Here is a 41852-nt window from a genome sequence, read left to right as displayed (position 1 = left end):
ATGATCGAAGCCCGGCCACCTGCCGGCGTCCCTCCCACTCGTCACTAATCCAAGAGTTAGCCGCGACGCTCTACTAGGCTGAAACGCATGGACTTGGGAGTCGTCGTCGCGGAACGGCAGATCGAGGGCAGGGCACCGGACGGATCACCCTTCGAGGTGGTGGTCAGGTTCGGTGCCCCGCGCCCGGACCCGTTGAGCAGCAACGGTGACTGGCAGTGTCCACACCAGATCGTCGGTCTCGGCGACGAGGCCGTCAGCGCCGCGTACGGCGTGGACTCGCTGCAGGCCCTGCTGCTCAGCGTCTACGCCGTGCGGATCAAGCTGGCCGAGTCGGGCGCCACCCTGGACTGGCTGGGCATGCCCGAGCTCGGCCTGACGGTCGCGCCCGCGCTCAGCTAGCGAAGACCGGGTAGTGGTCGGACAGGTCGTTGAAGGTGTACTTGCGCCCCCACGACCAGATCGACCACTCAGGACTCTTCACGCGCCGCGTCTCGTTGCGCAGCAACGGCCCCTGGATCGTCAGCACGTAGTCGAGGTGCTCGGACGCGTACTCCGGCCCGTACTGGTCGCGGCAGACGCTGTTGTCCGCGCAGTCCCACGAGAACGGGTGCCCACCCACCTCGGGCGTCTGCGCGCCCAGTTCCGACACCATCCGCGGGTACTCGTCACCGGCCTTGACCACGTTCAGGTCACCCGCCACGTACACGGGCTCGGCCGCGGGGATGTTCCGCGCCGTCAGGAACGCCCTGATCTCGGCCCGCTGCTTCGCCCGGTACCCGCCCGGCGCGCTGGTGCAGGCAGAGTCCTCGGCCTGCATGTGCGTTCCGACGACGTGCAGCGGCCCGGTCGGCGCCTCGATCCGCACGTACGCGAACCCCTTGTTGGAGAACCAGTCCGCGCCGCAGCCGTCCCGGTAGACGTGCTGGATCCGCGTGGTGATCGGCCACCGGCTCAGCACCGCGACACCGCCGTCCTCCGGCGTCGAGTCGCTGTACCTCCCGCTCGTCACGTCCCACCCCGCCTTGCTGCGGCCCAGCACCGGAGTCTGGTGCGGGTAGGTGTCGCGCAGGTTCGCCAGCAGCCGGTCCGAGGCGGTGTTGTCGAAGACCTCGTTGAGCACGACGACGTCCTGGCCGTTCAGCACGCCGGTGCTGTCGATCAGGTCGGCGCGCGCGACCTGGCCCCAGTTCGGGTAGAGGTTGCGCGACAGCATGAAGACGTTGTAGGTGGCGATCTTCGGAGCAGCGGGGGCCGCGACCGCCGGGGTGGCGAGCGAGATCGTCAGCGCGGCGGCGGCGGCGAGCGTGATCAGGCGCATGAGGCCCGATGGTGGCGGACGTGAAAGTCTTTCACAACCGCCTGGGGTGACCCGAAGGTGTCGTATCGATTAAGAGCAGATGCGGCTCAGCGCGGGCTGTCGAGGTCGGCACCCGACTTGTCGACTAGAGCCCGCATCGGCTCGTAAGCCGCCTCGGGGTCGCGTGCACGCCCCGAACCCGCTCCTCACTCAGGAGATCAGATCGATCAGGGACCTGATCTCCTCGCTCGACACGCGGCCGAGGGCCGAACCGATCCCGCACGCCACCGCTCCCGCCTCCAGCCACGCTGGAACGTCGGCGGGAGCAACGCCTCCGGTGGGCACGAGCGGCGCGTGGGGCAGCACGGCGAGTACGTTCCTGACCCACTGAGGCGTGGGCGCGGGGAACACCTTCACCGCGTCCGCCCCGGCTTCAAGAGCCTGCACCACCTCGGACACCGACCCGGCCCCCGGCAGAACAGCGGCCCCGTACCGGTGCCCGGCTCGGATCACCGACACGTTCAGGTTGGGGGCCACCAGGAACTGCGCACCGGCGCGCACCGCGGCGACGGCGGAGGCCTCGTCGAGCACGGTTCCGGCGCCGATCACCGCTGACGGGTAGTCCGCGCGGAGCTGCCGGATCGCTTCCAGCGCACCGGGATTCGTCAGCGGCAACTCGAGGGACGTGATTCCGGCGTCCAGCAACGGAACGGCGGCCTGCACGGCGGAGGAGGTGTCGGCGGTGCGAACGATCGCGATGATGCCCTGCCGCACGACTGCCTGCGTGATCTCGTAGCGGTAGCTCACGCCGGTCAGGCTACTGCGCACAGATCAGGAGTTGTTCTTGGTGCGTGACAGGGGCTGCCAGCCGCTGTCAGCGAGGTGTGCGGAGGGTGCCAGCGGGCCGGGCGAACCTGGTCGTGCCGTCAGGGAGGCGGCACGATCTCCAGGGGAGCTCTACATGCACGTCACGATCATCGGTGCCGGACTCGGTGGCCTCACGCTCGCCCGCGTGCTGCACGTCAACGGCATCCCGTGCACCGCCTACGAGGCCGAGGAGTCGCCGTCGGCGCGGACGCAGGGCGGCATGCTCGACATCCACGACTACAACGGGCAGATCGCCGTCGAGGCGGCGGGTCTGATGGACGAGTTCCAACGCCTGGTGCTGCCCGGTCGCCAGGCCATGCGGGTGCTGGACTCCGACGGCACCGTGCTGTTCGAGAAGGGCGACGACGGCACGGGTGGCCGGCCCGAGGTGCAGCGCGCCGGCCTGCGGCAGATGCTGCTCGACTCGCTGCCTCCGGGCACCGTCCGCTGGGGCTGCAAGGTGACCGGCGTCGAGGGCAGGACCGTGACGTTCGCCGACGGCAGCACCGTCGTAGCTGACGTGCTGGTGGGCGCTGACGGCGCGTGGTCGCGGGTGCGGGCGTTGGTCACCGACGTGAAGCCGGAGTACACCGGCATGTCGTTCGTCGAGACCTACCTCTACGACGCCGACACCCGGCACCCGGACGTCGCGAATGCGGTCGGTGGCGGCTCGATGTTCGCCCCCGGTCAGGGCAAGGGGATCTTCGCGCACCGGGAGAGCGGCGACACGCTGCACGCCTACGTGGAGTTCAGCCGTCCGCTGGAGTGGTTCGACGACCTCGGCCGGATCGCGGGGGAGTTCGAGGGCTGGGCGCCGGAGCTCACGAAGCTGATCACCGAGTCCGACACGGAGCCGGTGTTCCGCCCGCACTACGCGCTGCCGTCGGAGCACCGCTGGGACCGGGTGCCGGGCGTGACCCTGGTCGGCGACGCCGCGCATCTCATGCCGCCCAACGGTGAGGGCGCCAACCTGGCGATGCTGGACGGCGCCGAACTCGGCAAGGCGCTGGCCACCAAGGACGTGGAGACCGCGCTCGCCGAGTACGAGGAGGCGATGTTCGAGCGTGCCGCCCACACCGCGGCGGACTCCGAGGAGATGGTCCAGAGCCTGTTCGGCGACGAGTCGCCGCAGAAGCTGCTCGACCTGCTCGTCGAAGCCTGAGGACGAAGGACACCGCTGAGCGACGCTTGCTGCAGATGCATACAGTCGTGCGCATGACGCAAGAAGACGGCGACCTGGACGGCCTCGTGCGCAAACGGATCCGCGCGCTGCGGGTCGCCCAGGGATGGTCCCTGGACGAGCTCGCCACCCGAGCCAAGCTCAGCCCGTCGTCGCTCAGCCGCATCGAGAACGGCCGGCGCCGCCTCGCCCTGGACCAGCTGGTGACGCTGGCCAGGGCCCTCGACACCTCGCTGGACCAGCTGGTCGAGACCGACACCGACGACGTGATCGTCAGCCCGATGCTCGACGGCGCGCACGGCTCGATGCGCTGGCCGATCAAGGCCGAGCCGGGTATGACCGTCATGCGTCAGCGGATGACCACCCCGCCACCCGACAACCCCGCCTCACTCCGCGCGCACTCCGGCCGCGAGTGGCTGGTGGTGCTGTCGGGCACGGCGGTGTTGCTGCTCGGCAACCGCAGGCTCCGCGTGGAGACCAACCAGGCCGCCGAGTTCCCGACGATGCTCCCGCACGCCATCGGCACGGCGGGCGGTCCGTGCGAGATCCTCGGCATCTTCGACCGGGAGGCGCGGCGTGGCCACAACGCCGACAAGAAGGCGTGATCTTGCGCGGGCGGCATCGTGGAGGCCGACCGTCTTGCTCATTGCGCAAGCGGCCGTGCATCTGACGCATGGCCGACCTACGTTGGGGCCATGAGCGAACACGCAACGGGCCACGGGCAGCACCACGGCCGCGGGGACGGCCACGGTGTCACGCCTCACCACGGCCACGGACCTCAGCACGGCCACGGACCTCACCACGGCCATGGATCTGGCCACGGTCAGGAGCACGGACCTAGCCATGGGCACGAACCTGGTCACGGCCACGGGCATGGACCTAGCCACGGGCACGAACCTGGTCACGAGCACGAGCACGAGCACGAGCACGAGCACGAGCACGAGCACGAGCACGAGCACGAGCGCGGACCTTGTCACGGGCAGGAATCTGGCCACGGGCATAGGCGCGAACCTGGTCACGGCCACGGGCACGAACCTGGTCACGCCCACGCCCACGCCCACGGCCACGCCCACGGCCATGGGCACGGCCACGGTCATGGACACGGCCATGACGACGATGGCGACCAGGCCGAGGTCCTCGACCTCGACGCCGACCTCCTCGCCGACCACACCGCCGGCATCATCGACTGGCTGCCCACCGCGAACCCCCGCCACATCGTCGACCTGGGTGCGGGCACCGGCGCGGGCACGTTCGCCCTGCTGACCCGCTTCCCCGAAGCCCACGTCACCGCCGTCGACTCCTCGGTCGAGCACCTCCAGCGCCTCCGCGCTCAGGCCGGCGAACGGGGCCTGGCCGACCGGATCCACACCGTCGTCGCCGACCTCGACTCGCAGTGGCCGGACCTCGGCACCCCCGACCTGATCTGGGCCTCGGCCTCCCTGCACCACATGGCCGACCCCGGTCACACCCTCGCCCAGCTCCACAAGACGCTCGCGCCCGGTGGCCTGCTGGCCGTGGTCGAACTGGCCGGCATGCCGCAGTTCCTCCCCGAGCACGGCCCGGACGCCCACGACGAGCGCATGCCGCACCGCGGCGCCGACTGGGGGCCGATGCTGACCGGAGCCGGGTTCACCGTCGAGGGCGACCGGACGGTCACCGTCCACATCGAACGGTCGGAGGCCGTGGAACGCTACGCCCGCATCGTCCTGCGGAGGCGGCTCGAACCGGAAGCCCTCGAAGACGCGCTGCGGCGTGACGACCTGGCGCTGCGCACCGAACGCACCGTCTGGGCGGCGAGGAAATGACCGTCAGCGAGGCCGGTGCCCTGCCCGGCTGACGAGTGCGGTCCTCAGCAGGTCCAGCGCGGCGGCCCGGGCACCGGTCAGCGACGGTTGCTCGACCGACGCCGCGACCACGTCGACCTGACGTGGCAGCCGCGTGCACTCGGCGCTGATCGCGTCGAGCAGGGCCGGTCCCCAGGTCCCGCCGATCACCACGACCTCGGGGTCCGCCAGCGTCACCAGGGCCGTGATCACCCCGCCGACCGCACGGGCCGTCACGTCCGGGTCCGCGGCCCGCAGCCGCGGCACGTCGATCGCGGTCGAGCCGGGCCGCCGCAAGCCCAGTTCGCCGAACACCTCGATGAACGGCATCGCCGTCCCGGACGGGCCCGCCGTGATCACGTGGGCGATCTCGCCGGCCAGTCCGGAGTGCCCGCGCCGCACCTCGCCGTCGCTGACGAGCGCACATCCCAGGCCCTCGCCCAGGTGCAGGTAGGCGAAGTCCGCGACACCCAGCACGGCGTGCTCGGCCTGTGCCGCCCAGTTCACGTCGTTGTCGACGACCACCGGGCCGTGCAGCAACGGGCTCAGCAGCTCGACCGGGTCGAGTTCGCCCACCAGGAACGGCGAGTCGGGGAGGTGGACGAGCCTGCCGGTGCGGCGGTCCACCGGGTCGGCCGCGCTCACGGTGCCCAGCCGGACGTTGTGTGCCGCAACGGCTTCCGCGGCCACCGACGGCAGTGCCGAAGCCACGTCCGCCGGTGAGTCGATCGGGTGGTGCGTGCGGCCGGCGACGTCTCCGTACGCGTCGACGCATTCCGCCGTCACGCCGTCGGGCGCGATCGTCATGACCAGTGCGACGCCGACGTCCTCGGCGAGGCTGTAGAACGAGCCGACCCGGCCCTTGCCGCGTCCGCCGGGGGTGCGTTCGCCGGTGTCCGCGACCAGGCCCTGCTCCACGAGCCGACGGACGCTCTCGCTCACCGTCGGCTTCGACAGGCCCGTCTCGATCGCCAGCTCGGCCCGCGTCAGCTTGCGCGCGGCCATCAACGTGCGCAGCACGTGCTCGTCCGAGATCGAGCGCAGCAACTCCTGAGACGGCTTGGTCACCCGGCGGATTCTAGTTAGGGGTCTTGCCTACAACGGCTCGACACGCCTATGGTTCCAAGTTAGGAGGCCTTACTGGAAGGAGTTGCCGTGCTGCCGCATTGGGACACGACCCCCGCTGACCTGCCGAAAGCCGTCCGCGAGGTGAAGAAGGCGATCCGCGCGAACATCGAGTCGTCCGGACGCACCGTCGAGGAGGTGTTCGCGGTCGTCGAGCAGCAGATCCGGCGTGAGGTCGACGACGTCAAGGCCGGTCAGGCCTGGCCCGTGATCGACTACGCCGACATCGAGGCGGGCACGGCGAGCACCGATCTCGTGAAGCGCCGGGGCTGCCTGGTGGTGCGCAACCACTTCGACCGCGAGCAGGCCCTGGCCTGGGACAGGTCCATTGTGGACTACGTCGAGAGCAACGACTTCTTCGAGAACTACCGCGGCCCCGGCGACGACTTCTTCGGCAGCGTCGGCTCGAAGCCCGAGATCTACCCGATCTACTGGTCACCCGCACAGACCGAGGCCAGGCGGCACGAGCGCATGGCCACGGTCCAACGCTTCCTCAACAGCTTGTGGCGCCACGACGGCTGGTTCGACCCGGCCACGGACGTCGGCTACCCGGACCGCATCCGCCGCCGCCCGCCCGGCGCGAACTCGACCGGCCTGGGTACCCACCTCGACCCCGGCACGCTCGACCTGTGGATGACGCGGGAGTACCAGCAGGCGTTCCGGCACCTGTTCAACGGCACGCCCGAGCAGTACGACCCGTGGGACGCCGCCCACCGCACCATCGGCCCGCAGTACCCGGGAACCACGATGTGCTCGGTGTTCCGCACCTTCCAGGGCTGGACCGCTCTCTCGGACATGGCCCACGACCAGGGCGTCCTGCACACCGTCCCGATCCCCGGCGCCATGGCGTACCTGATGCTGCGCCCGCTGCTCGACGACGTCCCGGACGACGACATGTGCGGCGTCACCGTCAACCAGGTCTTCCCGGTCGACCCGAAGTACCACGAACTCCTCATCGAAGCCCTGAGCGGCATCCCGGACGTCCGGGCCGGCGACTCGGTCTGGTGGCACTGCGACATGATCCACAGCGTCGCGCCGGTCGAGGACCAGCAGGGCTGGGGCAACGTCATGTACATCCCGGCCGCGCCTTCGTGTCCTCGCAACGACCGCTACGCCGTGGAGATCCAGCGCGCGCACGCGACCGGGTCGAGCCCGAGCGACTTCCCGGAGGAGCACTACGAGCGCACCTGGCCCAACCGCTCACGTCCCGAATAGCACCCGGAACACCGCGCCCTCGCCGGGCGCGGTGTCCAGCTCGATCCGCCACCCGTGCGCGGCGACCAGCGCCGCCACGATCGACAACCCCAGCCCGCTCCCACCCGGCCCCCGAGCAGGATCCGCGCGGTAGAACCGTTCGAACACCCGCGCGGCCTGCTCCGGCGTCAGTCCCGGCCCGTGATCGGCGACGACGATCGAGCCCGCAGTCAGCCGGACCTCGATCGGCGACCCGGCCGGAGTGTGGATCAGCGCGTTGTCGAGCAGGTTCGTCAGGATCTGCCGCACCCGCGCCTCATCGGCCTCGACCGGCACCGGCCCCGCCGGCAACTCCAGCGAGACGAGACGGTTCGTCTCGTGTGCTCGGACCTCGACCACGGCGTCGTTCACCGGCACGACGAGATCCACAGTGGACAACACCAGCGGCTGCGACGAGTCCAGCCGGGCCAACTGCAGCAGGTCGTCGACCAGCACCCCCATCCGCACGGCATGATCCTCGACCCGCCGCAACACCTCGACAGCATCAGTGGCCGCCCCCTGCCGGTAAAGCTCGGCGTACCCGCGAATCGACGTCAACGGCGTCCGCAGCTCGTGCGACGCGTCGGCGACGAACTGCCGCATCCGGTTCTCGGAGCTGACCCGCACCGCGAACGCCGCCTCGATCTGCCCGAGCATCGTGTTCAGCGCGGACGCCAGCCGCCCGACCTCCGACCCCGGCCGCCGCACCGGCACCCGCCGCGACAGGTCACCGGCCGCGATCTCCCCGGCGACCTGCTCGACCTCCTCCAACGCCCGAGTCGAAGCCCTGACCAGCGCATACCCGGCCATCCCGACGAGGATCAACGCACCGAGGCTGATCAGCAGGAACGCCACCCTCAGGTCGTCGACCGCCCGGTCCACCTCCGACTGGTCCACGGCCGCGACCAGCTCGGCCCCGTCGAACTGGCGCATCACGACCCGCCGCGAGCCGACCGTGACGTGCTCGCCGGGCGTCAACGTCCCGTAAGGCGGCAGTCCCTCGAACGAGGTGCCGGACAGCACGCCGTCCGCGGAACGCAGCACCACGTTGTCGCGCAACGGAAGTGTGCGCGGCGTCGACACCACCCGGTCCAGCCGCGCGTCGAGCTGGCCGAGCAGGTAGCGCTCCATCACGGTGGACCCGATCAGCCACGTCACGAACAGGCCCGCGGCCGCCAGGGCGACGAGCACGACCACCAGCCGCACGCGCAACGTCATGGGCGGATCATGTACCCGAGGCCGCGCACGGTGTGGATCAGGCGGGGCTCGGTGCCGTCCACCTTGCGCCGCAGGTAGGAGATGTACGACTCGACCACGCCGACGTCGCCGTCGAAGTCGTGCGACCACACCTGGTCCAGGATCTGCGCCTTCGACAGCACCCGCCCGCTGTTGCGCATCAGGTAGTGCAGCAGCCGGAACTCGGTCGGCGACAGCTCCACGACCCGCGAACCGCGCCGCACGACGTGGCTCTCCACGTCCAGCGACAGCTCGCCGCACGTCAGCTGCTCCGAGCCGCCCGGACGGGTGCGGCGCAGCACCGCCGTCACCCGCGCGATGACCTCCTCCAGGCTGAACGGCTTGGTGATGTACCCGTCGCCGCCGATCGTCAGGCCGGTGATGCGGTCGTCCGTGCCGTCGCGCGCCGTCAGGTACAGCACCGGCACCCGCACACCTGAGGAACGCAACCGCCGCACCACCTCGAAGCCGTCCCGGTCGGGCAGCATCACGTCGAGCAGCACCAGGTCCGGAGCGCCGGTCCGGGCGGCGTCGAGAGCCTCGCCGCCCGTCGCCGCACTCGCCACGGTGAACCCCGCGAACCGCAGGCTGGCGCACAGCAGCTCGCGGATGCTGGGCTCGTCCTCGACGACCAGCAACCGGCCACGGGAGTTCACGGCCGCTGGGTGATGGTCTGCCCGGTCACCGTGCCGTCGGAACCGGTCTGCCCCTGCACGACGACCTGCTGACCCGCCTTGAGATCCGTGAGCTCGCCCTCCGTGCTGATCTCCACCTTCGTGGTGTCCGAAGTGGACACCTTCACGACCTGGCCGTTCTGCGTCTTCACGTAGACGGTCGTGCCGTCGACGTGGTCGATCGTGCCGGCGGTGCCGCGCCCGCCGCCGTTCGGCCGGTTCTGGCCCGAGGGCGGAGTACCGCCGAACTGCCGGCCCGCGGCGTTCTGGCGGGCCGGGGTCTCGCCGGCACCGAAGGACTTCTGCACGAACACCCCGCCGACGAACGCCACGATCGCGAGCACCGCGACCCCGAGGACCACCGTGGTCTTGCCGAAGCCCGCCTTGCGCTCCTTCAACTCAGCCGAGATGTCGTTCTCCAGAGGCTGATCGAGTGGGTTGGTCACGTCCAAGACTCCTTATTCGTGCCGGAGGGCTTCGATGGGACGGAGCTTCGCGGCACGGGAAGCCGGGTAGCTGCCGAAGAACAGGCCGATCAACGCCGACACCGCGAACGCCAGCAGCACCGACGACGGCACGAGCACGGGCTGGATGCCCGCGATGGTGAACCGGCTGCCGATCACGCCCGCCGCCACCCCCAAGGCGCCGCCGAACAGACTGAGCAGCGTCGCCTCGATCAGGAACTGCCCGAGGATCGAGGAGCGAGGCGCCCCCACGGCCTTGCGGATGCCGATCTCCCGGATCCGCTCGGTGACGGTCACCAGCATGATGTTCGTGATGCCGATCCCGCCCACCAGCAACGAGATCGCGGCCACCGACGCCAGCAGCACCGTGAACGTCTCCGTCGTCGCGGTCCGCGCGGTCAGCAGCTGGTCCTGGCTCAGGATCCGGTAGTCGGCGGTGTCGGTGATCTTGTGCCGCCCGTTGAGGATCGTCGTCACCTGGGCCTGCGCGTTCGGCAACGCGTCCGCGGACTGAGCCTGCACCACGATCTGGGTGAGGCTGCCGTACCCGGTCAGCGCGTTCTGCGTGGTCGTCAGCGGCGCCACGGCCAGGTCGTCCGCGTCCTGCAACCCGCTGGAACCCTTGGCCGCCAGCACCCCGACCACCGTGAACGGGATGTTGTTGACCAGCATGGACTTCCCGATCGGATCGGTGCCCGGGAACAGCTCCGCGGCCACGGTCGCGCCGATCACGACGACCTTGCGCGCCTGCTGGACGTCGTTGTCGGAGAACAGGTTCCCCTGCGCGACCGCGCTGTTCGTGGTGTCGAAGTAGCGCGGGTCCGAGCCGATGAACTGCCCGATGTCGTGCGTGGTGTCCCCGTACCCGGCCGTCGCCTGCGCCGACACCACGGGCGAGGCGTACCTGACGTCGGGGGAGTCCTGACCCACCAGCGCCGCCGCGTCCGCCGTGGTCAGCGGCTTGGCCGTGCCGCCGGGCTGGGCGCGCTGCGGGCTGATCGTCAGGATGTTCGTGCCGAGCCCCGCGATGCTCTGCTGCACCGCGCTCGACGCGCCGTTGCCGACCGCGATCAGCAGGATCACCGACGCGACACCGATCAGGATGCCCAGGGTCGTGAGCCCGGACCGCATCTTGTTCGCGGTCAGCCCCCGCACGGCGAAGGCGGCGATCTCGAAGATCCTCACACCAGCACCCCCGCGACTCTGCCGTCGACGACCCTGACGGTCCGCATGGCGTGCGCGGCGACCTCGTCCTCGTGCGTGATCAGCACGACCGTGCGCCCGCTGGCGTTGAGCCGGTCGAGGATGCCCAGCACCTCACGGCTGGAGTCCGTGTCGAGGTTCCCGGTCGGCTCGTCGGCGAGCACGATCGCGGGCGAGGTGACCAAGGCCCGCGCGATGGCGACGCGCTGCTGCTGACCGCCGGACAACTCGTTGGGCCGGTGGTGAGTCCGGTCTTTCAAGCCGACCAGATCGAGCGCCGCCAGCGCCCTCTCCCGGCGTTGGGCACGTCGAACTCCCGCGTACACCAGCGGGAGTTCGACGTTCGCGAGTGCCGTGGTGCGCGGCACCAGGTTGAAGGACTGGAAGACGAAACCGATCTTCCTGTTGCGCAGCAACGAGAGCTGCTCCTCGTCGAACTCGCCCGTGTCGATCCCGTCGAGCAGGTACTTGCCGCCCGACGGCACGTCGAGACACCCGAGGATGTTGAGCAGCGTCGACTTGCCCGACCCCGACGCGCCCATGATCGCGATGTACTCGCCCTTCTGGACGGTCAGATCGAGCCCTCGCAACGCGTGCACGGCCGTGTCGCCGCTGCCGTAGGTCTTGCGGAGGTCGCGGACCTCGATGACCGGGCTCATCGACCGGTCCCGGTGAAGCCGCCACCGTTGCGCTGGCCGCCGGTGCCGGGGAACTGGCCGCCCTGCTGCTGACCCGTGCGGTTCTGACCGGTCGACGTGGTCACCTGCGGCAGCACGACCTCCTCGCCCGCGGTCAGCCCGGACTTGATCTCCACGTACTGGTCGCCGCGCACCCCGATCTCGACGGTCCTGCGCGTCTCCGCCCCGTTCTCCAGCACCGCCACCGAACTCGCGCCGTTGACGGTCTGCACGGCCGCGGCAGGTACGGCGAGCACGTTGGTGGCCCCTGCGACGGTGATCTCGACACTCGCCGACTGGCCGGGCCTCAGCCCCGCCGGCGGCTCGGTCAGCGTGAGCGTCACGCCGTACTGCACGACGTTGTTCGCGGTCGTGGGCGTGAGATCGACCTGCGTGACCTTGGCCTGGATCGGCTGCGACTGCATCGCGTTGACCGTGACGGTCGCGGCCTGGTCGCCCTTGAGCTTGCTGACGTCGGACTCGGAGACGTTCGCGTGCAGCACCAGGTTCTTCAGGTCGGTGACGACGACGAACCCGGACGCGGTGGTGGTGCTCGTCGTGCTGGAGGTGGTGCTGGAGGTGTTGCCGCTGCTGACCTTCTGGCCGACGGCGCCGGTGACCGACGTGATCGTGCCGTCGCCGGGCGCGGTCAGCGTGGTGGACGCGAGCGTGTCCTTCGCCTGCTGGAGCGCGAGCTGCGCCTGCCGGTACGCCGTGAGCAACGCGGTCGTGCCGGTGCCCTTGTCCAGCGCGGCGTTCAGGTTGCCCTGCGCGATGTCGACCTGCAGCTGCGCCTGCGTCGGGTCGAGCTTCGCGAGCTGCTGGCCCTTGGTGACGACGTCGCCGACCTTGACGTTGATCTCGGTGACCGTGCCGCTCGCACCGAACGAGGCGGCGGCGCTGAACGAGCTCTGCACCGTCCCGGACGCCGTCACCACCTCGCTGACGTCGCGGTTCGCGGCGGCGGCCGTGCGGGCGGCGGTGGGCTGGGCACTGCCGGAGGAACCGAAGAACACCAGGTAGCCGGCCACGCCGGCGCCGAGGAGCACCACCACCAGCAGTCCGTTGATCACCAGGGATCTGCGACGTCGAGTCATGGCTGGGGATGGTCGTCCGCCAAGCTGTGGCAGGGCTGCGAGTTTCCTGGCAACGAGCTGAAGATCAGTCAGTCCGTTTTCACCCGAACGAGCCCCTTGTTGCTCTTCGAGCAAGCCCTACGGTCGATCTATGGCCACCAGTACTCCATCTACCGCATACAGCCGGGACCTGGGCGACGAGCTGCGCAAAGTACGCGAGACGTCGTCCGAACTCACGGGCGCCGCACTGGCCGTCCGCCTGGGCTGGGATCCCAGCAAGGTCTCCACGCTGGAGAACGGCAAGTACCGCCCCAGCGAGATCGACCTCGTGCAGTACCTGTCGATGCTGGGCAAGGACATCGACTTCTTCGAGGACTTCAAACGCCGCTTCCGCTACGCGTTCGAGGAGTACATCGTCCAGGTCTCGGACAACCTCCGCACACTGGCGATGGCCGAGTCGACCGCCATCATGATCACCAGCTACGACCCGCAGGCGGTGCCGGGTCTGTCGCAGACACCGGAGTACGCCGACAGCCTGTACCGGATGGGCGGGTACATCGTGGAGGAGCGGATCCCCACGGTGGTCAAGTTCCGGATGGACCGGCAGGTGATCCTGAACCGGCACAACCGCCCGACTTGCTTGTTCTACATCCACGAACATGCGTTGCAGACACAGGTCGGCGACGCGCAGACGATGGAAGACCAGTACGCCAAGCTGCTGTTCGGCGCGCCCACGATCCGAATCGTCCCGGCGACGGCGAAGCTCGTGGCCACCAGTTGTGTGCTGTGGGAGTACGACAAGGCGATGCCGGTGGCGTTCACCTCGACCGACCTGGCGAAGGTGTTCGTGCAGGATCCGGGCGCCATCGCGCGGACTCGGCTGCTGTTCGACCGCTTGGCCGAGGTCGCCCTGGATGAGGAACAATCGCGGAAGGTGCTGGCGGACTACGTCGGCCGACCGCGAGAGGAACTCAATGAGCGAGGCCCGCGCTTGGCGTAAGAGCAGTTACAGCGGCGCGACCGAGGACGACAACTGCGTCGAGGTGTCGCTGTCCTCCGACGCTCTGGTCCGTGACTCGAAGAACCCGTCCGGAGGCGTCCTGACCTTCACTTCTGCAGCCTGGAAAAATTTCCTCGAGAACCGTTGAACCGTCGCCCGTCCCACTACGTGTTCCCGCCGTCGAACGGGATCGAGGGGGATGGGTCATGGCGGACGAGAAGACGGTGCTGATCGGTAGATGCGGTCCGACGGTCATGCTGCCGAAGCAGGGCAGCCGGGTCGTGCCGCTGCGCCAGACCGCTCCGCTGCGGGTGGACGTGGCGGGCGGCGGCCCGGTCGGTCTCGCCTTCGCGTGCACGGTCAAGTCGTTGCTGGGTGACCAGGTCTCGGTCCGCGTGCACGACCGCCGCTGGATGCGTCAGGGCAACCGGGTCGTGTGGAAGGGCCTGGCCGAGGGCAACAACCGCCGCGAGCAGGTCGTGACGCTGCAGAGCAACGTCTGGGCCTCCCTGCCGGTCGCCGTCCAGGAGCGGTTGTTCGCGCCCGGCAAGTTCTCCGAGATGTGGCCGCTCGGCCCGGACTCTCCGGCGTCCAAGGGCCGTCCGCGCAACATCAAGATCCGCTGGATCGAGGACTGCCTGCTCGACATGGCCCAGGACGTCTACGGCATCGAGGTCGTCCCCGGTGCCTACACGCCTCCCGCCCGCTTCGACGGCCTGCACGTACTCGCGATCGCCGACGGCGCCCGTTCCGCCACCCGCGAAGCGTTCTCGTCCCAGTTCGGCACCCCGAGCCGTGAACTGTTCTCAGTGGACGGTTCGCCGCTGGACGAGCGCGTCCTGGGCATCCGCGTCACCGCCAAGTCCCCCGACGAGCACACCGTCCCGCTGACCGTGGCGCAGAACAGGTTCCTCTTCAACTCGCTCGGCGGCGGCTTCATCAACATGCGCCTCACCGCCGAGGAGGCGTCGGAGATCGTCGCCCTGGGCGAGAGCGGCCCTGTCTCGTGCATCGGCAAGTTCGGCTGCACCATGCGTCCCGCCTCGAACGGCCGCTTCGTCTGCGACCGGCACCGCGCCGTCTTCAAGCCGTCGGTCGACAAGCTCTCCTACCTGTGGCCCCGGATCCTCGACGGCCTGCGGTTCTTCGGCGTCGGCGTGGCGGACGTCGTCGGCATCAACTCGTTCACGCTCGGCATGCAGCAGATGTCGAAGTTCACCGCGCAGCTCGCGCCGTCGACGTTCGGCTTCCTGCTCGGCGACGCCGCGAACTCGCTGCACTTCTGGCCCGGCCGCGGCCTCAACACGGGCCTCAAGAGCGCCCTCTCGCTCGCCGTGAACCTGCAGAAGCGCTGGCGCGGCAAGGCTTTCCGCGCCGCCGACTTCGCCCAGCACGAGGGCGTCATGCAGCAGCTCCAGTACCGTGAGAAGTCCCGAGCCTGGACCACCATGCTCATGCCCGACTCCGAAGGCACCCCGCGCGGCATCGAGGACCGCATCCGCGAGGGCCTCCAGGGCCCCGCCGACCGCGCCGCCCTCGTCAAGACGCTGTTCGAGCGCGTCCTCGACATCAAGAACCGCATGGGCGACCGCATGGGCCCGCTGGCCACCGACGAGTGGTACTACGGCCGCGTCAACGCCCTGGACACCCGCACGCTGAAGGTCCTGGTGGAGTCCGGCGCGTGGATCACCCGCGAGATCGGCGGCGAGGAGGTCGAGGTTCCCTCGGCCGCGCCGGCCACCGCGCCCGCCGCGAAACAGCAGCCGGTCCGCCAAGACCTGTCCTTAGCCAGCTAGTGGCCGAAGTTTGGGCCAAAAGAGTGACAATGAAGGAGCGGAGGTAGCAGGCAGCTGGATCACGACGATGATCTGACATGGCTCAAGCTTCAAACATCGAAATGACGTTCCGGCAGGTGCGGGAGCTCGTCAAGGACGGAACCAAAACTGAAGATTTGCTGGGCAGCGTGGACAAGCTGCTCGGTGCTGTCCTGCTCTTGTCGCCAGCGGCGTTCGGGCCAACTGCCTTGCCTGCGCTAGGCCTCATCGGCGCCAAGAACGAGATTGTCAAGCTCGCAGGTGGCGTGGTCAAAAAGATCGCCGAGAGCTCGAAGCCCAGCTTCGTCGACCGCGGCCGTCACATCGTCGCGGCGCACTGCCTGCTTACCTATACCGCGTTTTTCGAAGCGCTGCAGGACAGTCTGCCGGACTTCGTCAAAGCGATCGATCTGAGCGGATCTGAGCGCCACAGGATCGCCGAGCGCGCAGTGGCGAGGATCGAAGCTCTTGCAGCCCTGCCAGCGAGACCATTGGACGCAGGCGAAGTTGCTCTTGCGGAGATACCTGTCCCATTGCCGCACCCGGTCCTCACCCGGAATCAGGAAGGTGAGAACCGGAGGAGCCTCTACGAGAACATGACTCGGCATCTGACCAAGTTCGTGTCAGGTCTCGCTGTGTGGGAGCGGCTCGGCGAGCCGGAACGGGACGAGATCAGCAGTCGGCTCCGGGACCTGCCGGCCAAGGCCGTCGAGGTCTACGAACTGCAGTACCTGGCCTTCGCGGCCGAAGTGCCTGAGTACTTCATCTGGTCGGATCTGAGAGAACACGGTCGCACTCAGCAGCTCACTGTTGCCGTGCGCCAGAAGCTCGATCAGATCGACTCCGCGACCAAGGCGCTCGATCTGGGGCTGGCCAACCTGGCGAAGGCGATCGAGGTGATCACCCACGCGCCGACCGTCGAGAACCCGTCACTCGAAGTGTCCGAGGCTCTGAACCGAACGTACTCGAGCTGGATTGCGGACCCAGTGATCGATGATCGGTATGACCGTCGCGACGATGCGCCCGCCTTGCAGTACCCGAAGAAACAGGACATCTTCGTGCCGCAGGCATACAAGGTGCTGCGGCACCTGGACACCAAAAAGCGCCTCGAAGACGAACGCCTGTGGGCAGGTATCGACAGCAGGAACGACCTCGGTGCCTTTGTCATCAGCTATCTCGAATCGGTGTACAGCACCGAGTCCCCCTTGGTCATCCTCGGCCAACCAGGCTCAGGCAAGTCGTTGTTCACGGAGCTGCTGGCAGCGACGCTGCGGCCACCGACCTTCAACGCTGTGCGGGTGAAGCTGCGCGACATCGACGCCGAATCCGAACTGCAGACCCAAATTGAGCACCAGATCCGGAAGGACACCGGTCTGGACGTGCATTGGCCGGCGTTCGCAAAGGCGTTCCCGGACAGTCCGCCGGTGATCATTCTTGACGGCTACGACGAACTTCTCCAGTCTAGCGGGAAAGTCTACAGCGGTTACTTGGATAAGGTCCACCAGTTCCAGCGCCGCGAAGCAAACCAGAAGCGCCCGGTCAGGATCATTGTCACCAGTCGCGTGACGTTGATCGACAAAGCGGTCATGCCGCCAGGAGTCACCGTGCTCCGGCTCCTGGAGTTCGACGAGCCGAGACGGCAAGCCTGGATCTCCGTTTGGAACCAACACAATCACGAGTACTTCTCGCGGACCAGTACCCGGCAGTTCCATCCTGGGGACGAGGAGAAGGTACTGCAGTTGGCGCGGCAGCCGCTGCTCCTGCTAATGCTCGCGGTCTACGACTCGAAGGAGAACTCACTTCATCGCGGTGAGCGGCTTGATCAAACGCGCCTATACCATAGTCTGCTCTGCCGGTTCATGGAACGCGAACGGCTCAAGGACGAGGAGGGAACGCGCTTCCGTGCGCTCCGCCCATGTCAGCAGGCAGACCAGATCGAGCGTGATCTGGAGCGTCTCGGTGTCGCTGCCGTCGGCATGTTCAATCGGCAGTCACTGCACATCGCCAAGGAACAGCTGAATCAGGACATCGCATACTTCGACGTTGGGCGCTCGGTGCATCGCTCGGCCGGTGGTGTGCAGCTCAGTCAAGCCGAGCTCCTGCTAGGGAGCTTCTTCTTCATCCACGAGTCACGCTCGAAGAATTCCGGGGGTGTGGCTGCTGAGAGCGAGTCCAACCCGACGTCGTTCGAGTTCTTGCACAACACCTTCGGTGAGTTCCTAACCGCCGACTTCATCCTGCGAATTCTGCTGCGGGAAACGAAGATGGTGGAGAAGATGGACGGAGATGAAGATCTTCGACCGGCTCTCCGGCAGCGGTTGAGTCTCGTTGTCGAGAACTGGTTTGCTTGCCTTTGTTATTCGGCCCTACATGCGCGACCCGTAATTCTCGAAATGCTTCGAGAATGGGCCGGACATCGCTTGAATGACGAAGGTCGCAGTATCTCTAGCTTCCTCGAAAGTCTGGATCTTGTACTTCGCGAGCAGCTTAGAAGCATCCTGCGGGGAGCTCCGCCGAGATTCCTGATCGACGTCGATGAGAAGCGTCCTTTCGCTCAACTGCCGACTTTTGGGCACATGGCGATCTACAGTCTCAATCTGGTCGTTCTTCGTGCGGTTCTGTCGGCGGACGTCTATGTTTTCGACGAAAGCCAGTTCTCGGTGGCCGATTCGGGATGTCGACCGTGGGACCGACTTGTTCATTTGTGGCGTTCGTGGTACTCGCTGGAGGCTCTATCGGGAGTTTCGGCGATTCTCAGGGCATCCAGGTCTGTCGGGAAAGTTGAGTTACGCAGTCACGATTTCTTTCAGGCGCCTGCTCAGAAATCGAAACTCGACGATGTGTTCAGTGTCGCCGATTCCCTGGCTGATAATATTACTGCCGGTCTGGCTGGGCTCCACGTTTACGACAGCTCTTTCGGCTATCAAATAGACCTAGAACAGATTGAAATTCGATTGTTTGATGAAGGGGTCAACCTTAATGATGAGATAGTAAGTCGGCAGGCGAATGACTATCGATACGCGATGCATACTGTAAGACGAGTAGATGGCGGTGGTATTTTCCGTAGGGCGACAAGTTGGTATAAAAATGGTGTGATCAGGTCGCGTGCGCAATCCAACGCCTTCGAGGCTTTGCTTCGGGAAGATCGTATTGATCTTGGCGGTGCGATGGAGTCGATAATCGGCCCGAGTGAGCTTGAATCCCTCAGTCGCCTGCCCTCGCACGATGTTGATGCCATCGTTAAAGTTAGAAGTGCGGCAGAGCCGCTGTGGATCAGTGACTTGCTTAATGACGTGGCGAAACGCGGTTTGGCTTGGGCTGCGTCGTGTGACGCGGCAGGTCCGATCTTGAGAGCGGCAAGAGTGCATGTTCATTCCCGCGGTGCGCAAGATCTAAGAGAGCGGTCTATTGATGAGCTTAGATCGGGTCTTGTTTTCGAGCCTCGCACCGTGGAGCTCGCGATCAGCATGGCAATCTGCGGTATGGCGATTGATGTAGAGCTTCTGGTAAAGCAAAGCATGGACGTCTTTGCTGCACGTCTTCATGGTGGCGAATGGAGGGTGGACGACCTTTCTGTTGCGATGCTGAACGTCTTTTTGGGCATGGTGATAGACAGTGGTCGGCAGGTTCGAAATTCCGCGATTTTTCTTGTTGAGGAGGTGGCGAGCTTCATCTCGAGAGGTGGGGAATCCCGCGTGCCAGTGAATTTGAATTCACTGATGATAAAACTAGCGCTTTGTCTTCCTCTTGAATCGCTCCTCAGGCACCGTCTGATGGCCCCACTGCTTGATGACTTCGATCTGTCTGGTTGGATATTTGAAGATCCTACTGACGTGGTTCTGGCGATCCGGCTATGTCGAGAGAATGATAATTTGCAGGAAGCGCGCGAAATGCTCGATCGAATTTTCTCTTTGTCGGCGAACGGGACTCAGAATCTTTCTTTCTCTAGGCGGATCTTTGGAGATGCTAGTATTGCTCTGTCCTCGCGTGCCGTCGATGATCTAAATTGGGCGATCAGTGAGGCCAATCGCTGAAGGCCTCGCGCTTTCACAGCTAGCTGCTGCTTGACTTCGTTCTACTTACACCCAGGCTTCGGCGCCTGAACCGAGCCGCACGAGTGCTCGCCGGTAGTCGTCCACCTCGTAGAGGTCCGCCGCCGCGAGCTCCGTGGTCGTCACTTCCAGCACGGTCCCCGCGGTCGCGTCGGCGGGATCGCCGGTGTGCCGCAGGATCGGATGGCGGTCCGTCCCGCTGACCGCGATCACGGCGGGGTCGGTGATCGTCACCCAGTCCTGCCGGTAACCGGGCAGCACGTCCTGCCTGCCGGCCGGCGTCCGCCCGAAGTGCTCGATCTGCACCGGGGGCGTCTGCAGCGTCCCGTAGGAGAAGAGGTTCACGACGGCGTCCGCCGCACCACCGATCCGCCGCAGCACGGGATGGGCGACGTCCTCGTTGCCGACCACGACCGAAGCCCGTTCCGCCGGCCCGACCTCGTCGAGGTACCGGCGGCTCGCGGCGTGATACCGCTGGCCGAAGGCCCGCTGCGCCTGCTTCAGCCCGCCCAGCAGCTCGCGATCACGCCGGGTGCCGCGCTCGAGGGCCACCTCGAAGGGCGTGTCGACGAAGACGACCTCGTCCCACTTCAGCTCTCGCTGCAGGAAGCTCCCGTCGACCACCAGGACGAGGTCGTCCGGCGCGGTGATCGGGGGCTCGTCCAGCGCAGTGTCCGAGCGCAGGTCGATGATCCGCTCGCGGTACCGGCGGTCTCCGCCGGGCCCGAGCGGCTCCAGCACCAGCCGCGAGAACGCGCCGAAGTCGTAGGCGTCCAAGTAGTAGCCGTCCGCCGAGTCGCGGCCCTGCCGGTGACGCACGGCTCGCGGGTGGTGGAACCCGTCCATCGACAGGTGCGCGGCGGACCGGCCCCGCGCGGTGACGGCCGCGGTCAGCTCGCGGGCCAGCGTCGTCTTGCCCGACGCGGTGATCCCGTCCACCGCCACGCGCAGCGGACGCCCGAGCCCGACGAGGTGGTCGGCGATCCGGCCCAGCAAGCGCTCCCGAGGAGTGATCACGGGCCGGACTTTAGTCGTCCTCGACCTCGCGCCTGGAGAGCCGGACCTCCTCGACGTCGAGCTTGCGCTGGATCGTCCGCAGCACGATGTCGTCGATGGCGGCCTCGTCGCGCAACCGCACCACGGTCGCCCGCTTGTGCGCGATCAGCTCCAGCCGCAGCGCCGCGTACTCGACCTCGGACTGCGCCACCTCCTCGTCGCCGGCCTCCTTGGCCCGCACGACCTCCAGGTGGTGTTCGTACTCGGCGCGCACCCTCTTGTAGACGACGTCCGAGACACCCACCTTGTCGGCGAGACGGGGCAGGGCCTCGTAGGCCTCCTCGGACGCCGTCGACTGGGCCAGCCGCAGCTCCTCGTCCAGCGCCGTGTCCTCGGGCAGCTGCGAGAACCGGATGATCGAAGGCAGCAGCACCGCCTGCACGATCAACGTCAGCACCACGACGCCGGACGTGATGAGGATGATCTCGTCGCGGAACGGGAAAGGCCCGCCACCCACCACCGTCTCGGGCACGGCCAGCGCGGCGGCCAGCGACACCGCGCCGCGGAACCCGGCGGCGGACGACACCAGCCGCTGGCGGGCACCGACGCGCCGCAGTCGTTGCTGCGGACGGCGGTCGAGGGCCCGGATCACATAAGGAGTCGTGTAGCTCCACAGCAGGCGCGTGCCCGTCACCGTCAACGCCACCAGCCCGATGGCGCCGAACGTCGCCAAGGTCTCCGAGCCGTCCAGCGACCGGATCGCGCTGTGCGCCTGGAGTCCGATCAGGACGAACAGGGCACCGTTCAACACGAACGTGGCGATGCCCCAGAACGCGTAGCTGACCTGACGGGTGTCGGCGCGCACGATGCGCGGCCCGACCCGTGCCAGCGTCAGGCCGCACGTCACCACGGCGATCACGCCGGAGCCGTGCACGGTCTCGGCCAGCAGGAACGCCGCGAACGGGGTCAGGATGCTGACCACGCTCTCGTGCAACGGGCTGTCGAGCCGCTTGCGCACCTGCACCGCGAGCCACGCGACGATCAGCCCGGCCACCGCGCCACCCGCGTACGACAGCAGCAACTGCAACCCGACCCGTCCGGTGCTGAACTCCTGTTCGCCTATGGTGATGGAGATGGCGATCGCGTAGATCACGAGCGCTGTGCCGTCGTTGATCAACGACTCGGCGCGCAGGATCGTCGACGTCCGGCGCGGCATGCCGCGGGCGATCGCCGCGACGGCCGTCGCATCGGTGGGTGCGAGAGCCGCGCCGAGCACCCACGCCGGACCCCAGTCGAGGCCCAGCGCGTGGGCGACCGATGCGACGGCGGCGGCCGTTGCGAGTACGAGCAGCGTGCTGAGCAGCACGATCGGGCGCAGGTTGCTGCGGATCTCCCGCAACGAGGTGTTGAGGCTTTCCCAGTACAGCAACGCCGGCAGGAAGATCAACAACATCGCCTCCGGCGGGAGGCTGACCTCTTCCAGGGCGGGCACGAAGCCGAGCACCCCGCCGCACACCACCAGCAGCACCGGGGCGGCGACGCGCAGCCGGCCGGACACCATGCTGCTCGCGAGGATGCACACACCCAGCACCACTACGAGTTCGAGACCGAGCATGCGCTAGAAGATAGGCCGATCAGGCGCTCAGCGCGTCATCCAGCTCGGCCAGCAGGCGGGACTTGGGACGCGCTCCCACGATCTGCCGAATCGGCACGCCGTCGCGGAACAGCAGCATCGTCGGCAGCGACATGACCTGGTGGTCGCGGGCGGTGGCGGTGTTCTCGTCGGCGTTGATCTTGACGACGGTCAGGTCGTCGCGTTCGCGGTCGATCTCCTCCAGCACCGGGGTGAGCATGTGGCACGGCCCGCACCACTGCGCCCAGAACTCCACGAGGACGGTGCCCGTCCGGGTCTGGTCCGAGAACGTGGCGTCGGTCAGCTGCTGCACTGGAACTCCTTGGGTTCGGGCACGAGGCACGGGTCCTGGAAGGCGAGTCTGGCCAGCAGGAACTCCCGGACGGTGTTGAGCCGGTCCAGGCAGGCGTCCACCTCGGCGAGCTTGCGCCGGTAGACCTCCCGCGAGTCCGGGCACGAGTCACCGGACTCGTGCCCGGCGCGCAGACACGCGACGAACGGCCGGGTGTCCTCCAGGGACAGCCCGACCGCCTGCAGCGACTGGATCTCGCGAACCAGCCGCAGGTGGTGCTCGTCGTACTCGCGGTAGCCGTTGGGCGTGCGCCCCGCTTCGAGGAGCCCTTCGGACTCGTAGAAGCGCAGCGCACGGGTCGTGGTGCCGGCTCGCTTGGCCAGTTCGCCGATCCTCATGGACCGAACGCTAAACCTTGACGCTCACGTCAACGCAACACTTCGGCTCGGGGCGCCCTGCCAGTCGCCGCGCTGCAGCCGGTGACGCAGGCACCAGAGGAGCGCGGCGATCCGTGCTCGAACGGTATGCCAGTGGTCCCGGAGTGGGAAACGATCGGAGGAGCGGGCCTCAAGCCCGCTCGGTGCGCTCACAGCGCGAGGGCGCGCACGCCCTTTCGAGTCGTCATGCGGAAGATCGTGACATCGCCGCGCCGCAGTCCGCAAGCACGAAAATATTCCCGCTCCGGCCAGGAGTCCCACCCAGTGGCCGTCCCGGCGTGAGGCCCCTCCGCACACACAGAATGCGAGCAAACGACGAGAGGGGGACCGGTGGGCACACGACTGCACCTGGCCGCCGCGCTCCACGCCACCGGCGAAGAGGCTTTCACCGCAAGGCATTGGGCCGACCTCGTGCGCGAGGCCGAGGAAGCCAAGTTCGACTTCGTCACGTTCGACGACTCGCTCGGCGGCCGGCCGGGCCTGGACGCGGTCCTCACGGCCGCGCGCATCGCCCCGCTGACCACGCGCGTCGGCCTGGTGCCGACGGCGATCGTGACGCACACCGAGCCGTTCCACCTGTCGAAGGCGATCGCGACGCTCGACCACGTGAGCGGGGGGACGGGCGGGCGTTCAGCTGGCCGTCGCGCCCGATCCCGCCGACGCCAGGCACTTCGGGCGCCGTTCGATCGGACCGGAGTCGGAGCTGTGGGAGGAGGCCGCGGACTACGCGGAGGTGCTGCGCCGGTTGTGGGACAGCTGGGAGGACGACGCGGAGATCCGCGACGTGGCCACCGGGCGGTTCATCGACCGCGAGAAGCTGCACCACATCGACTTCGAGGGCCGGTGGTTCAAGGTGCGCGGGCCGTCGATCACACCGCGCCCGCCGCAGGGGCACCCGCTGATCGCGGCCTCGGAGCCGTTGGGGGACATCGTGTTCGCGGACGAAGTCTCGTCATCCGACAGGCTCGTGTTCCGCGACGTCGACGCGTCGACCCCGGTCGAGAAGCTGATCGCCTGGCACGACGAGGGTTTCGCCGGCTTCCGGCTGCACGGCGACCTCCACCGGACCACCCGCGAGGTCGTGCCGGAACTGCGGCGGCGCGGACTGTTCCGCACCGAGTACGAGCACACGACGTTGCGCGGCCACCTCGGCCTCGCCCGGCCGGGCAACCAGTTCGCCTAGGAGGAACGCGAGATGCCCAAGCAGATCCACCTCGCCGCGCACTTCCCCGGCGTGAACAACACGACCGTCTGGAGCGATCCGCAGGCGGGCAGCCACATCGAGTTCGAGTCGTTCGTCCACTTGGCACAGACGGCCGAACGGGCGAAGTTCGACTTCTTCTTCCTGGCCGAGGGACTGCGGCTGCGCGAGCAGGGCGGTGAGATCTATGACCTGGACGTCGTCGGCCGGCCGGACACGTTCACCGTGCTCGCCGCGCTGGCCGCCGTCACCGACAGGCTCGGCCTGGCGGGCACGATCAACTCCACCTTCAACGAACCCTACGAGGTGGCGCGGCAGTTCGCCTCGCTCGACCACCTGTCGGACGGGCGCGCCGCCTGGAACGTCGTCACCTCGTGGGACGCGTTCACCGGTGAGAACTTCCGGCGCGGCGGGTTCCTCGCCCAAGAAGACCGGTACACGCGCGCGGAGTCGTTCCTGCGCACCGCGTGGAAGCTGTTCGACACCGGCGTGGGGTCGTTCGAGCACACCGACCAGCACTTCGACATCAGCGGCACGTTCGGCGTTCCGCGCTCGCCGCAGGGCCGTCCGGTGATCCTGCAGGCCGGGGACTCCGAGGAGGGCCGCGAGTTCGCCGCCGCCACCGCCGACGCGATCTTCTCGCGGCACGGGACCTTGGAGGCGGGTCAGAAGTTCTACCGCGACGTCAAAGGGCGGCTGGCCAAGTACGGACGCACGCACGACCAGCTCGTGGTGCTGCCCGCGGCCACGTTCATCCTCGGCGACACGGACGCGGACGCCCAGGAGAAGGCCGCCGTGGTGCGGCGGCAGCAGGTCAGCGGCGCGACGGCCATCCGGTTCCTGGAGCAGGTGTGGAACCGGGACCTGAGCGGTTACGACCCGGACGGGCCGCTGCCCGAGGTCGAGCCGCTGATCGGCGAGAACACCATCGCGAAGGGCCGCGCGAGCGTGCGGATGTTCAAGGACCCGGCGCAGACCGTGCGGGAGTGGCGGGAGAAGGCCGCGGCGAAGAACCTGTCGATCCGCGACCTCGTGATCGACGTGAGCGCCCGGCAGACGTTCATCGGGTCGGCGGACAGCGTCGCCACGCAGATCGACGGCCTGGTGCAGCAGGACGCGGCCGACGGGTTCATCCTCGTGCCGCACGTGACGCCGGGCGGGCTCGACGAGTTCGCGGACACCGTCGTGCCGCTGCTGCAGGAGCGCGGCGTTTTCCGGGCCGACTACACAGGTCCGACGTTGAGGGATCATCTCGGTATCCGATAGTTGTTCAGCACGTGGATGTCCTTGCCCGGCCGGTTCCCCGGTACATAACGTGAGCGTCGTTGAGTGAGTGCTCTCCTCAAGAGCGCAGGGAAGGGAGGACAGGATGAACGGCGCCGTCACGCTGGTCCTGTCCTCCCGCTGTCGCACCGCCTGTACGAGCTGACACTTCTCGCTCGTCTCACGTTCCCCGCCGCAGCAAGGACTCGCCATGACCTCTGGCACGCTCACGCTGGTGTCCACAAAGGACGATGATCTCTCCTCGTTGCCCGTCGTGCCCGCTCGTCACCCGTGGCGCTGGGTCGGTGTCGCGTTCGTGCTGGTGCTCGCCGCGCAGTTCGTGCACGGCCTGGTCACGAACCCCGCGTGGGACTGGCCGACGTTCGCCCGCTACTTCACCGCCCGGTCGATCCTGACCGCCGTCGGCACGACCATCGTGCTGACCGTGCTCGGCACCGCCCTGGGGTTCGCGCTCGGCATCGTCGTGGCGGTGCTGCGGATGTCGAAGAGCCCGTTCCTGAGCGCCGTGGGCTGGACCTACATCTGGGCGTTCCGGTCGATCCCGCTGATCGTGCAGCTGCTGTTCTGGTTCAACATCTCCTACCTGTACCAGCGGCTTTCGCTCGGCGTGCCGTTCGGGCCGGAGTTCGTCAGCTTCGAGACGATCGCGCTGATCAGCCCCATGGGCGCGGCCGTGCTGGGACTGGCGCTGCACCAGGCGGCCTACGCGGCGGAGATCGTCCGGTCGGGCGTGATCTCGGTGGACCGCGGGCAGCTGGAGGCGGCGGCCGCGCTGGGCATCCCGAGGTTCCGGCAGTTCCGCAGAATCATTCTGCCCCAGGCGATGCGGTCGATCCTGCCCAACGCGGCCAACGAGGTGATCAGCCTGTTCAAGGGCACGTCGGTCGTCTCCGTGATGGCCATCGGCGAGCTCTTCTACCAGGTGCAGGTCATCTACGGCCGCAACGCGCGGGTCGTGGCGCTGCTGATGGTCGCGACCGTCTGGTACATCATCCTGACCACCCTGCTCTCGATCGGCCAGCACTACGTCGAGCGCTACTTCGCGCGAGGAGACCGCAGGTGATCGAGGTTCTGGGCGTGCACAAGAGCTTCGGTTCGCTCGAAGTGCTGCGCGGGGTGTCGCTGGAGGTCGCGGCCGGCGAGGTCGTGGTGGTGCTCGGGCCGTCCGGCTCCGGCAAGTCGACGCTGCTGCGCACCATCAACCGCCTGGAGAAGGTCGATCGCGGCTACATCACGATCGACGGCGAGCTCATCGGCTACCGGCGCCGCGGCGGGAAGCTGCACGAGCTCAAGGAACGCGAGATCCTCAAGCAGCGCAAGGACATCGGGTTCGTCTTCCAGAACTTCAACCTGTTCCCGCACCTCACCGCACTGGAGAACATCGCGGAGGTCGCGGAACTCTCCGACGCACGGCACTTCCTGGAACGCGTGGGACTCGCGGACAAGGCGGACGCGTACCCGCGGCAGCTCTCCGGCGGCCAGCAACAACGCGTCGCCATCGCCCGGGCCCTCGCCACGCGGCCGAAGGTCGTGCTGTTCGACGAACCGACGTCCGCGCTGGACCCCGAACTGGTCGGCGAGGTGCTGGACGTGCTGCGCGACCTCGCCCGTTCCGGCACCACGATGGTCGTCGTCACGCACGAGATCGGCTTCGCCCGCGAGGTGGCCGACCGGATCGTGTTCATCGACGACGGCGTGATCGTCGAAGAGGGAACACCCGGCGAGGTGCTCGACCACCCCGTCCACGAGCGCACCCGCGCTTTCCTGTCCAAGGTTCTGTAGAAGGAGTTCGTTGTGCGCAAAGTACTTCTCGCCGTGCTGGCGTTCGGTCTGGCTGCCTGCGGCACGGCCGGTGGTGAGGAGCCCGCCGAGGTCTCGGGCCTGAGCGTGAACCTCAGCCCGCAGCAGAACCGCGTCACCGCGGTGAAGGACGACAAGATCGCGGCGAAGGTGCCGGAGAAGTTCAGAACGAAGGGGGAGCTGGTGATCGGCGGATCCGCCGGTACAGCACCACCCCTGAGGTTCTACGCCACCGACGACAAGACCGTGATCGGTGTCGAGACCGACATCGCCACGCTGGTCGCCGACGTGCTGGGCCTGAAGCCCCGCCTCGAGGTCGCGTCGTGGGAGAACCTCTTCGTCGGTCTGGACAGCGGTGCCTACGACCTCGGCCTGTCGAACATCACGGTGACCGAGGCGCGCACGGAGAAGTACGACTTCGCCACCTACCGCCTGGACACGCTGGCGTTCGAGGCCAAGAAGGGCGGCACCTGGAAGGTGAAGGAGCCCAAGGACGTGGCGGGCAAGGTGATCGCCGTGACGTCGGGCACCAACCAGGAGAAGATCCTGGTCGACTGGAGTGCGGCGACCGTCTCGGCGGGTCTGAAGGCCACGGACATCAAGTACTTCCAGAACTCCTCGGACTACTACCTGGCACTGCAGTCCGGCCGCATCGACGCCTACCTCGGCCCGAACCCCACGTCGGCCTACCACGCGGCGACGTCCGGGCAGACCGAGGTGATCGGCAACTTCTCCGGCGGTGCCGCCGTCCAGGGCAAGATCGCCGCGACCACGAAGAAGGACAGCGGGCTCGTGACTCCCGTCCAGGAGGCCCTGAACCAGCTGATCGCCAACGGCAAGCACGCCGAGGTGCTGAAGCGCTGGGGCCTGTCCGACGAGGCCGTGCCGACGTCGGAGATCAATCCCCAGGGCCTGCCCAAGAGCTGAGGAGGTGCGACATGAGGTTCAGCATCACCATCGACACCGAGGACGAGAACACCGCGCTGCGGCTGCTCGGCGCGCTGACCGACGCGGGCCTGGTGCCGGCGGTCGAGGCCGCGGTCGAGGAGGTGGACGTCCGGATCCTCCCGGACACGCGGCAGGTGCTGGTGCACGACAAGCCCGTCGAGCTGACGCGCCTGGAGTTCGAACTGCTGCTCCACCTGTGCTCGAACACAGACCGCGTGCACCGCCGGCGCGAGCTGCTCTCGGCGGTGTGGGACGTCGACGACGACTACAGCGGCGGCCGCACGGTCGACGTGCACGTGCGACGGGTGAGGAAGAAGCTCGGCGACGCGGCGGAGATCGTCCAGACCGTCCGCGGCGTCGGGTACCTGGTGGCGTCGAGCGGCCGGTTCCGGGTGGAGCGGTCGCCGAACGTGGTGCGCCTCGCGGACCGGCGCGCCGGGTAAACGAGTTGCTCCGGCCCTGGGCGCGGTGTTGCATGGGGGGCACATCCGGGGGAGTTGATCGATGCTCGACGGCGAGACCACCACCGACGTGTCCCTTGTGGACGAACTGATCCGCACGCAGTTCCCGCGCTGGCACGGTCTGCCGATCACCGAGGTCGTGCACGGTGGCACCAGCCACGCCCTGTACCGGCTGGGCGACGACCTGGCGGTGAGGCTGCCACGCCGCGAATGGGCGAGGGACGACCCTTCCAAGGAAGCGGTCGTCGTTCCCCTGGTCGCGCCGCACCTGCCGGTCGCCGTGCCGGAACCGCTGGAGCTGGGCGAGCCCGCGCTGGGTTACCCGTACCAGTGGTCGGTGGTGCGCTGGGTCGCGGGCGAGATGGCCCCGGTCGAGGAAGCTTCCGAGGACACCCCGCACCGGCTCGCCGCCCTGATCCGCGCACTGCACGAGGTCGACGCGACAGACCGGCCGTGGACCACCTATCGCGGCCGTCTCGACGCCCGTGACAACGACGACGCCGTCCGTTCCTGCATCGCGCAGGTCGGCGGCGACCCCAGACTCGTCACCGTCTGGGAGGACGCCCTGAACGCCCCGCGCTGGGACCAGCCGGGCCGGTGGCTGCACGCCGATCTGCACGTCGGCAACCTGATCTTCACCGGCGGCGAGCTGACCGGCGTGATCGACTGGAGCAGCGCGGGCGTCGGCGACCCGGCCGGCGACCTCATGACGGCCTGGCTCTACCTCGACGAGCGCGGCCGCAAGGCGTTCCAGCGCGAGATGAGCGAGTACGACGACGCCGCGTGGGCGCGGGCGAAGGGCTGGGCGCTGCACCTCGCCGTGCTCGCGCTGCCGTACTACCGCGACACCAACCTGTTCCTCACGGGCATCGCCAGCCGGACGCTCGACCAGTTGTGCCCCGGGTGGGACGACTGATGCGGATCGGGCTCCCGTGGACGAAGTGGTCCGCCTGAACGGGACTGCGAGGTTGTGTCCAGGCTGGGCCCGCATCTGCCGATCGCGGTACCGGAGCCGCTGGCACTCCGCGGACCGGCACGGGGCTTCTTCGAGGCGGGGGAGCCGGACGGCGAGCTTGTCGCCGAGGCGGTCGATGGCGTGGGCGGTGCCGCCGTGCCCGCTGGTACGGCCTCGGGCTCACCGGCTCCTGCAGAAGGCCGGCACGGCGGGGCGAGTCGTGGACCACCCGCCACGACATCTCCACCAGCGACGCAGGCCAGCTGGTTCATTGCGAAACTCGGCGGTGACCGCGGTGCCATCAGCACTTCGGCAAGGTGGGCGCCTGCGTGGCCGTCGGCGACCTCATGACCGAGCGGCTGTTCCTCGACGACGCGGCCGCGTGCGGTCCCAGCGCGAGTTCGCGGAGTTCGGCGACATCACCTGGATCCGCGCACGAGGGCTGGGCGCTCGAACCCTCCGTACTGACGCTCGCCCGCCTCGCCCTCGCCCAGCTACTCCCGGAACGCCCCGGGTGACAGCCCCGTCTCGCGGACGAAGAACTTCGTGAAGTTCGTGGCCTCGCTGAACCCGAGCCGGTGCCCGATCGCCGCCGACGACAGGTCGGTGTGCACGAGCAGCCGTTTGGCCTCCAGCGTCACGCGGGCGTCGATCAGCGCCTTCGCGGACTGCCCGGTGGCGGCCAGGCAGATGCGGTTGAGGCTGCGCGTCGAGTAGCCGATCCTGGCCGCGTACTCGGCGGCGTTGCGGGTGGTGGCGAACGAGCGTTCCAGCTCCTGCTGGAAGCGCTCGAAACGCGGGTCGTGCCTGAGGGTGTCGCCCGGCAGGCGGGCGATGCGGAGCAGCAGCGCGCCCAGGAGTTGGCGCAGCAGGTCTACCGGCTCGTTGGTCAGCAGGTTGCGGCGGTACTCCTGGCGCAGGTCCTGCACGGCGCGGGTGAAGACCGCCAGCTCCGCCTTGGGCACCGTGTGCAGCACCGGGCCGAACGGGCTGAGCATCGGCTGTGGGAAGGCGGGGGTGAAAAGCAGCATGAGCGCTTCCGCCGAGCCTGCGGGCAGGCGGAGCACGCGGCCGGGACTGATGTGCAGCAACGTGCCGGGGGAGCACGGGTGGTCCACGAAATCGACCATGGTGGTGCCGGTGCCCGCGGTGAACAGGAACAGCTGGTGGAAGTCGGTGCGGTGCACCTTCGTCAGCGTGTCGGAGGTGAGGCGGCGGCGGAGGACGCCCAGGTCGAGTGCTTCGAGGCCCAGCTGCCCGCGGTCGGGGTTGCTGAAGCCGAACTGCGCGACCTGTCCACTTTTGACCATGGTGAGGCGTGATCCTACCTCGATCGGACTCGGCTGGTGGGCCACTGTGTGAGCCATGGACAACAAGGAACTCGTGCTCAAGGCCGCAGGCGAACTGTTCGGCGACAAGGACCCGTCCGCCGTGGACCGCTGGGTGGCGCCGGACTACCGCCAGCACAGCTCGCTCATCGCGGACGGACCCGAGGCGCTGCGCGGTCTCGTCGCCAACCTGCCGGAGGGCTTCCACTACGAACTGGCCCGGGTGATCGCGGACGGTGATCTCGTTGCGCTGCACGGCGTCTACCACGGGTTCGGGCCGCAGCCGCTGGTCGCGTTCGACCTGTTCCGGGTGCGGGACGGCAAGCTCGCCGAGCACTGGGACGCGCTCACGCCCGTCGTCGAGAACACCGCGAGTGGACGGTCCCAGACGGACGGTCCCGCACAGCCCGCACAGGAGAACACCGACCGCAGCCGTGAGCTCGTCAAGGAGTTCGCCCAGCGGATCCTGCAGGACGCCGACTACTCGGTGCTGACCGACTACATCTCCACCGAGACCTACCTGCAGCACAACCCCGAGGCCGCGGACGGGCTCGACGGGTTCGGTGCCGCCGCCGCGAAGTGGGCTCAGCAGGGCCGCAACCTCGTCTACAAGACCGTCCACCAGGTCGTGGCCGAGGGTGATCTCGTGCTGCTGCAGTCGGAAGGCGAGTTCGGCGAGCCGGTCGCGTACTGGGACCTGTTCCGCGTCCAGGACGGCAGGATCGTCGAGCACTGGGACGTCATCGCGCCGATCCCCGCCGCCCTGCCGCACGCCAACGGACTGTTCTGACGTGCTCGCCACCCTGCCCGGTTACCGGGACGCGGTCGCACTGGACGAGCCCTTCCGCCCGCTCGGTACGCCCGCTCCCGCCCACGAACTCGACCAGTTGACGGGCCTCGCCCTGCGGATGCTCGGCGACGACCCGTGGATCGGCCGGTTCCCGGTGCCTGGGAGCGCCGACGAACGGCGGCGCCTGCTGCGGGCGGTGCTGACCATCCGCGGGCCCGCGCCGCTCGACCCGGAACTCGTCGCCGTCCTGGACGCCCTGCTCGGCGGTGAACGTCAGCGGATGCGACCGGCCGACGTGCTGGAGCTGCCCGCGCCGGTCGCGGTGTGGCGCGGCGACATCACCCGGCTGGCGGCCGACGCCATCGTCAACGCCGCCAACGACGCCATGCTCGGCTGCTTCCAGCCCATGCACGCCTGCGTCGACAACGCGATCCACAACGTCGCCGGGCCGCGGCTGCGGGCCGACTGCGGGCGGATCATGTCGCTGCAGGGCACACCGGAACCGACCGGCACCGCGAAGATCACCCGCGGCTACCACCTGCCCGCGCCGTTCGTGCTGCACACCGTCGGGCCGATCGTGCACGGAAATCTGTTGCCTGCCCACGAAAGCGCGCTCGCTGACTCGTACCGGGCGTGTCTCGACCTCGCCGCCGAGGTGCCGGCGATCCGCACGATCGCGTTCTGCGGCATCAGCACGGGAATCTTCGGCTTCCCGAAACGACCGGCCGCGCGGATCGCCGTCGGCACGGTCCGGGACTGGCTCGCCGCGCACCCCGGCCGGCTCGACCGCGTGGTGTTCGTGGCGTTCAGGGCCGAGGACGAGGCCTTCTACCGGGAGTTGCTGTGACGCTGGAGCGCTGGCTGGACGAGGCCGACCGCGTGCTGATCGCCGCGGGCGCGGGACTGTCCGCGGCGGCTGGCTACGACTACTCGGACGCCGAACGGTTCGCCGAGTTGTTCCCGGTGCTGCACGAGAAAGGGCTGTGGGCGCGGTACCAGTTGATCGGACTGCCGCTGCCGCCCCGGTTGCTGTGGGGTTACTGGTCCGTGCACGTCGACGACATCCGGTTCGGCGAGGAACCGAACCCCGTGTACACGCGGCTGCGGGACCTGGTCGGCACCCGCGACCACTTCGTGCTCACGTCCAATGTGGACGGGCTGTTCGAGCGCAACGGGTTCGACGCGGAGCGGGTCTGGACGCCTCAGGGCGACTACGGCCGGTACCAGTGCGAGACGCCGTGCACGCGCGAGACCTGGCCGAGCAGGCCGATCATCGAGGCCGCGCTCGCCACCTACGACGCGGCGACGGGTGAGGCCACCGCCGTGCCGTCCTGCCCGCGCTGCGGGGGAGAGGTGTTCCTGAACGTGCACAAGGGACCCGAGTACGTGCCCGACCACTACCTGCCTGCCGGGCAACGGCTGCGTGACTGGCTGGACGACGGCGTGCTCGTCATCGAGATAGGCGCCGGGTACAGCACGCCCGGAGTCATCCGCTCCCCGGTCGAGTCGGTGGTGCGCGCACTGCCGGGTGCGCGGCTGGTGCGGATCAACACCGCGCACGCCGAGGTGCCGGAAGATCTGGCCGGGCGTGCCCTGAGCGTGCGGGCGGACGTCGCGGAGGTGCTGGCATGAGGATCACGGCGGCTGTCGTGGGGGAGAGGCACGGCGAGTTCGAGTTGCGCGAGGTGTTCCTCGACGAACCGCGGGACGGCGAGGTCCTGGTCCGGGTCGTGGCGGCGGGGATCTGCCACACGGACTCGATCACCCGGCACGGCGACCTGCCGTTCCCGTTGCCGGGCGTTCTCGGTCACGAGGGCGCGGGGGTCGTCGAGGCGGTCGGGCCGGGAGTGTCCGGTGTGGCCGAGGGAGACCACGTCGTGCTCGGCTGGCCCTGGTGCGGCGAATGCCGCAACTGCCTCGACGGTCAGCCGCGGTACTGCCTCAGGCTGGGAGACCTGCTGGTCGGCGGCGGCCGCGACGACGGGTCGACCGCGTTGCGCGGACTCGACGGCTCGCCGCTCGCGAGCCACTTCTTCGGGCAGTCGTCGTTCGCGACGCACGCGGTCGTGCCGTGGCGCGGCCTGGTGCCCGTCGAAGGGCCGCTGGAACTGCTCGGGCCCATGGCGTGTGGACTGTCCACCGGTGCGGGCGCCGTGCTGAACGTGCTGAAGCCGCACCCCGGCTCGTCTCTCGTGGTCTACGGCGCCGGCACGGTCGGGCTCGCCGCGATCATGGCCGCGCGCAACAGCGGGGCGACCCGGATCATCGCGGTCGACCGGCACGAGTCCCGGCTCGCGCTCGCCCGGCGGTTCGGCGCCACCGACACGGTGAACGTCGCCGTCGACGAGCCCGTCGCGGCGGTGCACGAGATCTGCTCAGGGCCCGCGGACTTCAGTCTGGAGTGCACCGGAGTCGTGGCGGTCTGCCGCCAGGCCGTGGACTCGGTGGGGATGCGTGGGACGTGCGCTCTCATCGGCGGGGCGCCGGCAGGGGCGCGCGTCGAACTGGACCACCTCAGCACGTTGTGGGGCAAGCGGGTCGTCGGCGTGCTCGGCGGGGAGGGGCGGAGCACGGCGCTCATCACGACGCTGGTCGACCTGCACCGGCAGGGGAGGTTTCCGTTCGACGAGCTCGTCACGCACTTCCCGTTCGGCGCCGTGGGGGACGCGATGCGGGCGGCGGAGGCGGGTGAGGTGATCAAGCCGGTGCTGCTGATGCCATAGCACGTCGCGCCATCCGCGAACCGGAGTAGGAGGCCCCCGCCATCCGGGGCCATTCGTCAGGTTACGTAGATGAGAAAGTTTCACCACCCCCCTCGACGGCGCCGCGGGTTTGTGCGTACGGTGAGCGCGCTGTAACCGTACCGGTCAGTAGTAACCCTAGCTGAATTCCTTTCTCCCCACCCCTGCAGGGTGAGGAAGTGAGCGCAGTGGACATGCTGTCGGATCGAGAACGGGTGCTGTGCCTGAGTCCTTTCGGCACCCCCAACCCGGCCCTCGTGGTCGCGGCCGAACGAGCCGGCGGGCTCGGTGTGCTCGACCTCGGGCCCCACGCCGCCGCCGACCTCGGCCGTGTCACCACGCGTCACCCGCGCGCCTTCGGGGTGCGGCTGCACGGACCGTTGACCGTGCCCCTGCCGGACACGGTCGACACCGTCGTCGTGGATCTTGTTCGACATGTTCCGAACCTCGCTGAGCTGGGTGGACGCCGTGTCCTCGCGGTGATCGCCTCGGTGGCGGAAGCCGTTGCGGCGATCGAGTTCGGAGCCACCGGCTTGATCGCGAAGGGTGCCGAGTCGGGCGGCCGAGTGGGTGGTTCGCCCGCGTTCGTGCTGCTCCAGCAGGTGCTCTCGCTGACCGACCTGCCGGTCTGGGTGGCCGGGTCGATCGGCCCCGACACGGCTGCCGCAGCGGTCGCCGGTGGTGCTCGCGGAGTGGTGCTGGAAGGCCAGCTCACACTCGTCGCGGAGGCGCGAAAACATATTTCCGGCGAAATTGTCAACGCGGTCCGGATGATGGACGGCGCCGACACCGTCGTGAACGACGGGTTACGCGTTCATGTTCGTCAAAACGCGCTCGAAATTGGTCAGGAAGGTTCCCTGGCGGATTCTTACCGTACCTCGTTCGGCACTGTCGGAGGCGTGGTCGGAGCCATTCAACGGGGGATGAGGAACAATCTCACCCTGGCGGGTGAGCACCGCTCGATCCGGTCCGGCGGACCGTTCTGCGACCGCGTCCCCGGCCTGCGGTACCCGATCGCACAGGGCCCGATGACCCGCGTCAGCGACCAGCCCGCGTTCGCCGCGGCCGTCGCCGAGGGTGGTGCGCTGCCGTTCCTCGCGCTCGCGCTGATGGAGGGCCCGGCGGTCCGCGAACTGCTGGACCACACCGCCGCCAAACTCGGCGAACGGCCGTGGGGCGTCGGCCTGCTCGGCTTCGCTCCACCGGAACTGCGGGCCCGGCAGATGGAGGCCGTGCTGGCCGTCCGGCCGAAGTACGCGATCGTCGCCGGGGGCACGCCCGCGCAGGCACGCGAACTGGAGGACGCCGGCATCGAGGCGTTCTTGCACGTGCCGTCGCCCGCGCTGCTGCGCCGGTTCCTCGACGAGGGCGCGCGCAAGTTCGTCTTCGAGGGCTCCGAGTGCGGCGGGCACACCGGTCCCCGGACCAGCTTCACGTTGTGGCAGCAGCAGATCGACGTGCTGCGCGGACGTGAGAAGGACGTCGTCGCCCTGTTCGCGGGTGGCATCCACGACGCCCGCTCGGCCGCCATGATCTCCGCCATGACCGCGTCGATCGCGGCACGGGGCGCGGCGGTCGGTGTTCTCGTCGGCACGGCCTACCTGTTCACCGAGGAAGCCGTGACGCACGGCGCGATCCAGCCGGTGTTCCAGCAGGTCGCGCTGGAGTGCGAGGACACGGCACTGCTGGAGACCTCGCCGGGCCACGCCGTCCGTTGCGCGCAGACGTCCTATGTGGACACCTTCGAGCAGGCGCGGGCCGAGCTGACCGGACTGTCGAAACAGGAGAGCTGGGAGAGGCTCGAACAGCTCAACCTGGGACGGCTCCGGCTCGCCAGCCGCGGTCTCGTGCGCGAGGACGGCACGCTCAAGCCGGTCGGCGAGGACGAGCAGCGCCGCGAGGGCATGTTCATGATCGGCCAGGTCGCGACGCTGCGGTCCGAACGCACCACCATCGCGGAGCTGCACGAGGACATCGTGTCCGGCGTGCCGCCCGAGACCGTCGCGGAAGCAGTCGAGCCTGAACCGCTGGACGTCGCCATCGTCGGCATGGCCGCGATCATGCCGGGCGCGCGTGACGTCGCGGAGTTCTGGGCGAACGTCCTGGCGGGCACCGACTCCATCACCGAGATCCCGCCGGACCGCTGGTCGCCCGAACGCTACGGCAGCCCGTTCCGGTGGGGCGGCTTCCTCCCGCGCACGGCCTTCGACCCGCTGGCGTACGGGATCCCGCCCGCGTCGCTCACCTCGATCGAACCCGCCCAGCTGCTGGCGCTCGAAGTGTCGGCGCGAGCGCTCCAGGACGCCGGCTACGCGACGCGGGTGTTCGACCGCGAACGCACGTCGGTGATCTTCGGTGCCGAGGCCGGTGCCGACCTCGCGAACGCCTACACGGTCCGCACCGCGTTGCCCGCACTGGGCATCCGCGGCCTGGACGACCACCTGCCGTCGCTGACCGAGGACTCGTTCCCCGGCGTGCTCGGCAACGTGATCGCCGGCCGGGTCGCGAACCGGCTCGACCTCGGCGGCGCGAACTACACGGTCGACGCGGCCTGCGCGTCCAGCCTCGCCGCGCTCGACGTGGCGTGCAAGGAACTCGTCGGCGGCACCAGCGACATGGTCCTGTGCGGCGCAGTCGACCTTCACAACAGCGCGCACGACTACCAGATGTTCGCGTCGGTGAAAGCCCTGTCTGCCAAGGGCCGCTGCGCCACGTTCGACTCGGCGGCGGACGGCATCGCACTCGGCGAGGGCGTGGCCGCCGTCGTCCTGAAGCGACTCGCCGACGCCGAACGGGACGGTGACCGCGTCTACGCGGTGGTCAAGGGCATCGGCGCGTCGAGCGACGGCCGGTCGCTGGGCCTGACCGCGCCGCGTCCGGAAGGCCAGCAACGGGCCCTGCGCCGCGCCTACGCGGCGGCCGGGCTGCCGGTGACCGCCGTCGGACTGGTCGAGGCGCACGGCACCGGAACCGTGGTGGGAGACCGCACCGAGCTCGCGTCGCTGACCGAGATGTTCTCCGGCGTCGAACCCGGCACGTGCACGATCGGCTCGGTCAAGTCGCAGATCGGCCACACCAAGTGCGCGGCCGGGCTCGCGGGCGTGATCAAGGCCGCCCTGGCCGTGCACACCGGCGTGCGGCCCGGGACCTTGCACGTCAAGCAGCCCAACGCTTTCTGGGACGCCCGGACCAGCCCGTTCGCGTTCGGCCACCGCACTTGGGCGAGCAGGAACCGGATCGCGGGCGTGAGCGCGTTCGGCTTCGGCGGCACGAACTTCCACACCGTGATCGCGGGCTACACCGGAGCCGACGAACCACGGCACGGCCTGACCGCCTGGCCCGCCGAGCTGTTCCTGATCCGCGGCGACGACCAGGCTGCGGCACAACGGGAAGCCGCCCGTCTCGCTGGACTGGTGGACGAGCGGACGCCGTTGCGTTCGCTGGCCGCCGCTTGCGGGAACGGCACGGTCCAGGCTGCGTTCGTGGTGAGCGACCACGCCGCACTGCGGAAGGCTTTGGCGGACGTCGAAGCCTGGCGTGCTTCGGACGTCGTGACGTTGCGGACGGGGGAGCGGCCCCAGGTCGCGTTCCTGTACCCCGGCCAGGGCAGCCAGCGGCCCGGCATGCTGCTCGACCTCGTCACCGCTTTCCCGCGCCTGCAGGACTTCCTCGACGCGCGCTACGAGCGGGTGATGTACCCGCCGGCCGCGCTGACCGCCGAGGATGTCTCGCGGCAACGCGCGGAGATCACCGACACCCGCAACGCCCAGCCGGCGCTCGGCATCGCCGGGCTCATGGTCACGGCGCTGCTGGACTCCGTCGGCGTGCGGCCGGACCTGGCCGGAGGCCACAGCTACGGCGAGCTGGTCGCGCTGTCGGCGGCCGGTGTGTTCGGCGCTTCCGAGTTGCTGGAGCTCAGCGTCGCGCGGGCCGAGGCCATGCTGGAGGCGGTCGGCGAGGACCCCGGCACGATGGCCGCGGTGACCGCCGCGGTGGCCGAGGTCGAAGCGCTGCTGCCGCCCGATGTCGTGGTGGCCAACCACAACGCGCCCGACCAGGTCGTGATCTCGGGCCCGGCCGAGGCCGTGGCCGGTGCGGTCGAGGTGCTCCGGGCCGCCGGGCTGACCGTGAAGAACATCCCGGTCGCCGCCGCGTTCCACAGCCCGCTGATGGCCGGCGCCCGCGACCGGTTCGCGGCCCGTCTCGCGGAGATCTCCCTCGGCGAGACGCGGTTCCCGGTGTGGTCCAACGTGTCCGCGGCTCCGCACGACGACGTGCTCGAAGGGCTGTCCGCGCAGCTCGCGGGACGGGTGCGGTTCGTGGACCAGATCGAGTCGATGTACGCGGCGGGCGCCCGGATCTTCGTCGAGGCAGGCCCCGGCGGCGTGCTGACGTCACTGGTCGGCAAGACCCTCGGCGACCGGCCGCACCAGGCGTTGCGCTGCGACGACCACGTGACGTTCCTGCGCACTCTGGCGACGCTCGCGGTCGCCGGTGTCGAGGTGGACACCGCACCGCTGTTCGAGGACAGGGCCGAACCGGCCACGGCCGTGCCGCCGAGGCCGGGCTGGTACGTGGATGGAGGACTCGTGCGGGACGCGAACGGTGACGCACTGCCTGGCGGGCTCCGGCCCGCGACGGAGTTCCCGACGCTGCGAGTGGGGTCGGGGCTGGGGCGTGACGAGATCATCGAGAAGTTCCTGGACGGGATGCGGGACGCGGTCAGCGCCCAGCGCGACGTCCTGCTGAGCTACCTCGGCACCGAGCCCGCGCCGGTTCCGGTGCCCCGGCAGGTGATAGACCAGCAACCCGTCGTCGTCGCGGAGCCGGTGGCCAAGCCGCAGGAGGACGTGGGCGCGGTGGTGCTGCGGACGATCAGCGCCCGCACCGGCTACCCGGTCGAGATGTTGCAGCCGGGGCTGGACCTGGAGGCGGACCTGTCGATCGACTCCATCAAGCGGACCGAGATCGTCGGTGAGCTGGTGGCCGAGCTGGGCGCCGCCGGGTCGGTCGACGAGCTGGCGCAGCTCAAGACCGTCGAGGGCATCGTCGGCTGGTTCGGCGCCGCTGCCCCGGTCGCCGCTGCGGGCAAGGACGTCCGGGCGGTCGTGCTGCGGACGATCAGCACGCGCACGGGCTATCCGGTCGAGATGTTGCAGCCGGGGCTGGACCTGGAGGCGGACCTGTCGATCGACTCCATCAAGCGCGCCGAGATCGTGGGCGAGCTGGCCCAGGAACTCGGCGCGGCAGGGGAGGTCGACGAGCTGGCGCAGCTGAAGACGATCGACGGGATCGTCGCCTGGTTCGGGGAGACCCCCGCGATCTCGGCAGCCGCCCCGGCCACCGCCCTCACGACTCCGGCCACCGCCCTCACGACTCCGGCCACCACCCTCGCCGAGGCCGCCCCAGCTGACGCCCTCGACGCCACTGCCCTCGGCGCCGCCACCGCGCTCACTCCCGCCACCACCTCCACCACCGCCGTGCCTGGCGGCACCCCGCTCACCGGCGGCCGGCTGGTCCGGCTGGTTCCCCAGGTCGTGCCCGCGGAACCCGCCGTCCCCACCGACCTCACCGGCAAGACCGTGCTGATCGTCGACGACAACGGGATCGGCCTCGAACTCGCCGACCTGCTCGAACGCCACACCGCCCGGCCGCGCATCGAGCCGTCCTTCCCGGCCGACCTGACCGGCGTCGACGTCGTGATCCGGCTCCAGGCACGGCTGCCGGAGGCGTTCAGCGAGGTCAAGGCGTGCGTGACGAACGGGGTCGCGCTCGTCGTGGTGACCACGGGCGGCGGCACGTTCGGCTTCGACCACCAGCCCGACGAGCTGCCGGCGGACATCGGCCTGCACGGCCTGATCCGCACGGCGGCGCTCGAGTACCCGGATCTCGTGGTCCGCTCGGTCGACGTCAACCCCAAGGAGAGCCACCGCGACATCGCCACCGCGCTGCTCGCCGAGATCGGGCCCGGTCCGGCCGTCGTCGGCTACCAGGCCGGCCGGCGCCAGGTCATCGAGGTGGCCGAGTCAGCACTCGACCCCGCGCCGCTCACCCTCGACGCCGACAGCGTGGTGCTGCTGACCGGTGGTGCCCGCGGCATCACCGCGCTCGCCGCGACCGGGCTGGCCGAGCGCACCGGTTGCCACGTCGAGCTGATCGGGCGCACACCGATCGCGCCCGAGGACCACCGGCTCAGCCACGCCACCACCGAGCCCGAACTCGTGAAGGCTTTGTTCGAGCTCGGCGAGAAGGACGACGTACCGGCGAAGGCGCGCAAGGTCCTCGCCGAACGCGAAGTCCGTCAGACCATGGAACGGTTGCGCGCCAAGGCATCGAGCGTGCGCTACCACGAGTGCGACGTCACCGACGCCGAAGCCGTGGGCAGGGTGGTCGACGACGTCCTGGCCCGGTTCGGCCGGCTCGACGGCGTCGTCCACGGCGCGGGTGTGCTCGACGACAAGCTGATCGAGGCCAAGACCCAGGAGTCGTTCGACCGGGTCTGGGCGACGAAGGTGAACGGCGCCAAGGCGTTCGGCGACGGGTTCCTCGTGCTGTTCGGCAGCGTCAGCGGCGTGTTCGGCAACCGCGGCCAGGCCGACTACTCGGCGGCGAACGACGCGCTCGACCGGATGGCCAGGTTCTGGGGCGCGCAACGCCGTGTCGTCGCCGTCGACTGGGGTCCCTGGGCCGGTGCGGGCATGGCGTCCGGGCTTGCCGGCGAGTACGCGCGGCGCGGCATCCCGATGATCGAGCCTTCGCAGGGCGTGGACGCGCTGCTCAACGAGATCGCGAACGGTCAGGACGTGCAGGTGGTCTACCGATGGGAGGCATAGCGATCGTCGGGATCGGCGCCGTCTTCCCCGGTGCCCCGGACGCGGCGACGTTCTGGCGCAACATCGTCAGCGGCGTCGACGCGATCGGTCAGATCCCGCCGGGCCGCTGGGACCCGGCCACCTACTACGACCAGGACAGCAGGACCGGCGACAGGTTCTACTGCCGCAAGGGCGGGTTCGTCGACGACCTCGCGGAGTTCGACCCGACCAGGTTCGGCATCATGCCGTCCACTGTGGACGGCGCGGAACCCGACCAGCTGCTGGCCCTCGCCACGGCCGCCGAGGCCATCGCCGACGCGGGCGGCGAGTCCGTGCTGCCGTCGAGAGACCGCGTCGGCGTGGTCGTGGGACGCGGCGGTTACCTCACGCCCGGTTGCGCGCGGCTGGACCAGCGGGTCAGGCTCGCCGACGAGGTCGTGTCGGTGGTCGGGG

At 68.9% G+C, this 41852-nt stretch carries 36 protein-coding genes and 1 pseudogene (1 of these 37 running past the window's edge); 23 read left to right on the top strand and 14 right to left on the bottom strand.

Annotated features, from left to right (window positions below):
- The first annotated feature begins 87 nt into the window (after nucleotides 1–87).
- Nucleotides 88–399: a DUF6968 family protein gene (locus SK571_RS17285; protein WP_319985109.1), complete on the top strand. Its 312-nt coding sequence runs from the start codon at nucleotides 88–90 to the stop codon at nucleotides 397–399.
- Here the strand turns inward: SK571_RS17285 and sph are convergent.
- Together sph and SK571_RS17275 are read right to left on the bottom strand one after the other, a co-directional pair.
- A complete protein-coding gene (sph, locus tag SK571_RS17280; RefSeq protein ID WP_319985108.1) occupies nucleotides 392–1318 on the bottom strand; it encodes a sphingomyelin phosphodiesterase in 927 nt (308 codons plus the stop codon). The two genes, SK571_RS17285 and sph, sit on opposite strands and share 8 nt — an antisense overlap.
- 189 nt (nucleotides 1319–1507) lie before the next feature.
- Entirely contained in the window at nucleotides 1508–2104 is a 597-nt protein-coding gene (locus tag SK571_RS17275) for a bifunctional 4-hydroxy-2-oxoglutarate aldolase/2-dehydro-3-deoxy-phosphogluconate aldolase (RefSeq protein ID WP_319985107.1), read from the bottom strand.
- A 154-nt stretch (nucleotides 2105–2258) separates the two neighbouring features.
- Here SK571_RS17275 and SK571_RS17270 point away from each other — a divergent pair, with 154 nt between their 5' ends.
- The 3 genes from SK571_RS17270 to SK571_RS17260 all read left to right on the top strand — a co-directional run bounded on the left by SK571_RS17270 (nucleotide 2259) and on the right by SK571_RS17260 (nucleotide 5149).
- Complete coding sequence (locus SK571_RS17270; RefSeq protein WP_319985106.1) at nucleotides 2259–3326, top strand: FAD-dependent oxidoreductase; 1068 nt, start codon at nucleotides 2259–2261, stop codon at nucleotides 3324–3326.
- Nucleotides 3327–3379: 53 nt separating this feature from the next.
- Nucleotides 3380–3949, top strand: a complete 570-nt coding sequence (locus SK571_RS17265; protein WP_319985105.1) for an XRE family transcriptional regulator — start codon at nucleotides 3380–3382, stop codon at nucleotides 3947–3949.
- 90 nt (nucleotides 3950–4039) lie between these two features.
- Nucleotides 4040–5149, top strand: coding sequence for a class I SAM-dependent methyltransferase (locus SK571_RS17260; RefSeq protein ID WP_319985104.1), 1110 nt, complete (start codon nucleotides 4040–4042; stop codon nucleotides 5147–5149).
- Between the two features lie 3 nt (nucleotides 5150–5152).
- Here the strand turns inward: SK571_RS17260 and SK571_RS17255 are convergent, their stop codons facing one another.
- A complete protein-coding gene (locus SK571_RS17255; RefSeq protein ID WP_319985103.1) occupies nucleotides 5153–6235 on the bottom strand; it encodes an ROK family transcriptional regulator in 1083 nt (360 codons plus the stop codon).
- Between the two features lie 87 nt (nucleotides 6236–6322).
- On the opposite strand from SK571_RS17255, the gene SK571_RS17250 reads away from it, so the two are divergent.
- Nucleotides 6323–7507, top strand: coding sequence for a YbiU family protein (locus tag SK571_RS17250; RefSeq protein ID WP_319985102.1), 1185 nt, complete (start codon nucleotides 6323–6325; stop codon nucleotides 7505–7507).
- On the opposite strand, the gene SK571_RS17245 is transcribed toward SK571_RS17250, so the two are convergent.
- The 6 genes from SK571_RS17245 to SK571_RS17220 are packed head-to-tail and all read right to left on the bottom strand — an operon-like array spanning nucleotide 7493 to nucleotide 12876.
- Nucleotides 7493–8743 carry a sensor histidine kinase gene (locus SK571_RS17245; protein WP_319985101.1) on the bottom strand — a complete coding sequence of 417 codons (1251 nt, stop codon included), beginning with the start codon at nucleotides 8741–8743 and terminating at the stop codon, nucleotides 7493–7495. The two genes, SK571_RS17250 and SK571_RS17245, sit on opposite strands and share 15 nt — an antisense overlap.
- Nucleotides 8740–9417: a response regulator transcription factor gene (locus SK571_RS17240; protein ID WP_319985100.1), complete on the bottom strand. Its 678-nt coding sequence runs from the start codon at nucleotides 9415–9417 to the stop codon at nucleotides 8740–8742. The genes SK571_RS17245 and SK571_RS17240 overlap by 4 nt, the downstream gene beginning before the upstream one ends.
- Nucleotides 9414–9881, bottom strand: a complete 468-nt coding sequence (locus SK571_RS17235) for a hypothetical protein (RefSeq protein WP_319985099.1) — start codon at nucleotides 9879–9881, stop codon at nucleotides 9414–9416. Before SK571_RS17235 ends, SK571_RS17240 begins: the two co-directional genes overlap by 4 nt.
- Before the next feature lie 12 nt (nucleotides 9882–9893).
- Nucleotides 9894–11084 carry an ABC transporter permease gene (locus SK571_RS17230; RefSeq protein ID WP_319985098.1) on the bottom strand — a complete coding sequence of 397 codons (1191 nt, stop codon included), beginning with the start codon at nucleotides 11082–11084 and terminating at the stop codon, nucleotides 9894–9896.
- Nucleotides 11081–11761 (bottom strand): ABC transporter ATP-binding protein, encoded by a 681-nt coding sequence (locus tag SK571_RS17225; protein ID WP_319985097.1) that lies wholly within the window; start codon nucleotides 11759–11761, stop codon nucleotides 11081–11083. Before SK571_RS17225 ends, SK571_RS17230 begins: the two co-directional genes overlap by 4 nt.
- A complete protein-coding gene (locus tag SK571_RS17220; protein WP_319985096.1) occupies nucleotides 11758–12876 on the bottom strand; it encodes an efflux RND transporter periplasmic adaptor subunit in 1119 nt (372 codons plus the stop codon). The genes SK571_RS17225 and SK571_RS17220 overlap by 4 nt, the downstream gene beginning before the upstream one ends.
- A 130-nt stretch (nucleotides 12877–13006) precedes the next feature.
- On the opposite strand from SK571_RS17220, the gene SK571_RS17215 reads away from it, so the two are divergent.
- The 4 genes from SK571_RS17215 to SK571_RS17200 all read left to right on the top strand — a co-directional run bounded on the left by SK571_RS17215 (nucleotide 13007) and on the right by SK571_RS17200 (nucleotide 19703).
- Entirely contained in the window at nucleotides 13007–13855 is an 849-nt protein-coding gene (locus SK571_RS17215; RefSeq protein ID WP_319985095.1) for a helix-turn-helix domain-containing protein, read from the top strand.
- Entirely contained in the window at nucleotides 13770–14003 is a 234-nt protein-coding gene (locus tag SK571_RS17210) for a DUF397 domain-containing protein (protein ID WP_319985094.1), read from the top strand. The genes SK571_RS17215 and SK571_RS17210 overlap by 86 nt, the downstream gene beginning before the upstream one ends.
- Nucleotides 14004–14061: 58 nt before the next feature.
- Nucleotides 14062–15651 carry a hypothetical protein gene (locus tag SK571_RS17205; protein WP_319985093.1) on the top strand — a complete coding sequence of 530 codons (1590 nt, stop codon included), beginning with the start codon at nucleotides 14062–14064 and terminating at the stop codon, nucleotides 15649–15651.
- Between the two features lie 77 nt (nucleotides 15652–15728).
- Nucleotides 15729–19703, top strand: coding sequence for an NACHT domain-containing protein (locus SK571_RS17200; RefSeq protein ID WP_319985092.1), 3975 nt, complete (start codon nucleotides 15729–15731; stop codon nucleotides 19701–19703).
- 45 nt (nucleotides 19704–19748) lie between these two features.
- On the opposite strand, the gene SK571_RS17195 is transcribed toward SK571_RS17200, so the two are convergent.
- From SK571_RS17195 to SK571_RS17180, 4 genes are read right to left on the bottom strand one after another with little or no spacing between them, the layout of a single operon-like run.
- Complete coding sequence (locus tag SK571_RS17195) at nucleotides 19749–20738, bottom strand: gamma-glutamylcyclotransferase (RefSeq protein WP_319985091.1); 990 nt, start codon at nucleotides 20736–20738, stop codon at nucleotides 19749–19751.
- 10 nt (nucleotides 20739–20748) lie between these two features.
- Nucleotides 20749–22332: a Na+/H+ antiporter gene (locus SK571_RS17190; RefSeq protein ID WP_319985090.1), complete on the bottom strand. Its 1584-nt coding sequence runs from the start codon at nucleotides 22330–22332 to the stop codon at nucleotides 20749–20751.
- A 19-nt stretch (nucleotides 22333–22351) separates the two neighbouring features.
- Nucleotides 22352–22663 carry a thioredoxin gene (gene trxA / locus SK571_RS17185; RefSeq protein ID WP_258948591.1) on the bottom strand — a complete coding sequence of 104 codons (312 nt, stop codon included), beginning with the start codon at nucleotides 22661–22663 and terminating at the stop codon, nucleotides 22352–22354.
- Nucleotides 22651–23040, bottom strand: coding sequence for a MerR family transcriptional regulator (locus SK571_RS17180; protein ID WP_319985089.1), 390 nt, complete (start codon nucleotides 23038–23040; stop codon nucleotides 22651–22653). Before SK571_RS17180 ends, trxA begins: the two co-directional genes overlap by 13 nt.
- A 369-nt stretch (nucleotides 23041–23409) precedes the next feature.
- On the opposite strand from SK571_RS17180, the pseudogene SK571_RS17175 reads away from it, so the two are divergent.
- The 8 genes and pseudogenes from SK571_RS17175 to SK571_RS17140 all read left to right on the top strand — a co-directional run bounded on the left by SK571_RS17175 (nucleotide 23410) and on the right by SK571_RS17140 (nucleotide 30246).
- Nucleotides 23410–24262 (top strand): annotated as a pseudogene (locus SK571_RS17175) (LLM class flavin-dependent oxidoreductase).
- Between the two features lie 12 nt (nucleotides 24263–24274).
- Nucleotides 24275–25546 (top strand): LLM class flavin-dependent oxidoreductase, encoded by a 1272-nt coding sequence (locus tag SK571_RS17170; protein WP_319985088.1) that lies wholly within the window; start codon nucleotides 24275–24277, stop codon nucleotides 25544–25546.
- Between the two features lie 208 nt (nucleotides 25547–25754).
- A complete protein-coding gene (locus tag SK571_RS17165) occupies nucleotides 25755–26627 on the top strand; it encodes an amino acid ABC transporter permease (protein WP_319985087.1) in 873 nt (290 codons plus the stop codon).
- Nucleotides 26624–27346 (top strand): amino acid ABC transporter ATP-binding protein, encoded by a 723-nt coding sequence (locus tag SK571_RS17160; protein ID WP_319985086.1) that lies wholly within the window; start codon nucleotides 26624–26626, stop codon nucleotides 27344–27346. The genes SK571_RS17165 and SK571_RS17160 overlap by 4 nt, the downstream gene beginning before the upstream one ends.
- Nucleotides 27347–27358: 12 nt before the next feature.
- Nucleotides 27359–28291, top strand: a complete 933-nt coding sequence (locus tag SK571_RS17155; protein ID WP_319985085.1) for an ABC transporter substrate-binding protein — start codon at nucleotides 27359–27361, stop codon at nucleotides 28289–28291.
- An 11-nt stretch (nucleotides 28292–28302) separates the two neighbouring features.
- Nucleotides 28303–28755, top strand: coding sequence for a winged helix-turn-helix domain-containing protein (locus tag SK571_RS17150; protein WP_319985084.1), 453 nt, complete (start codon nucleotides 28303–28305; stop codon nucleotides 28753–28755).
- A gap of 61 nt (nucleotides 28756–28816) precedes the next feature.
- A complete protein-coding gene (locus tag SK571_RS17145; RefSeq protein WP_319985083.1) occupies nucleotides 28817–29689 on the top strand; it encodes an aminoglycoside phosphotransferase family protein in 873 nt (290 codons plus the stop codon).
- A gap of 368 nt (nucleotides 29690–30057) precedes the next feature.
- Nucleotides 30058–30246 (top strand): hypothetical protein, encoded by a 189-nt coding sequence (locus SK571_RS17140; RefSeq protein ID WP_319985082.1) that lies wholly within the window; start codon nucleotides 30058–30060, stop codon nucleotides 30244–30246.
- Here the strand turns inward: SK571_RS17140 and SK571_RS17135 are convergent.
- Nucleotides 30223–31095, bottom strand: a complete 873-nt coding sequence (locus SK571_RS17135) for an AraC family transcriptional regulator (RefSeq protein WP_319985081.1) — start codon at nucleotides 31093–31095, stop codon at nucleotides 30223–30225. The genes SK571_RS17140 and SK571_RS17135 overlap by 24 nt on opposite strands.
- Between SK571_RS17135 and SK571_RS17130 the strand changes: the two genes are divergently transcribed.
- From SK571_RS17130 to SK571_RS17105, 6 genes are all read left to right on the top strand, one after another.
- Nucleotides 31094–31846, top strand: coding sequence for a nuclear transport factor 2 family protein (locus tag SK571_RS17130; RefSeq protein WP_319985080.1), 753 nt, complete (start codon nucleotides 31094–31096; stop codon nucleotides 31844–31846). The genes SK571_RS17135 and SK571_RS17130 overlap by 2 nt on opposite strands.
- 1 nt (nucleotide 31847) lies before the next feature.
- On the top strand, nucleotides 31848–32693 hold the full coding sequence (locus tag SK571_RS17125; RefSeq protein WP_319985079.1) for a protein-ADP-ribose hydrolase: 846 nt from the start codon (nucleotides 31848–31850) through the stop codon (nucleotides 32691–32693).
- Nucleotides 32690–33478, top strand: coding sequence for an SIR2 family NAD-dependent protein deacylase (locus SK571_RS17120; protein ID WP_319985078.1), 789 nt, complete (start codon nucleotides 32690–32692; stop codon nucleotides 33476–33478). The genes SK571_RS17125 and SK571_RS17120 overlap by 4 nt, the downstream gene beginning before the upstream one ends.
- Nucleotides 33475–34569 (top strand): NAD(P)-dependent alcohol dehydrogenase, encoded by a 1095-nt coding sequence (locus SK571_RS17115; protein ID WP_319985077.1) that lies wholly within the window; start codon nucleotides 33475–33477, stop codon nucleotides 34567–34569. The genes SK571_RS17120 and SK571_RS17115 overlap by 4 nt, the downstream gene beginning before the upstream one ends.
- A 197-nt stretch (nucleotides 34570–34766) precedes the next feature.
- Complete coding sequence (locus SK571_RS17110) at nucleotides 34767–41420, top strand: SDR family oxidoreductase (protein ID WP_319985076.1); 6654 nt, start codon at nucleotides 34767–34769, stop codon at nucleotides 41418–41420.
- Nucleotides 41408–41852 carry the start of a beta-ketoacyl synthase N-terminal-like domain-containing protein gene (locus tag SK571_RS17105; RefSeq protein WP_319985075.1) on the top strand. The gene runs 3221 nt beyond the window's last position, so the window shows 445 of its 3666 coding nt (coding positions 1–445); its start codon is at nucleotides 41408–41410; its stop codon lies beyond the right edge, outside the window. Before SK571_RS17110 ends, SK571_RS17105 begins: the two co-directional genes overlap by 13 nt.

Origin of the sequence: Lentzea kristufekii, from assembly GCF_033949925.1 — a bacterium.
Lineage (GTDB): Bacteria > Actinomycetota > Actinomycetes > Mycobacteriales > Pseudonocardiaceae > Lentzea > Lentzea kristufekii.
This window is presented reverse-complemented; position numbering and strand designations above follow the sequence as displayed.

Bases quoted from the DNA above. Each gene is read 5' to 3' on its own strand.
- SK571_RS17190 (WP_319985090.1), bottom strand. From the start codon at position 22,332: ATGCTCGGTCTCGAACTCGTAGTGGTGCTGGGTGTGTGCATCCTCGCG.
- SK571_RS17220 (WP_319985096.1), bottom strand. From the start codon at position 12,876: ATGACTCGACGTCGCAGATCCCTGGTGATCAACGGACTGCTGGTGGTG.
- SK571_RS17180 (WP_319985089.1), bottom strand. From the start codon at position 23,040: ATGAGGATCGGCGAACTGGCCAAGCGAGCCGGCACCACGACCCGTGCG.
- SK571_RS17135 (WP_319985081.1), bottom strand. From the start codon at position 31,095: ATGGCTCACACAGTGGCCCACCAGCCGAGTCCGATCGAGGTAGGATCA.
- SK571_RS17150 (WP_319985084.1), top strand. From the start codon at position 28,303: ATGAGGTTCAGCATCACCATCGACACCGAGGACGAGAACACCGCGCTG.
- SK571_RS17215 (WP_319985095.1), top strand. From the start codon at position 13,007: ATGGCCACCAGTACTCCATCTACCGCATACAGCCGGGACCTGGGCGAC.
- SK571_RS17225 (WP_319985097.1), bottom strand. From the start codon at position 11,761: ATGAGCCCGGTCATCGAGGTCCGCGACCTCCGCAAGACCTACGGCAGC.
- SK571_RS17285 (WP_319985109.1), top strand. From the start codon at position 88: ATGGACTTGGGAGTCGTCGTCGCGGAACGGCAGATCGAGGGCAGGGCA.
- SK571_RS17270 (WP_319985106.1), top strand. From the start codon at position 2,259: ATGCACGTCACGATCATCGGTGCCGGACTCGGTGGCCTCACGCTCGCC.
- sph (WP_319985108.1), bottom strand. From the start codon at position 1,318: ATGCGCCTGATCACGCTCGCCGCCGCCGCCGCGCTGACGATCTCGCTC.
- SK571_RS17130 (WP_319985080.1), top strand. From the start codon at position 31,094: ATGGACAACAAGGAACTCGTGCTCAAGGCCGCAGGCGAACTGTTCGGC.
- SK571_RS17145 (WP_319985083.1), top strand. From the start codon at position 28,817: ATGCTCGACGGCGAGACCACCACCGACGTGTCCCTTGTGGACGAACTG.
- SK571_RS17165 (WP_319985087.1), top strand. From the start codon at position 25,755: ATGACCTCTGGCACGCTCACGCTGGTGTCCACAAAGGACGATGATCTC.
- SK571_RS17210 (WP_319985094.1), top strand. From the start codon at position 13,770: ATGAGGAACAATCGCGGAAGGTGCTGGCGGACTACGTCGGCCGACCGC.
- SK571_RS17170 (WP_319985088.1), top strand. From the start codon at position 24,275: ATGCCCAAGCAGATCCACCTCGCCGCGCACTTCCCCGGCGTGAACAAC.
- SK571_RS17265 (WP_319985105.1), top strand. From the start codon at position 3,380: ATGACGCAAGAAGACGGCGACCTGGACGGCCTCGTGCGCAAACGGATC.
- SK571_RS17200 (WP_319985092.1), top strand. From the start codon at position 15,729: ATGGCTCAAGCTTCAAACATCGAAATGACGTTCCGGCAGGTGCGGGAG.
- SK571_RS17260 (WP_319985104.1), top strand. From the start codon at position 4,040: ATGAGCGAACACGCAACGGGCCACGGGCAGCACCACGGCCGCGGGGAC.
- SK571_RS17205 (WP_319985093.1), top strand. From the start codon at position 14,062: ATGGCGGACGAGAAGACGGTGCTGATCGGTAGATGCGGTCCGACGGTC.
- SK571_RS17245 (WP_319985101.1), bottom strand. From the start codon at position 8,743: ATGACGTTGCGCGTGCGGCTGGTGGTCGTGCTCGTCGCCCTGGCGGCC.
- SK571_RS17115 (WP_319985077.1), top strand. From the start codon at position 33,475: ATGAGGATCACGGCGGCTGTCGTGGGGGAGAGGCACGGCGAGTTCGAG.